This window comes from Streptomyces sp. KR80 (assembly GCF_052245555.1).
In the GTDB taxonomy this organism is placed as follows: Bacteria; Actinomycetota; Actinomycetes; order Streptomycetales; family Streptomycetaceae; genus Streptomyces.
In genome coordinates this window covers 627,623-685,293 of record NZ_JBQQCD010000001.1, presented here as the reverse complement: position 1 = coordinate 685,293, position 57,671 = coordinate 627,623, and the positions used below count along the sequence as shown (strand labels likewise).

Annotated in this window: 42 protein-coding genes, 1 tRNA gene and 1 pseudogene (2 of these 44 running past the window's edge); 16 read left to right on the top strand and 28 right to left on the bottom strand. The window is 71.2% G+C overall.

The genetic code is table 11. From position 1 onward, the window contains the following. Positions 1–128: the final stretch of a VOC family protein gene (locus ACTWQI_RS03040; RefSeq protein ID WP_443267095.1), read on the top strand. Its footprint begins 301 nt before the window's first position; only the last 128 of its 429 coding nucleotides appear in the window; its start codon lies beyond the left edge, outside the window; it ends in the stop codon at positions 126–128. 16 nt (positions 129–144) lie between these two features. On the opposite strand, the gene ACTWQI_RS03035 is transcribed toward ACTWQI_RS03040, so the two are convergent. From ACTWQI_RS03035 to ACTWQI_RS03025, 3 genes are read right to left on the bottom strand one after another with little or no spacing between them, the layout of a single operon-like run. Beyond that, positions 145–927 (bottom strand): transposase, encoded by a 783-nt coding sequence (locus ACTWQI_RS03035; RefSeq protein ID WP_443267094.1) that lies wholly within the window; start codon positions 925–927, stop codon positions 145–147. A gap of 42 nt (positions 928–969) precedes the next feature. Continuing rightward, the gene (locus ACTWQI_RS03030; RefSeq protein ID WP_443267092.1) at positions 970–1,377 is read right to left on the bottom strand and encodes a hypothetical protein; all 408 of its coding nucleotides are present in this window, start codon (positions 1,375–1,377) and stop codon (positions 970–972) included. A 22-nt stretch (positions 1,378–1,399) separates the two neighbouring features. Beyond that, positions 1,400–1,642 carry a hypothetical protein gene (locus tag ACTWQI_RS03025; protein WP_443267091.1) on the bottom strand — a complete coding sequence of 81 codons (243 nt, stop codon included), beginning with the start codon at positions 1,640–1,642 and terminating at the stop codon, positions 1,400–1,402. Between the two features lie 709 nt (positions 1,643–2,351). Between ACTWQI_RS03025 and ACTWQI_RS03020 the strand changes: the two genes are divergently transcribed. Next, positions 2,352–3,014: a hypothetical protein gene (locus tag ACTWQI_RS03020; protein WP_443267088.1), complete on the top strand. Its 663-nt coding sequence runs from the start codon at positions 2,352–2,354 to the stop codon at positions 3,012–3,014. A gap of 3 nt (positions 3,015–3,017) precedes the next feature. Here the strand turns inward: ACTWQI_RS03020 and ACTWQI_RS03015 are convergent, their stop codons facing one another. Both ACTWQI_RS03015 and ACTWQI_RS03010 read right to left on the bottom strand, forming a co-directional pair. Beyond that, entirely contained in the window at positions 3,018–3,347 is a 330-nt protein-coding gene (locus tag ACTWQI_RS03015) for a helix-turn-helix domain-containing protein (RefSeq protein ID WP_443267087.1), read from the bottom strand. A 532-nt stretch (positions 3,348–3,879) separates the two neighbouring features. Continuing rightward, positions 3,880–3,952: transfer RNA gene (locus tag ACTWQI_RS03010), tRNA-Arg, on the bottom strand. Positions 3,953–4,228: 276 nt separating this feature from the next. On the opposite strand from ACTWQI_RS03010, the gene ACTWQI_RS03005 reads away from it, so the two are divergent. Together ACTWQI_RS03005 and ACTWQI_RS03000 are read left to right on the top strand one after the other, a co-directional pair. Continuing rightward, positions 4,229–5,917, top strand: a complete 1,689-nt coding sequence (locus ACTWQI_RS03005; RefSeq protein WP_443267085.1) for a dynamin family protein — start codon at positions 4,229–4,231, stop codon at positions 5,915–5,917. Positions 5,918–6,126: 209 nt separating this feature from the next. Continuing rightward, positions 6,127–8,193, top strand: a complete 2,067-nt coding sequence (locus tag ACTWQI_RS03000; protein WP_443267188.1) for a GTPase — start codon at positions 6,127–6,129, stop codon at positions 8,191–8,193. A 127-nt stretch (positions 8,194–8,320) separates the two neighbouring features. Here ACTWQI_RS03000 and ACTWQI_RS02995 read toward each other — a convergent pair whose 3' ends face one another. Then, the gene (locus ACTWQI_RS02995; protein WP_443267082.1) at positions 8,321–8,461 is read right to left on the bottom strand and encodes a hypothetical protein; all 141 of its coding nucleotides are present in this window, start codon (positions 8,459–8,461) and stop codon (positions 8,321–8,323) included. Between the two features lie 374 nt (positions 8,462–8,835). Here ACTWQI_RS02995 and ACTWQI_RS02990 point away from each other — a divergent pair, with 374 nt between their 5' ends. The 4 genes from ACTWQI_RS02990 to ACTWQI_RS02975 all read left to right on the top strand — a co-directional run bounded on the left by ACTWQI_RS02990 (position 8,836) and on the right by ACTWQI_RS02975 (position 13,791). Beyond that, a complete protein-coding gene (locus ACTWQI_RS02990; protein ID WP_443267079.1) occupies positions 8,836–10,245 on the top strand; it encodes an LAETG motif-containing sortase-dependent surface protein in 1,410 nt (469 codons plus the stop codon). A 575-nt stretch (positions 10,246–10,820) separates the two neighbouring features. Then, entirely contained in the window at positions 10,821–12,485 is a 1,665-nt protein-coding gene (gene ettA / locus ACTWQI_RS02985; protein WP_443267078.1) for an energy-dependent translational throttle protein EttA, read from the top strand. Positions 12,486–12,490: 5 nt separating this feature from the next. After that, on the top strand, positions 12,491–13,000 hold the full coding sequence (locus ACTWQI_RS02980) for an acyl-CoA thioesterase (protein ID WP_443267076.1): 510 nt from the start codon (positions 12,491–12,493) through the stop codon (positions 12,998–13,000). Then, entirely contained in the window at positions 12,997–13,791 is a 795-nt protein-coding gene (locus tag ACTWQI_RS02975; RefSeq protein WP_443267074.1) for a hypothetical protein, read from the top strand. Before ACTWQI_RS02980 ends, ACTWQI_RS02975 begins: the two co-directional genes overlap by 4 nt. A gap of 323 nt (positions 13,792–14,114) precedes the next feature. On the opposite strand, the gene ACTWQI_RS02970 is transcribed toward ACTWQI_RS02975, so the two are convergent. The 16 genes and pseudogenes from ACTWQI_RS02970 to ACTWQI_RS02895 form a co-directional block, all read right to left on the bottom strand. Next, on the bottom strand, positions 14,115–15,506 hold the full coding sequence (locus tag ACTWQI_RS02970; protein WP_443267073.1) for a cytochrome P450 family protein: 1,392 nt from the start codon (positions 15,504–15,506) through the stop codon (positions 14,115–14,117). Between the two features lie 54 nt (positions 15,507–15,560). After that, positions 15,561–15,965, bottom strand: a complete 405-nt coding sequence (locus ACTWQI_RS02965) for a globin (protein WP_443267071.1) — start codon at positions 15,963–15,965, stop codon at positions 15,561–15,563. Positions 15,966–16,093: 128 nt separating this feature from the next. Beyond that, the gene (locus tag ACTWQI_RS02960) at positions 16,094–17,269 is read right to left on the bottom strand and encodes an FHA domain-containing protein (protein WP_443267069.1); all 1,176 of its coding nucleotides are present in this window, start codon (positions 17,267–17,269) and stop codon (positions 16,094–16,096) included. Positions 17,270–17,318: 49 nt separating this feature from the next. Further along, positions 17,319–17,951, bottom strand: a pseudogene (locus tag ACTWQI_RS02955) (hypothetical protein); the annotation flags it as partial. Between the two features lie 312 nt (positions 17,952–18,263). Next, positions 18,264–19,946: a protein phosphatase 2C domain-containing protein gene (locus ACTWQI_RS02950; protein WP_443267186.1), complete on the bottom strand. Its 1,683-nt coding sequence runs from the start codon at positions 19,944–19,946 to the stop codon at positions 18,264–18,266. Positions 19,947–19,948: 2 nt separating this feature from the next. Continuing rightward, positions 19,949–22,660 carry a tetratricopeptide repeat protein gene (locus ACTWQI_RS02945; RefSeq protein ID WP_443267068.1) on the bottom strand — a complete coding sequence of 904 codons (2,712 nt, stop codon included), beginning with the start codon at positions 22,658–22,660 and terminating at the stop codon, positions 19,949–19,951. Next, complete coding sequence (locus ACTWQI_RS02940) at positions 22,657–24,042, bottom strand: hypothetical protein (RefSeq protein ID WP_443267067.1); 1,386 nt, start codon at positions 24,040–24,042, stop codon at positions 22,657–22,659. The genes ACTWQI_RS02945 and ACTWQI_RS02940 overlap by 4 nt, the downstream gene beginning before the upstream one ends. A 111-nt stretch (positions 24,043–24,153) precedes the next feature. Beyond that, positions 24,154–25,227, bottom strand: a complete 1,074-nt coding sequence (locus ACTWQI_RS02935) for a glutamate ABC transporter substrate-binding protein (protein ID WP_443267184.1) — start codon at positions 25,225–25,227, stop codon at positions 24,154–24,156. 26 nt (positions 25,228–25,253) lie between these two features. Beyond that, positions 25,254–26,702 (bottom strand): hypothetical protein, encoded by a 1,449-nt coding sequence (locus ACTWQI_RS02930; protein WP_443267065.1) that lies wholly within the window; start codon positions 26,700–26,702, stop codon positions 25,254–25,256. Positions 26,703–26,960: 258 nt separating this feature from the next. Then, positions 26,961–27,989, bottom strand: coding sequence for an N-acetylglucosamine kinase (locus tag ACTWQI_RS02925; protein WP_443267063.1), 1,029 nt, complete (start codon positions 27,987–27,989; stop codon positions 26,961–26,963). Next, entirely contained in the window at positions 27,980–29,296 is a 1,317-nt protein-coding gene (locus ACTWQI_RS02920) for a 6-phospho-beta-glucosidase (protein WP_443267061.1), read from the bottom strand. Before ACTWQI_RS02920 ends, ACTWQI_RS02925 begins: the two co-directional genes overlap by 10 nt. Positions 29,297–29,303: 7 nt before the next feature. Beyond that, positions 29,304–30,200 carry a carbohydrate ABC transporter permease gene (locus ACTWQI_RS02915; protein ID WP_443267059.1) on the bottom strand — a complete coding sequence of 299 codons (897 nt, stop codon included), beginning with the start codon at positions 30,198–30,200 and terminating at the stop codon, positions 29,304–29,306. 5 nt (positions 30,201–30,205) lie between these two features. Next, positions 30,206–31,183, bottom strand: a complete 978-nt coding sequence (locus tag ACTWQI_RS02910) for a carbohydrate ABC transporter permease (protein WP_443267057.1) — start codon at positions 31,181–31,183, stop codon at positions 30,206–30,208. Between the two features lie 7 nt (positions 31,184–31,190). Beyond that, positions 31,191–32,522: an ABC transporter substrate-binding protein gene (locus ACTWQI_RS02905; protein ID WP_443267055.1), complete on the bottom strand. Its 1,332-nt coding sequence runs from the start codon at positions 32,520–32,522 to the stop codon at positions 31,191–31,193. Between the two features lie 88 nt (positions 32,523–32,610). Then, positions 32,611–33,834: an ROK family transcriptional regulator gene (locus tag ACTWQI_RS02900; RefSeq protein WP_443267053.1), complete on the bottom strand. Its 1,224-nt coding sequence runs from the start codon at positions 33,832–33,834 to the stop codon at positions 32,611–32,613. A 176-nt stretch (positions 33,835–34,010) separates the two neighbouring features. Further along, positions 34,011–35,084 (bottom strand): mechanosensitive ion channel family protein, encoded by a 1,074-nt coding sequence (locus ACTWQI_RS02895; RefSeq protein WP_443267051.1) that lies wholly within the window; start codon positions 35,082–35,084, stop codon positions 34,011–34,013. 230 nt (positions 35,085–35,314) lie between these two features. Between ACTWQI_RS02895 and ACTWQI_RS02890 the strand changes: the two genes are divergently transcribed. The 6 genes from ACTWQI_RS02890 (at position 35,315) to ACTWQI_RS02865 (ending at position 41,256) form a co-directional block, all read left to right on the top strand. Then, on the top strand, positions 35,315–35,851 hold the full coding sequence (locus ACTWQI_RS02890) for an HNH endonuclease (RefSeq protein ID WP_443267049.1): 537 nt from the start codon (positions 35,315–35,317) through the stop codon (positions 35,849–35,851). Between the two features lie 321 nt (positions 35,852–36,172). Then, positions 36,173–37,588: an amidase gene (locus ACTWQI_RS02885; RefSeq protein ID WP_443267047.1), complete on the top strand. Its 1,416-nt coding sequence runs from the start codon at positions 36,173–36,175 to the stop codon at positions 37,586–37,588. Between the two features lie 223 nt (positions 37,589–37,811). After that, positions 37,812–38,120, top strand: coding sequence for a hypothetical protein (locus tag ACTWQI_RS02880; RefSeq protein ID WP_443267045.1), 309 nt, complete (start codon positions 37,812–37,814; stop codon positions 38,118–38,120). After that, on the top strand, positions 38,121–40,466 hold the full coding sequence (malQ, locus tag ACTWQI_RS02875; protein WP_443267043.1) for a 4-alpha-glucanotransferase: 2,346 nt from the start codon (positions 38,121–38,123) through the stop codon (positions 40,464–40,466). A 5-nt stretch (positions 40,467–40,471) separates the two neighbouring features. After that, a complete protein-coding gene (locus ACTWQI_RS02870) occupies positions 40,472–40,708 on the top strand; it encodes a hypothetical protein (protein WP_443267183.1) in 237 nt (78 codons plus the stop codon). A gap of 218 nt (positions 40,709–40,926) precedes the next feature. Further along, on the top strand, positions 40,927–41,256 hold the full coding sequence (locus tag ACTWQI_RS02865) for a GYD domain-containing protein (RefSeq protein ID WP_443267041.1): 330 nt from the start codon (positions 40,927–40,929) through the stop codon (positions 41,254–41,256). A gap of 114 nt (positions 41,257–41,370) precedes the next feature. Here ACTWQI_RS02865 and pepN (ACTWQI_RS02860) read toward each other — a convergent pair whose 3' ends face one another. The 3 genes from pepN (ACTWQI_RS02860) to ACTWQI_RS02850 form a co-directional block, all read right to left on the bottom strand. Continuing rightward, complete coding sequence (gene pepN, locus ACTWQI_RS02860) at positions 41,371–43,974, bottom strand: aminopeptidase N (RefSeq protein ID WP_443267039.1); 2,604 nt, start codon at positions 43,972–43,974, stop codon at positions 41,371–41,373. A 150-nt stretch (positions 43,975–44,124) separates the two neighbouring features. Then, a complete protein-coding gene (locus tag ACTWQI_RS02855; RefSeq protein WP_443267037.1) occupies positions 44,125–45,153 on the bottom strand; it encodes an aspartate-semialdehyde dehydrogenase in 1,029 nt (342 codons plus the stop codon). A 402-nt stretch (positions 45,154–45,555) separates the two neighbouring features. Beyond that, complete coding sequence (locus ACTWQI_RS02850) at positions 45,556–48,861, bottom strand: S8 family serine peptidase (RefSeq protein WP_443267035.1); 3,306 nt, start codon at positions 48,859–48,861, stop codon at positions 45,556–45,558. Between the two features lie 510 nt (positions 48,862–49,371). Between ACTWQI_RS02850 and ACTWQI_RS02845 the strand changes: the two genes are divergently transcribed. Further along, entirely contained in the window at positions 49,372–51,126 is a 1,755-nt protein-coding gene (locus ACTWQI_RS02845; RefSeq protein ID WP_443267033.1) for a TIGR03767 family metallophosphoesterase, read from the top strand. Positions 51,127–51,148: 22 nt separating this feature from the next. On the opposite strand, the gene ACTWQI_RS02840 is transcribed toward ACTWQI_RS02845, so the two are convergent. The 3 genes from ACTWQI_RS02840 to pepN (ACTWQI_RS02830) form a co-directional block, all read right to left on the bottom strand. Beyond that, positions 51,149–53,248 carry a M14 family zinc carboxypeptidase gene (locus ACTWQI_RS02840; RefSeq protein WP_443267031.1) on the bottom strand — a complete coding sequence of 700 codons (2,100 nt, stop codon included), beginning with the start codon at positions 53,246–53,248 and terminating at the stop codon, positions 51,149–51,151. Positions 53,249–53,415: 167 nt separating this feature from the next. Continuing rightward, on the bottom strand, positions 53,416–54,435 hold the full coding sequence (locus ACTWQI_RS02835; RefSeq protein ID WP_443267029.1) for a hypothetical protein: 1,020 nt from the start codon (positions 54,433–54,435) through the stop codon (positions 53,416–53,418). Positions 54,436–54,736: 301 nt separating this feature from the next. Next, on the bottom strand, positions 54,737–57,415 hold the full coding sequence (gene pepN / locus ACTWQI_RS02830; protein ID WP_443267027.1) for an aminopeptidase N: 2,679 nt from the start codon (positions 57,413–57,415) through the stop codon (positions 54,737–54,739). A gap of 166 nt (positions 57,416–57,581) precedes the next feature. Here pepN (ACTWQI_RS02830) and ACTWQI_RS02825 point away from each other — a divergent pair, with 166 nt between their 5' ends. Beyond that, positions 57,582–57,671 carry the 5' portion of a mycothiol-dependent nitroreductase Rv2466c family protein gene (locus ACTWQI_RS02825; RefSeq protein ID WP_443267025.1) on the top strand. The gene runs 573 nt beyond the window's last position, so the window shows 90 of its 663 coding nt (coding positions 1–90); it begins with the start codon at positions 57,582–57,584; the stop codon falls past the right edge of the window.

Genomic DNA, 57,671 nt, shown 5'->3' with positions numbered 1-57,671 from the left:
CCGTACTTGAGGCCGAATGCGCACGACTGGTCCCGCTCGGCGCAGTACACGTGCGAACGCTGTATGACGGCAATGATTCGTGCATCCCGATGCTGGACATCGAGGGCAACGAGTTCTGTATCGACTGAGCGTATGGGGTGGGAGTCATCCCGTGAGGGCGAGGTTGTGCAGCCGGGCGATGCCGAGCATGGCGGTGTGAACGCCGTCGCCTTTCAGGCGGCAGTCGCGAAGGATCTTCCAGGACTTCATCCGCGTGAAGACGTGCTCGACGCGGGGCCGGACCTTGCGGTGGGCGGTGTTGTGCTCCTCCTTCCAAGCTGGCAGTTTGGTCTGGCCGCGTTCACGGCGGTGCGGGTTGAGCAGGCCGGTACCCCGGTAGCTGCCGTCCGCAATGACCGTGGCCCGACCGACGGCGGCCTTCGCACCGGAAAGTTCCCAAGCCTTGCAATCATTGCGGTTGCCTGTGACCGGCCGGCCGGCCGGCCGGCCGACGGCGACGACGAGTCGGGTGTCGGCGTCGATGACGACCTGGTGGTTGGTCGAGTACCGGTAGTTCTTCGACTGCTCGGCAACCGTATGATCCCGCGTGGGGACCAAGGTGCCATCGACGATCAGCACGGCGTCCTTACGGAACCGCTGACGGGGCTGAAGCGCGAGCGACGGTCCGAGGTGGCCGATGATGCGGTTAGCGGCCGACTTCGACACCCTGAACAGCGGGGCGAGCTGCCGCAGCGTCAAGTTCGTACGCCAGTAGGCCGCTACCAGCAAGATCCGGTCCTCCAAGGTCAGGCTCCACGGTCGGCCCTTGGGTACTGGGCTCGTACCTTCGCTCCGTATCGCAGTGACCAGCTTGCCGAACTGCCGGGGGCTCAGCCCGGTGAATGGGGTTATCCAGGATGGCTGCGACGCCATGATCAGACCAGGCACGGCAAGATCATGCCACCAAGATCAGCCGTTACGGGACAACCCTTAGACGGGAACGAGCGTCGGCATCTGGGCCAGTTTTTGCTCCGCCACAGCCAGCGCGTCCGACGACTTCGCGGGCCGCAGTCCCCACTCCGCGCTCCACCAACCGTTCCCGACGGCGTTCAACACACCTTGGACCGGCCAGTCAAGCCGGTAACAGAGGTCGGCAGGGTTGCCGTCACGCCAGTTGGGCCAGGGCTGCTCCCAGGTAGCTCCTTCCTCAGGCGGCGAGGCCACCGGTAGGCCGGCAGCCAGGAAGGCACGGTGATCCATGGTGAACTCAAAGCCGTAGGTGGCCTCGATGCGGCTGAACTCGGCGTCACTCAGGCCCGGCTCTATCTCGCAGCAGTCAAACTCCGCGAGACGACGGGCCGCTTCGGCTCCCAACGGGAACCCGTCACTGTCGATCACCCGGGTACCGTACACACCCTCCTCACGCGTCAGCCCATAACAGGTTGAGCAGGGTGTTCGGGCTCACCGGGCAGCACAGCATCCGGGCTAGGCGGGTGCCGGTCCGGCCAGCGAGCACCCGGCCGTTCGCCTCCAGCGTCGACTGCTGCAGGACACTGCGGCGTCCGTAGCGGAAGGTGAGCCCGCTGACCTGCTCGACGAAGGTCCGGCGGCCGCACAGCGGCATGTCGCACGGGAAGCGACGGACCGCCAGCCGTATCGTCACGGGCCGGCCTCCCACCGCCTGGTCTGCTATTCGCCGCTCGCACCGGTCGTGCACCCGGAGACCGTGCCACAGTCAGGACAGGCAGCGGAGTCGCCGCGGACATGGGCCGCGATCTCCTCCCCCGTCCCCACTTCGACGACATCCTCAATGACGACGCCGAACAGTCGCGGGAAGAGCTTGATGAGTACCCGATCACACCGCACGCCTGGTCAAAGATCGGGTTGACGCTCAGTCACGCCTCCCCGAAATGTGGATCAGAGCCATCTCAACTGGCCGCCGACAACCCCCATCAGCGCCGAGGAAGTGAGCACCAGGCAACGGCCTTCGTGAGGCACGAGCACAGGCACTGACAACAGCGTGCTGGATCAGTGAGACAGATTCTCCGAAGCACCGATTCCGCTCAGCATGCCGGTGAGATCATCTCTCGGTAATCACGGCGGCTCTCTGCGTAGAGGTCGTCGTGTGACTGCACGTTGCACCGCGAGAGGGCTCACCCTTCCGCGGTCTCGTGGATGGTTCTCGTCGCTGTTCCATGATCGGTAGGGCCTGTATGAGCTGGTGTGAGTCACCGACATTCTTGAACTGGGTCTTACCCGCCCTGCTGAGCTCATCAGTGGCCTGGGTCTGCCTGGTGCGGCGGTACCACGGGAAGGGCCGCCTCCTGGGCACTCACCGGTCCACGTGGCACTCCGTAGCCATGCTGGGAGCCATGGCAGGGGTCGCCCTTGTCCTGCTCATCCTGCTGCCGGTGCTGGGCAAGGTGCCGCCCATCGCTGTCGGGGTGGCCACGGGAACAGGGGTGATCGGCCGCGGGCGCGTCCAAGCGGATACGACCAAGCCGTTCGTCGCCGTCCTCACCCTCGGGACGGCACATCTCCTCGAGCGGCTTGAGGAGTGCATGGCGACCGACTGCGCTGACTGGGCCGACTCGGTGATGACCGGCTTCAAAGACATCAGCCAGATGCAGATCTTCGCCTACTCGGTGATGGTCCATACCCTTGCCCGCCAGTCCAACAAGAGCAGGCGGAAGGCGGTGGACGCATGCTACGAGGAGGCGGACACGGCCTTCACGCGTGCCATCACCACAGAGTCACAGATCGGGGAGGCATGCCGCGTCCCGGCTTCCGACGCCCTTCCCGAACCGCGACGACCTCGTACGGTCGCTGAGGACGTGGAGAGTCGCAGAGCTTGGGGAGAAGCCGAATTCAGTTGCAAGCTTCTGCTCCAGCAGGCCTATCTGTACGGTCGGCGCTCGGATGACCGCGCCCTGCTGACCCTGCGGGACGAAGTGCTGGCGTCCGTAAGCCATCAGTCAGCGCCGTTGCCCACTCAGTCACGCCGGGTCAAGCGGACCCGAGGGCACCGACGCTAGACGTCATAACGGTGAGGTGACCTCGTCGGCGAGGTGTGACGAGGCGCCGCTGCCGACCTGGCAGCCGGTCGGCGGCTGCGGGAGGTCGAAGAACCGGATCTCGACACATGCGTCCAGCGCTGCCGCAACGCTCGCTAAGGAACGCACCGTGAGGTTCGCGTCGCCGGACATCATTTGACTGACCCTCCCTGGGCTGACCCCCATGAGCTTCGCCAACTCAGAGCGGGACAGGCCTCTTGCCGCCAGTAGGCCAGCCAGCGACGTTGCTGCTTGCCGCGCCAGGCGGCTGGCAGGTAACTCGGCACTGTCCTCGCCACGTGTCAGGAATGGCATGGCTCAACCCCCAGATCATCTTGGGCAACACGCCCTGCAGACAGCATGCCACCTTTAGCTCAAACTAAAAGTGCAAATGACTGCAGTGACAGCAACTTGACGTACCATCAGCCAACTGCGGCCAGCCCTGAGCAGCGGGAAGGCCCGACCAACCGGGCCAGGGACGATGGAAGGATTCACCCCGACGGCGGTGGCCTGGGGTGGGCGGGGGCGGCGAGCGGTTCCAGCCGGAGGGGAGGGCTCCCGGGGCAGGTCTCTCGAGCAATGTGTCGAGGGTGCGGACCGGAGGACGCCTTGTCCAGACCACTTCGTAGAGGGTGGCGGGCGTGCTAACTGGAGTTCACCCCCTATGACTCGAACCTGCGGCGGCTCCCAAAGGCGCCAGCAAGGCTGCGGCAGGGGCGTCTACCTGCGGTGATGCCCGTCAGGACATGAGCAATCTCCTGGCTCACTGCCCTTAAGCTGCGTCACAGGAATTCCATCGGTAGGGTCCATGACGGCTCTGACCTGCGGAAACGCAGCCCAGGGCTCGTGCCCCCGGCAGGACTCGAACCTGCGGCCAAGCGCTTAGAAGGCGCCTGCTCTATCCGCTGAGCTACGGGGGCCGGATGGTGGCCATGGTGGCCGGGACAAGGATAGGGCTCCGTGTGCCTCGTCCCGGTTGCTTCACCTCCGTAACACGTTGTGGAGGTTCGGTGAAGCGGTCCCGATAATCGCAGGCAGGTGCGAATTCTGCATCGGTTTTCGCGCCACTGGCGACGGGTGTTGTGCACTCGTTATGCCTGAGACCCGAGGGTCGCAGTGGCACCTCGCCGCTCCAGGCGGCACGCAGAGGGCGTCATACGCTTCAAAATAACTCCAAAATTGGGCATTCTTCGCATGTGGCGACCTTGGACGTACGGCCCCAGCTGCTCGACGCACTGTCCGCACTGCGCGACAGTGTCGCCGCCGCACGCTTTCCGCTGGCCCTTGAGGGAGCGGCCCGTGCCCGTCGCAATCGATCCGAACTGCTGGCGCAGCTCGACGACTACCTCCTCCCCCGGCTGCACGCCCCAGAAGCTCCGCTTCTCGCCGTCATCGGCGGATCCACCGGCGCCGGCAAGTCCACGCTGGTCAACTCCCTCGCGGGCCGCCAGGTCAGCGCGGCCGGAGTGCTGCGCCCCACGACCCGTACCCCCGTACTCGTCTGCCACCCCGACGATCACCACTGGTTCGCCGGGCAGCGGGTGCTGCCGCGCCTCACCCGGGTGTGGAAGCCGTACCGGGACGACCTCCGTGCGCCCGGTCACGACCTCGTGGACCTCGTGCAGGGCCCGTACGGCGACGGCTACGACGAGGAGTACGACGGGTGCGACGCCGAGACAGGCGGCGGACCGACCGGGGAGCCGCCCCCGCTGCGTATCGAGACCGCCGACACCTTCCCGCCCGGCCTCGCCCTCCTCGACGCCCCCGACATCGACTCCCTCGTCGCCCGCAACCGCGATCTCGCCGCCGAGCTGCTCTGCGCCGCAGACGTGTGGGTGCTGGTCACCACCGCGACCCGGTACGCCGATGCCGTGCCCTGGCATCTGCTGCGCGCGGCCAAGGAGTACGACGCCACCTTGGTGACCGTCCTCGACCGAGTCCCGCACCAGGTCGTCTCCGACGTCTCGCGGCAGTACGGCGCGCTGCTCGACAAGGCCGGACTGGGGGAGGTACCCCGGTTCACCATCCCAGAGCTGCCCGAGTCCGCCGCCTCGGGCAGCGGCCTGCTGCCCGCCAGCGCCGTGGCACGCTTGCGCGACTGGCTCGTCCAGCACGCCCAGGACCCGGTCGCCCGCCGTGCCGCCGCGGCCCGTACGGCGGGTGGCGTGCTCACCTCGCTGAACGCCCGGCTGCCCGCGCTGGCCGCCGACGCCGCCGCCCAGCACGCCGCCGCTCTGCGGCTGGCGCACTGCGTGGAGGATGGGTACATCGGCGCGGTCGGGCGGGTACGGCGCGAGATCGCGGCCGGAGGGGTGCTCGCGGGCAGCGCTCTCACCCGCTGGCGCGGTTATCCCCAGGACAGCGGCGCCGGGGAGTTCCTCGACGCCCTTGCCGACAGTTTCACGGCGCTGCTGTGCTGCGCGGTCGCGGATGCCGACGAGCGCACCGAGCAGGCCTGGCGGCGCGACCGTGCGGGAGAGAGCGCGTACGAGCCGGAGAGCGCCCCTGGCGAGGGCTTCGCCGACCGTACGGGGATCGCCGTACGGCACTGGCGGCGCTGCCTGGAGGAGCTCGCCGACGAGGAAGTGCGCGGACTTGAACGCTCGACCGGCGTGGACGCCGACCGGATCGCCGTCGATCTGGCCGTGGTGCTGCTGGGGGGCGACCGTGGCCGGGTGGCGGGGGAGAGGCTCGCCGAGACGCTTGGCGCGCAGGGAGCGGTACGGCTGCGTGACCGGGGGACGGACCTGCTGACCGGATGTCTGGTCCGCGTCCTGAAAGGCGAGCGCGACCGGCGGCTGGCTCCGCTCGATGCCCTCGAAGCGACCCCGGACCAGCAGGTCTCACTGATCGCCGCGCTGTCCGTACTGAAGAAGGAGAGGTGACCGCGGTGACATCCGCCGCCACCGGCCGGCCCGGCGACCCAGGGCAGTCCCACAGCGCCGAGCAGGTCGGGGACGACGCGTGGGACGCGGACCCTGGCTGGGACACGGACCGCCGCTTGAACACACACCCCGGCTGGGATACGGACCGCGGTTGGGACACGGACCCGGGGCGGGAGAGGACAGGGCGGGAGAGGGACACAGGGCGGTGGATGGACGCCCGGTGGGAGACGGGCCGAGCCGACGTCTCCGAGGCCGCGCCCCTGGAGTACGGGGCCGCCGGGCCCATCGCAGGGCAGCAGCCGGGACATTCCGGTGGGCCGCCTCCCGTTCCCCCTTTGGTCTCGCCGGGAGCGACGGACGGTTTCGAGAGCGCCGACGGCGCCCATGCGGTGGAAGGGCGCCCGGGGGAGGCGTACGGAGACATCGGCGCGCCCGCGGGCGAACCGCTTTCGGAGGAGGACCCGGTCTGGGACGACGGCCTGATCGCGCGACGGGCGCGGGACTCCGCCGACACCGCTTTCTACCGCGCCGCCCTGCGGCCAGACGGTACGGGCCCCGGGGCGGGCGCCGCTCTGTGGGACGGCGACCGGAGCCCTGCCCCGGCCGCTCCCGAGACCATCACGGGCACGCGCGCGTACGCACGGTCGACCCGTACGGGGTTGAGCCGCTCCCTCGGGGAGCGGCTTACGGCGATGCGTGAACTCGTCGGGCTGTCCCGCACCCGGCTGGACACGGACACCCTCGCCGAGGCGACCCGGGTCCTGGAAGAGGCCACCGCCCGGCATCGGCTCTCGCTCGACCACACCGTCGTCGCCATCGCCGGAGCTTCCGGCAGCGGGAAGTCCACGCTGTTCAACGCCTTGGCCGGAGGCCCTCTCTCCGAGGCGGGCGTACGTCGGCCGACCACCTCGGCGCCTCTCGCCTGCACCTGGTCGGAGGGTGCGGACGGACTGCTCGACCGGCTGGGCATCCCGCCCCGCCTGCGCCGCCGGCCCCAGCGCTCGTACGACATCGCACTGGACGGCCTCGTCCTCATCGACCTGCCCGACCACGACTCCGCCGTCACCGGGCGCCGCGAGCAGGTGGACCGGCTGCTCGGGCTGGTCGACGCCGTGGTGTGGGTCGTCGACCCCGAGAAGTACGCGGACGCGGTGCTGCACGAACGCTATCTGCGGCCCCTCGCCGGATACTCCGAGGTCACCTTTGTGGTCCTCAACCAGATCGACCGCCTGCCCGGGGACGCCACCGACCAGGTGCTTGATCATCTGCGGCGGCTGCTGGACGAGGACGGAATCGCGCTCGGGGAGCACGGTGAGCCGGGGGCCACCGTCCTGCCCGTATCGGCTCTTACGGGTACGGGCGTCACGGAACTCCGCACCGAGCTGGGCCGTTTCATCTCCGAGGGCCGTGCCGCCGAGCGCAGGCTCGTCGCGGACGTCGACGGGGCGGCCGAGGGGCTGCGGCCGGTCTGCCTGGCCGAGGGGCGCACGGGGTTGTCCGAACAGGCCCGCGCGGACTTCGAGGACCGGCTCGCCGACGCTGTGGGTGCGGTGGCCGCCGGGGAGGCGGCGGAGCGCGAGTGGCTGCGGTACGCGGAGCGGGCTTGTGGTGCGCCCTGGGCGCAGCTGCGGCGTTGGCGCGAGGCGAGGCGTGCGCCGGAGCCCGTCCCGGAGACGCCGGGCCCCGGGCCCGACGGTCCCTTGGGCGGCATCGCGGCGGGGGACGCACCGAGCACCGCCCGCGCCATGGTGGAACAGGCCGTACGGACGCTGGGCGACGAGGCGTCGGCCGGGCTGCCGGACGCCTGGGCGCAGGCGGTGCGCGAGGCAGCGGTACGGGGCGCGGAGCGGCTGCCCGGCGTGCTGGACGAGGCGGCGGCGATCCAGGCGGCGGGGACGGCGCGGCCCGCCCGGCCCGGTTGGTGGTCGGTTGCGTCGGCCGTCCAGGGGCTGCTGTTCGTGCTCCAAGTCTTCGGCGCGATCTGGCTGGTGGGGACGGTGCTGAGCGGGCCCGACAACGACTGGCTGCCGGCCGCTCTGGTCATGGCGGTCGGCGTGGTGGGCGGACCGGTGCTCGCGTGGTTCTGCCAGTCTGCGGCGCGCGGTCCGGCGAGGCGGTACGGGCAGGAGGCGGAGTCGCGGTTGCGGGGCGCGGCGGCGTCCTGCGGACGGGCTCGCGTGCTGGAGCCGGTGGCCGCGGAGTTGCTGCGCTATCGAGAGGTACGGGACCAGTACGTGATCGCGGCGGGCGGTCCCGCACACGCCACGCTCCTGTAGGCGCTGATCCGTCAGGCTCTGGAGCGCCGGGGGGCTGCCGTCCACTCGCGCCACGTTCCTGGGGCCGGGTCATGGGGTGTGGCGGGCCAGGCCGACGGCAAACCCCCGGGAAGATTGGCGGAGTTGTTCACACCCGTGCCCCTGTCCACAGGTCCTGGCGACCACCTGCGGTGGCGTGCAGCATGGAGCCCGGGAGCAGCGAGCGGTCCTGGGCCGGCGAGTGGCCTGTGCGCAGGGTGGGGGAGGCGGTCCTGATGGGTGGGAGCACGGTGACGATGGTGGGGTACGGCCGCGTTGGTGCCGTGCGGCGGCCGCCCCACTTTGATCCGGCTGACTCGCCGCGTCTCAAACCGCCTGGGGCGTCTAGGAGTTGTGAACCGATACAGCATCAAATGGCGTGCATGGACGGCAAAATGCGGATCCTAGCGCCGAATCGGCCAGGTTTGACGTGAGGATTTGTCGATAATCCCAGGTCAGGTGGGGCCTGACGATAACGATTCCGATTCGGATCGGTTGTCGCAGGTGCTTGATGGGGGACGGGGTAGCGCTTTCTTTCTAGGATCCGGTCCTACTGACTGACGGGGGCACTTGAGTTTCACGCGAGGCGTACACCCAGGGACGCTTCGCCCGGAGGGGACATTCATGATTTCTGTACGCAGGCGCGGCTCTGCCCGCCTCGTCGCCGCAGTGCTGGCCTCCGGCCTGTTCGCGGCAGGTGCGATAGCTGCCGCCGGGCCGGCTGTCGCCGACGACACCGTCCCGAACCAGGGCGGTGCCACAGCCACGCTCGATGGCCTGAAGACCTTTCACCAGGCGGTCATCAGCCATGAGGGTGGCAAGAAGCAGAAGGTCGGCGCCGGGCTCTTCGAGATGACCGTCGACGGCGGCGGCACCCTGCAGACGTACTGCATCGACATCCACAACCCGACGCAGAAGAAGGCCAAGTACCAGGAGAAGCCCTGGAGCGAGACCTCGCTGCACAACAACGCCGATGCGGGCAAGATCCGATGGGTCCTGCAGAACTCCTACCCGCAGGTGAACAACCTCACCAAGCTCGCGGCGGCAGCCGGGTCCGGCGCACTCACCGAGAGGACCGCGGCCGCCGGCACCCAGGTCGCGATCTGGCGGTTCTCGGACCAGGCAGAGGTCGAGGCCGTCGACCCCGCGGCGGAGAAGCTCGCCGACTACCTCGAGGAGAAGGCCCAGGACCTCGCGGAGCCGAAGGCGTCGCTGACCCTCGAACCGCCCGCCGTCTCCGGGAAGTCCGGCGACCGGCTCGGCCCGGTCAAGGTCAGCACCGACGCGGCCAACGTCACGGTCACCCCCGCCCCGGTGGGCGAGGCGGCCGGAGTCAAGGTCGTCGGTAAGAACGGCAAGCCGGTCACCAGCGCCGTCAACGGCACGGAGCTGTTCTTCGACGTACCGACCGGCACTCCCGACGGCTCGACCTCGCTGACCGTGCAGGCCACCACCACCGTCCCGGTCGGCCGGGCCTTCGCCAGCGAGACCAAGAGCCAGACCCAGATCCTCGCGGGTTCCAGCGACTCCACCGTCTCGGCAACCGCCACCGCGAACTGGGCGAAGAAGGGCGCGGTCCCGGCCGTCTCCGCCGAGAAGAACTGCGCGGAGGGCGGCGTGGACATCACCGCCTCCAACATGGGCGACGAGCCGTTCACCTTCGAGCTGGGGGGCGACAAGCACACCGTCGCGGCAGGCAAGTCCGAGACCATCACGGTCCCGGTGAAGGAGGACCAGGCCTACGACTTCACGATCACCGGTCCGAACGGCTTCAAGGAGAACTTCACCGGCGTCCTCGACTGCAAGACGGCCGAGACGCCCGGTGGCAGCACCGACGAGCCCTCCCCCGAGACGACCCCGGCCACGGCGGGCGGTTCGACCGGTGGTGAAGGTGGAGGCGAGGACGACCTTGCCGAGACCGGCAGCAGCAGCGCCACCCCGGTGATCGCGGGCATCGCCATCGCGCTGGTCGCCCTCGGCGGCGGCACGGTCTTCTTCGTCCGGAAGCGGAAGACGACCACGGCGGGCGAGTAACGCTCGGGCCGCCACTGCGGTCACCTCTCGCGGCGCATCCCTCCGCACACAGTGACGAGGGCCGGACCACCTTCGGGGTCCGGCCCTCCCGCGTTCCGATCTCCGCGCCCGCCCCCTCGCCCTCGCCCGGCCTTGCTCGCGCCGTACCGCCGTCCCGCGCGCCCGCGCAGCCGCTCGGGCACCGAGCGTGGCCGCGAGCATGCCCAGCCGCCGAGCGCTGCTGGGCCAGACTTCGCACGCAAGCGCATACCCGTACGCCCCGGCTGCGGCCCTTCCGCCGGCCCTCGGCCTGGCGGCCGGGCCCCGCATGAGCCTCCAGAGTCGTGCGCATGACGAGGCGCTTCGGCGGCTGCGGGGCGGTCAGACAGGGAGTCCCGCGTACCCCGGGGCCGTCTCTGAGCCGTGCGAGGGTGGACGAGGGTGACGAACGATGACAGGTGACAACGGGACCGGTCCGGGCCGACAGCAGGTCAGGGCCTCATGATTGGCCCGTGAGGTACTCGTTTTCTTCGTGAGGTGGACGTCAGGCAAGATGGGGTGTATCTGCCCACTCATCGATTGCCGGACGGTTTCTCTTGGCTGAGTTCATCTACACCATGCGCAAGGCGCGCAAAGCGCACGGCGACAAGGTGATCCTCGACGACGTCACACTGAGCTTCCTGCCCGGGGCGAAGATCGGTGTCGTCGGACCGAACGGCGCCGGAAAGTCCACCGTCCTGAAGATCATGGCGGGGATCGAGCAGCCGTCGAACGGCGACGCCGTCCTCACGCCGGGTTACAGCGTCGGCATTCTGCTCCAGGAGCCGCCGCTCAACGAGTCCAAGACCGTGCTGGAGAACGTCCAGGAAGGTGTCGCCGACACCATCGCGAAGGTCAAGCGGTTCAACGAGATCGCCGAGCAGATGGCGACCGACTACTCCGACGCACTGCTCGAGGAGATGGGCAAGCTGCAGGAGGACCTGGATCACGCGAACGCCTGGGACCTCGACACCCAGCTCGAACAGGCCATGGACGCCCTCGGCTGCCCGCCGAGCGACTGGCCCGTCACCAACCTCTCCGGTGGTGAGCGCCGCCGCGTCGCGCTCTGCAGGTTGCTCCTCGAGGCCCCCGACCTGCTGCTGCTCGACGAGCCCACGAACCACCTGGACGCCGAGTCCGTCCAGTGGCTGGAGCAGCACCTCGCGAAGTACTCCGGCACCGTCGTCGCCGTCACCCACGACCGCTACTTCCTCGACAACGTCGCCGAGTGGATTCTCGAGCTGGACCGCGGTCGCGCCCACCCGTACGAGGGCAACTACTCCACGTACCTGGACAAGAAAGCCTCCCGCCTCAAGGTCGAGGGCCAGAAGGACGCCAAGCGCGCCAAGCGCCTGAAGGAAGAGCTGGAGTGGGTCCGCTCCAACGCCAAGGGCCGTCAGGCCAAGTCCAAGGCGCGTCTGACCCGCTACGAGGAGATGGCTGCCGAGGCGGAGAAGACCCGGAAGCTGGACTTCGAGGAGATCCAGATCCCGCCGGGCCCGCGCCTGGGCAACGTCGTGGTCGAGGTGGAGAACCTCTCCAAGGCCTTCGGGGAGAAGGTCCTCATCGACGATCTGTCGTTCACCCTGCCGCGCAATGGCATCGTCGGGGTGATCGGGCCGAACGGCGCCGGCAAGACCACCCTGTTCAAGATGATCCAGGGCCTGGAGCAGCCGGACGGCGGCAAGATCAAGGTCGGTGAGACCGTCAAGATCGCCTACGTCGACCAGGCCCGCGCCAACATCGATCCGAAGAAGACGCTGTGGGCCGTCGTCTCCGACGAGCTGGACTACATCAACGTCGGCCAGGTCGAGATGCCCTCGCGGGCGTACGTGTCCGCGTTCGGCTTCAAGGGCCCGGACCAGCAGAAGCCGGCCGGAGTCCTCTCCGGCGGTGAGCGCAACCGCCTCAACCTCGCGCTGACCCTCAAGCAGGGCGGCAACCTGCTGCTCCTCGACGAGCCGACCAACGACCTCGACGTTGAGACCCTGTCCTCGCTGGAGAACGCGCTGCTGGAGTTCCCCGGCTGCGCCGTGGTCGTCTCCCACGACCGCTGGTTCCTCGACCGCGTCGCCACCCACATCCTCGCCTACGAGGGCGACTCCAAGTGGTTCTGGTTCGAGGGCAACTTCGAGTCGTACGAGAAGAACAAGATCGAGCGGCTCGGCCCGGACGCGGCCCGTCCGCACCGCGCCACGTACAAGAAGCTGACCCGGGGCTGAGGCGCGTGCGGCACATCTACTCCTGCCCGCTGCGCTGGTCGGACATGGACGCGTTCGGCCACGTGAACAACGTGGTCTTCCTCCGCTATCTGGAGGAGGCGCGCATCGACTTCATGTTCCGGTTGCGCTCGGGGCTTGGGGTCTCCCCAGCGGAGCGAGGGAAAGGCAGCACGTCCTTCACGGGCGGGTCCGTGGTCGCCCGCCACGAGATCGACTACCTACGCCCGCTGGTCCACCGGCACGCGCCGGTCACCGTCGAGACCTGGGTGACGAAGATCGGCGCGGCCTCGCTCACGCTCGCGTACGAGGTCAAGGACGAGGAGCAGGTCTACGTCCGCGCCACGACGATCGTCGTGCCGTACAACCTGGCGGAAGGCCGTCCGCGGCGCATCACCGGCGAGGAGCGGGGCTTCCTCGAGCGGTACTTCGACGACGGCGCGGTGGGCGGCGGGGCGGATGGCGTTCCCGACGAGGACGCTCCCGGCGAGCGCGCGGAGGAGGCCGTCGCCGTATGACGGCGCTGTGCTTCGCCGATGCCGGGGAGGCGGCGGACGTCGCCGCCTTCCTGGCCCGGCTGCTCCACTACGACCGCCGCTCCGCCGTGCGGCTGCAGGACGGCGGCCGGGTTCTCGCGGTGTTCGGCCGCCCGGCGTCGTTCGAGGTGCTGGCCATCCGTACGGCCCGGCTCGCCACGGTGGTTGCTCCGCGCGGGCAGGAGGGTTCGGTGGGGCTGGATGTCACGGTCTCGGCCGGACAGCTCGCCGACGCGATCGACGCGGCGCGGACCACGGCCGAGGGGCCGGAGGCCCCGGCCGTGACCGTCACCCTCCCGGAGCCGGTGACCGGCCCTCCCTGGGCAGGGGTCCTTCCGCCGCGCCGCGGCTGGGAGCGCGTCGAAGGGCTGCCGTCGACGGCGGACGTACGAGGTGCGGTGGGCGCTGCCGTGGCCGAGTTCCGTCTCCGGACCGAGGCCCTTCCGGAGCAGCGCCGCACACGCGCCGAACTGGACCGGATCGGTCGCGAGATCTGGTCCCGCACGCTGGGCGACACCGAACTTCCGCTGCGCGCGGTCCATGCGGCGCAGTCGCTGGGCTTTCTGCGCCCGCTGCCCGCCGGGGCGGCAGCCGCCCGTACCGCGGCCGCGCCGGGCCCGCGCGGCAACGGCTCGGTGACGGCGCTCGCGTCGCCCCCGCCGGAACCGCTCGCGCTCCTCGCCGTCGGCCGCTGGCTGCGCCTGCGCACTCCGTACGGCTCCATCGCCGTGCGCCGTGCGGGACAGCAGGGTCTGACCGTCACACCTGCGTGAGCTCGGCCCCTTCCGCCGGCATCCGGCAGGCCCCGCACGGTTGTTGAACCCCCACTGCCCACGCACCCGGGGCCTCAAGCGGCCCCGGGTCCTGGTCGTCATTGGCGACTGGGCGCCGGTCGCCGAGTCGTCGCCGATCGGCGCGCTGGGATGGGCGACCGTGCCGCTTCTACGGACGCCTGATCGTGATCATGGACCTGCGACGTCGTAGGGTCCGACCGCGGTGGTCGGACGTACCGGTCGGACGCCTCGCGGCCTGCGCGCTGGGTCCGGTACGGCTCCACCGGCGTTCCGCGCGGCGAGAGTCAGTCCGGCAGGGGGCGTCATCCCTGCCCGGGTGACTCCGTCACCCGGATCGGTAGGCGCCGGGGGCCGCGGACCAACAGGCCGGGACGGTAGGGGAGTTCCTCCGGGCGCGCCGCCAGCCGGAGGCCGGGGAGGGCGGCGAACAGCATCGGCAGGGCGATCTCGGCCTCCAGGCGCGCCAGCCGGGAGCCCACGCAGAAGTGCGGGCCGTGGCCGAAGGCGACATGGGCCGCGGCCCGCCGGTGCGAGGGTGAGGCCGCCCGGTCGCCGGGCCCCTCGGGGGCGTAGCGGCCCGGCCGGAAGGCGTCCGGCTCGGCGAAGTGGCACGGGTCGCGATTGGCCGCGGCGAGCACCGCGAGGACCGACGCACCCGCCGGTACGACCGTGCCCGCGCCCAGGTCCACATCCTCCGTCGTACGCCGCCAGGTCGTGCCTTCCAGCGGGCTCGCATGCCGCAGTGCCTCCTCCACCACCGCCGGCCAGCGGGAAGGGTCCCGCTCCGCCGCGGCCAGCTCCTCCGGGTGGGTGAGCAACAGCAGCACTGCCGAGGCCAGCAGGTTCATCGTCGTCTCGTAGCCCGCGAAGAGCAGCAGGAAGGCCATGGCGAGCAACTCGCCGTCGTCCAGGCCGCCTTCGGTCGCGTCGTGCACGAGTGCGCTGAAGAGGTCCTCGCCGGGCGCCCGCCGCTTGTCGGCGATCAGGGCGGTGAAGTAGCCGTACAGCCGCGTCCAGGCCTCGTCGACCTCGCCCTCTTCCAGCGCGTCGGCCGGGGAACCGACCCGGTACGTCCACTCCCGCAGATCGCCGCGGTCCGACTCCGGCACCCCCAGAACCTCACCGATGACCAGCACCGGCAGCGGGAACGCGAAGGCGTCGACCAGATCCGCCGAGCCGTCCCGCTCCAGCCGCGCCGCCAGGTCCTGTACGAGTCCGGCCGTCAGCTTCTCGATCCGCGGCCGGAGCGCATCGACCCGGCGCGGGGTGAAGGCGGCGGCGGTCAGCCGGCGCAGCCGGGTGTGGTCGGGGGCGTCGGAGTTGAGCATGTGGCGGGCGAGGCAGGCCCTGGCGCGCTGCGCAGGGGAGTCGGCCTTGGGGCGGCCCGCGCTCTGCGGCGGCACGTTCGAGAAGCGCGGGTCGGAGAGCACCGCGCGCGTTTGCGCATAGCCGGTGACCAGCCAGGCGTGCGTACCGTTGGCCAGCTCGACGCGGGTCGCGGGTCCCTCGGAGCGCAGCGCGGCGTAGTGCGGATACGGGTCGCGGGCGAAGGCCTCATCCGCCGGGTCGAGGACCGGGTCGAGGACCGGCCTGTCGAGAGCCGGTGGGCTGAGGACCGCCGGATCGAGGGCCGCCGGGCCGAGGTGGGACGCCCGGTCGGGAGCCGCGGAATCGGGAGCTGCTGGGTCGTGCACGCGCCCATCCTGACAGCAGGCGGGACAGCGCCCGCCGGGTGGGGGCCCCGCCCGTCACTCCGCCGTATTGATCATGGAAGCGGCGGCGTAGGTGAGGTAGTCCCAGAGCTGCTTCTCGAGCTCCGGTTGCAGGTCGAGCTCGTCCACCGCTGCCCGCATGTGGCGCAGCCACGCGTCGTGGGCCGCCCGGTTCACCGGGAACGGCGCGTGCCGCATCCGCAGCCGCGGGTGCCCGCGGTTGTCGCTGTAGGTACGCGGCCCGCCCCAGTACTGGATGAGGAAGAGCGTCAGCCGCTCCTCGGCCGGTCCGAGATCCTCCTCCGGGTACATCGGCCGCAGCAGCGGGTCCTCCGCAACCCCTTGGTAGAAGCGGTGCACCAGCTTGCGGAAGGTCGGCTCCCCGCCGATCAGCTCGTAGAAGGTCTGCTCCTGCAGCGTGCCCCGTGGAATCTCAGTCACGTCCCCCATGGTCTCAGACGCACCGGCCGAGTCCCTCAGCTACCGCTGGAAGCGCCCCGGGGGCGTAGGACCCGCCCCGGCTGCCCGGCGACGATGCGGGTCCGCCCGGCTCTCGGCCGGACAGGGGCTTAGCCCCGCCGGACGGTGATCGTGGTCCAGGCGCCGACGTGGACGCGGTCACCGTCCTGCAGCGGGATCGGAACGAACGGCTGGATCGGGTCCTCGCCTCCGTTGATCGTCGTGCCGTTGGTGGAGTTCTGGTCGACCACGCACCAGATGCCGTCGGGCTGCTGGACGAGCATCGCGTGCTGGTGGGAAACCCCTGGGTCCTCCGGCGGGCGGGAAAGGTCGATGTCCGGGGACTCACCGGTGCTGTTGCGCCGGCGTCCGATGGTCACCTGGCCACCGGTGAGCGGGTGCTGCTGCTCCGGGGAGTACGCCGGGAGGTTCAGGCCCGCGGCCTCCGGTCCGCTGCGGCCCATCATCGCCTGGAAGTACGTACGGTCCGGGGCGACGACCGCGACCCACCCCGCCGGGGTCTGAGCGTGCTGCTGCGGCGGTGGTTGCTGGTGCTGCTGGCTTTGGGGCTGATGAGGCACATGGGGTGCTTGAGCCTGGTGCTTGTGCTGGTGCTGGTGCTGGTGCTGGTGCTGCTGTGCCGGTGGCGCCACGTTCCAGTCGTCCTGACCTCCTCCGAAGGAGGGGGCGGGAGGGGACTGCGGAAATCCCTGAGGCGGAATCCCCTGGGGAGGCTGGTGCGCAGGACCGGGCTGCTGCGGAGCGAGTGGCTCCGCCGGGCGGTTCATCTGGGACGGGCGCGAGCCCTGGTAGTCGTACCCCTGAGGGGGCTGCGGAGCCTGCGGGGATTGCTGCTGCGGCTGCGGTGGCTGCTGCGACTGCTGGAAGCCGGGCGGCAACGGGACACCCGACGATGGCGGGGAGGCTTGGGCGTGTGGTGGGACCGAGGTCGGGGAGTGCATCAGGAAGTTGTACCGGCACTGCTCGCAGAACGGCGCCTGGGCCTCGCGCGGCGTACGGCACTGCGGGCACAGCTCCGCCTGGGCGCTGGCGTTCGGATCGTAGAGGCCGGGAGGGCCAGGGAGCCCTCCGTGGCCGGGCGGCTGGTTGGGGCCCGGGTACCCGTAGCCTCCGGGCGCCTGGGCCGGGGCCCCCGGTCCACCCGGAAACGGGGGCGGCGGTGGCGGGGGCGGAACGGCACCGGCAGAGGCTCCGGCTATCGGGTGTCCACAGACCTCGCACCAGTCAGCCGAACCCGACTGGTGTCCGTTCGGGCAGGTCGGCATGTCGTCCTTCCCCCTCTCGCCGCGGCCTCTCCGGACCGTCGTTCGTTGCTCAGCGACGACGTGTCGATTGCTTCGTGACGCGAACCGTCTTGGTCGAGCGCGTTTCGAGAGTCATCTCGTCGGCATCCGCGACCTTAGCCTTCAGTCGCACAGTACCCGTCGCCGTGTTAACCACGTCCACCACCTTCGCAAGCAGTTTCGCAGTTTCCTCGTTACCCGAGCAGCTCGCCAACTGCACGGCCCGGCCCAGTTTCGCGGTGGCAACATCCCGGTCGCCCGACTTACGGGCATCCAGCCCTTGTTGGATGACCTGGGCGAGTTCGGCCTGGCCGGTGTAGTGCGCGACCTGGGGGTTGATCGAGGTGGCGGCGGCCAAGTCGTCGGTCCACACCGCCCGAACCAGGCCCTGCGACAGTGCCTCGGGAGCATCGCCCTCCGGCGTCGGAGTGATCAGCGAAACCCGCGCGGCGAGCATCTCGTCGCCCACGTCCGCAGCCGGCACCCGTACGCGTATGTGGTAGTCGCGCGACTCGACGCCCCACGAGCCGGTGGGATAGTCCCCGGTGCGCGGTCCCGCCTCGGAGCGCCGGCCGGTCAGATCCTCGATGGTCGGCCCCACCTGCGTCACGAGGACCGGCGTCGCTCCCACAGGGGTCCAGATCCGCAGCGAGAGGTCCGCGACCAGGACGGCGGTGGCGGTGACCGTGACGATGGCGTTCACTTCGCGGCCGCCCTCGGGGAGGTGCTCGTTCTGGTACACCTCGACGGAGAACCGGGGCACCTGCGGCTTGGAGAAGGTGGCCATCTGATCCGCTCCTTGACGTTCCGTGAGCTGAGGGGAGGGCAAAAGGGGCGGGCGGGTATCCGGGCGCTGCTCCCCCCGTACGTGATCGTGGCGTCCTCGTGCCGATGCCGGGTCCCCCTATGACGGCAAGGGCCGCCAGGCGCATGGCGATGGGCGGTTGCCGACCGGGTTGACCTGTTCTTCGGCGTCTCAGGCCGATCCTGCCCCGGGAGCGGCTGCGGAGAACGGCACGACCGCCACTGTTACGTTGTCGTGGCCACCGCCGTCGAGCGCATAACCCACCAGGGACTGTGCGCCGTGCATCGGCCGGCAGCGGGCGTCGCCCGGCACGGCCCCGGCCATCTCCTCGGCGGCCTCGGCGTAGTTCCACAGGCCGTCCGTGCAGACCACGACGACCCCGGGCCGGTCGGGTTCGAAGGACCCGGTGTGCGGCTCGATGTCGTAGGCATCCGCGCCGAGCCAGCCGGTGATGGCGTGCGCTCGTTCGTCGGCGTACGCCTCTTCCTCCGACATCAGGCCCGCGGCCACCATCTGGGCAGCCCACGAGTCGTCCTCCGTCAGCCGCGCGGCCGGCGCCGTACGGTCGTCCGGCACCCAGTACGCGCGGCTGTCCCCGATCCAGCCGACCGTGAGGATGCCCGCGGCCACGACCGCGGCCACGATGGTGCAGGCGGGGGCGTTCTGGTGGTGAGGCTGCGGGTCCTGCTCCGGTGCCCGGTCGCCGGAGTCCGCGAGGGAATCGACGGCCTGAGCGGCGGCGAGGATCGCGTCGTGCATGGCCTGCCGGGGAGTGACGCCCTGGGCCAGGGCGGTCAGGAGCGAGGCGTTCGCGGCCGTCGAGGCCGCCTCGGAGGCCTCGTCGGGCCGGGTCGCCGAGGACACTCCGTCGCAGACGATGGCGACGACGGCCGGAGAGCCGTCCGGCAGGGACGTGGTGGACACGGCGAAGGCGTCCTCGTTGCGGTGATGCCGCAGACCGCGGTCGGTGACCGCCGCGACGCCGTCGAGCTGCAGCTCGATGTGATCCCGCTGGCGGGGCTGGGCGTGGCCGCAGTTCTGGCAGTAGCCGTCGGAGTCGATCAGCCCGGTGCGGCAGGCGACGCAACGGGCGCGGGCGCGGGAGTCCGCCGAACCGCCCGGGGTGTCGGTGACGGTCGGGCCGGCGGGGGCCGCCGGTGCCGCGGCCTGCGCGCCGTACGCCATGGCCCGGCGCGGGTCGGCGGGCGCCTGAGCGGCGACCGCCTCCGGTGCGGCTCCGCTCGCCTCCCACGCGGTGGCGGCCAGGGGTTGGTCGTCGCTCTCGGCGAACTCGCGCCCGGCCGTGGAGGCGGAGGCCGCGGCTGCGCCTTCTCCTGTGGCATGCGCCCCGGGAGAAGCCGGAGCGGAGTCATCCGCGTCGTGGGTCGCCAAGTCGTCGGGGCGGTGCGCTTCCTGGGCGGCCGCGTGGTGATCCGACGCGGGCGCCGGCCACTGCGGAGCGTACGGCTCCGACGGTACGGGCGAGCCGTCCGCGCCTTGCGCGGCGGACGCAGCGACCACGGGCGGGGGAGGCACGGGGCCCGCCATGGGCGACGTGGGCGCGGGGGTGTCCGGAAGGGTGGGGGTGTGCGATGCGCAGGCGCGGTCGGGCGGAACCATCGACTCGGACAGGCCTGTTATGGGCGGCTGTTGGGGCATCGGAGGGACGGCGGCTGCGGCACCCCCGGATTCATCCGGCAGACGGGTGCCGGGCAGTGGAGGCGGCACGGCGGCCGCGACCGACAGGGCGGCCCCGCACGCGCCGCAGAAGTTGTCGCCCGGCTCCAGCGGTTCTTTGCAGCTCGGGCAGGTGGACAGCTGTGGCGACTGCGGGACCTGCGGCATCTGCGACATACTCACACCCACGTCCTGGGGCGGAAGCGGTTGGCCCGCTCCACCAGTTCGATCCTCTCCTCGCCGCGCTGTGCCAGCCGTGCGAGAACGCGGTACGAGCGTTCCAGGCCGAAGCGCAGCCCCCGCTCGTCCAGGCTGCTGCCCAGCAGCGCGTGCTGGTCCGACCGGCCGTCGGTCTCGGGAGGGGCGCCGTGCCTCCCCGAGATCACCCAGTCCAGGGCACAGCCCAGCACCTCCGTGGACAACTGCTCGTGGCGCACCGGGTCCAGCCCGAAGTCCGCGAGCCGCTCCACCTCCCGGGCCGCGGCGCCGAGGTCGTCGAGCAGCGAGTCCCGGGGTGAGCGCTGCCGCAGCCGGGCGCGTACGGCCGCGACCCGGGCCGCCGTGTAGTGGATCGACGCCTCCGGCACGGACTCCAACGCCCGCACCGCGCCCGTACGGTCACCCGCGGCCAGTCGCACCCGCGCCAGCCCGAAGGCGGCGCTGACATAGCCGGGGTCGGTGGTCCAGACGAGCCGGTAGTACTCCGCGGCGTTGTCGAGTTGGCCCAGCACCTCGGCGCAGAACGCCAGGGCGAGCTTCGGGGCGGGCTCGCCGGGGAAGGCGTCGTAGACCGCGTCGAACGACAGCGCCGCGGTCTCGCGATCGCCCGCCACGAGCGAGGCGACTCCGCGGGTCCAGATCACCCGCCAGTCGTCGGGGTGCCCTGCTTCCAGATCCACCAACGCCTCGGCCGCAGGCCCGAGTTCGCCGAGCTCCAGGCGGGACCGGACCTCGCGCAGCCGCAGTTCCACGGAGTCGGCGGGTGCATGGCCGAGCGCGGCGATCAGCTCCGTGGGCCCGGAGGCCAGCAGCCCCGCGAGGAACCCGGCGTTCGGGTCACCGGGATCGACCCGCGGTACGGGCAGCGCGAGTGCGGTCGCCCGACTGTCGAGCGGGGCGAGACGGAGGGGGGTCCCGCCACTGCCGTCCGTGCCGCCACCGGTGTCCGTGCCGCCACCGCCGTCCGTGGCGCCCGGCTCGGGATCGTCACCTTCGGTGGCCACCGCGGCCGCGGCCCCGTGCGGTCCGTTCTCGTCGGGCCCGGCAGGGTCCGCGGGCAGCCGCTCGGGGGCTGCTGCAACGCCGGAGCGGCCCGAGGCAGCGTCGGCCGATACGGCCTCCCGGCGGCTGAGCCGGCCGCGGGGCGCGGCCGGCCGCAGGCCGAGCGCCGAGACCGCCCCCGAGGCGTCGGCGAACAACTGGGTGTCCCTGACGCGGAGTTCGGGGCCGAAGAGGGTGGACAGCGCGGGCCGCGGGCGGCCGGTCCGGAGGGCCACGACCTCCCGCAGCACGCCCATCAGCTGCTCCGCCATCTCCTCCGCCGACGCGAACCGCCGCGCCGGATCGGGGTCCGTGGCCCGGACCAGGAGGCGATAGAAGGACTCGTAGCGGCGGAAGACGTCGATGCTGTCGGGGTCGGGCAGGCTGTCCGCGAAGACGTTCGTGTAGCCGTGGAAGTCGAAGGTCAGCACGGCGAGCGTGCGGGCCACCGTGTAGAGGTCCGAGGCGACCGATGGGCCGAGCTCGGCGATCTCCGGTGCCTGATAGCCGACGGTGCCGTAGATCGCGCTCTCGTCGTCGTCCATCCTGCGGACGGCGCCCAGGTCGATGAGCTTGAGCCGGTCCTGCTGCTGGATGGCGTTGTCGACCTTGAAGTCGCAGTACAGCAGGTTCCGGCTGTGGAGGTGGCCGAGCGCCTCCAGCGACTCAAGCCCGTACGCGCACGCCTGTTCCACCGGCAGCGGGTCGCGCCGTCCGGCTGTGTCCCGCCGCTCGTTGGCGATGTCCTTGAGGGATTTCCCGCCGACGTACTCCATCACGATGTAGCCGTCGAGGCTGCCCGTGCGCCGGTCGAGGTGTTCCACGAAGTTGTAGATCCGGACGATGTTGGAGTGCTCGATCTCGGCGAGGAAGCGCCGCTCGGAGACCGCGGCGGCGAGCGCATCCTCGTCGCCCGTGTCCAGCAGGCCCTTGAGCACGACCCAGCGGTCGGACACCGCCCGGTCCACGGCGAGATAGATCCAGCCGAGGCCGCCGTGCGCGAGACAGCCCGCCACCTCGTACTGCCCGTGGACGATGTCACCGGGCCGCAGTTTGGGCACGAAGGAGTACGGGTGTCCGCACTTGGTGCAGAAGCCCTCGGTGCGGCCGGGTCGGTCACCGCGCGCCCGGCCCACCGGAGCCCCGCAGTCGCCCCGGCTGCAGAATCGCTTCCGCTCGAGCACTTCGGGGTTCGGCAGGACCGCCGTCCGCGGATCCGGGCGGGGCACCTCCGGTACGGTCACCAGCCCCGCGCCCAGTCGGTTGCGACCCGAACCGCCCGTGGCGGAACCGGAGCTGCGCACCGACACCGACCGCACGGACGCCCGGCCCCGGCGTGACAGCGACCGCGACAGCCGCCCCGACACCGAACGGCGGGACGGGAAGGACCGCGAGGAGCCGGCGGACCCGGCAGACGAGGACCCCGACACCGACCTCGTGCTGAGCTGCGACGAGAAGCCCAGGGAGCCGGCCCGGCGCCGGCTGTCGGTCACACCGGTCGACAACGAGCCCACCAGTCCGTCCGGCGACACCGCGGGCGCCATCCCACAGGTGTCGCAGTACAACTCGCCGCCACCGACGTCCTCGTACGACCCGGGACAGCCGCGCCGATGGCAGGTGCTCGCGCTCATCCGTCCCCCTCACGCGCGCGGCCCTCGGCCTCGTGCCTCCCCGACGGCCGCGGTGTCAGTGCCTCCGCGGCCGCCTGCTGGTAGCGCAGCACCGCCTGCTCGGCCGCGCGCAGATCGCACGGCGCACTCCACAGCATCCGGCGGGCCGCGTCGTAGCGCTCGATCAGCAGCGGGTCCTCGGCCAACCCGTACCGGGCCACCTTCGCCCGGTACGCGTCGAGTCGGCCGCGCAGTTCGGCCCGTACGGCCAGCGGCGCGGTCACCGCGGTCAGCGACTCCCGGGCCCGGATCAGCTCCTCCTCGGCCCGCTCCTCCAGGCGGTCCAGCAGTGGGGACAGCCGGTGCCACTGGGCGCGCCTGCGGTAGTCGGCCGCCGCTGCCAGCTGTTCGTGCAGGGCCGTCGGCGGGCCGCTGACCGCGGGCACCTCGGAGGCGGCGATCTTCGCGAGGACTTCGCCGCGCGCCTCGCGGGCCTCGGTCAGGGTGCGGTCCGCCCGGGACAGCACGTCCCGCAGATGCACCAGCCGCCGCTCGGCGTCCTGCCGTACGGTGAGCACCGCCTCGATCTCGCGGCGCACGTCCTCCAGAGCGCGGGCCGCACGGTCGTAGCGCGAGGTGTCCGGCCGGCCGCCGCCGGGGGCCGAACTCCCCGACGCCGCCGGACGCCAGAAGCCCAGCGGGTCGGAGACCACCTCGCTGCGCAGCGCCCGCAGTTCGGCGGTGATCCGCTCCAGGTCGTCGCCCGCGGGGTGCTCGCCCGGCCGTACCCCGACGGAGTGGGCGAGGGAGCGGGTGCGCTGCAGCTCTTCGGAGAGCAGGTCGATGCGGGCGGGCAGGGCGGACCATACGGCGTCGGCCGCGACGACCACGTCAAGGGCCTGTGCGTACCACCGGTTCATCCGCTCGACCAGCTGCTCCATGCTCACCTGCTCACTGACCCGGGCCGGTCCGCCGGGCGTGGCGGAGGGCTCGGAGCCGGTGGGGTCGTACGAGTCGGTCGACGCGGCGGCCGTGCCGCCGGGGAGGGTGATGCCGGAGCCGCGCAGCATGTCGGTCAGCTCGACGAGCTCGTCACGGGTCGGCCAGCGGCGTTGCGCGCGGAGCGCGCGGGCGTCCTGGAGAGCGGCGCTGTACGCGTCGAAGTGCCCCCACAGGACGGTGATGAGCTCCTCGGTCGCGGCCCAGCGCGCCTTGGTCGTGCCGGTGAGCTCCGCGCCCTCGAGGAGTCGGCGGCCCGCGTGGTCCTGGAGCGCCAGCAGCGAGGTCTCGATCGCCTCGTGTTCGGCGCCGAGTCTGGCCAGCGCGCGGTCCACCTCCTCCCGGTCCATGACCGGACCGTGGGGTCTCCCCGCGGAACTGGGGAAGGGTGCCGGGCCCCCCATCGATCACCTCTCCTGTGCTCGTGCTGTTCGTGCTGCTCGGCCTGTTGTCGTCCTGCTCCCGCTGGTCCCATCGTTCGTGCCGCCCCAACTATCCCTGGGGGTGCCCCCAGGTCAGTCGCTGGTGTACTTCGGCTCGGGCGGACCGCTGATGCCTTTCAGGTCGGCTGCGAGCCACTTCTCGTACGCCTGCGTCCAAAGGCTGTCGTCCCCGCCCCTGCGGTAGTCCTCCAGAACTCGGTTCACCCGGCGTACCAGGTCCTCGTCCGCACGGTGCATCGCCACGCCGTACGGCTCCCGGGTGAACGGCTCGCCGACCAGGCGCACCGACGGGTCCTGCGCCGCCTGCCCGGCCGCCAGCGCGTTGTCCGTGACCACCGCGTCGACCTCGCCCAGCTGCAGTCTTACCAGGCAGTCGAGTTGGTTCGGCACGGTCGTCACCCGCGCGCCGTGCGACGCCTGCCGCAGTTCAGCCTCCCCCGTCGAACCATCCGCCGTGCAGACCCGCTTCCCGTGCAGTGTGCTGTTGTACCCGGTGACGGACGACCCCTGCGGGACCAGGACCTGCTGACCGGCCTGGAAGTAGGCCGTGGAGAAGGCGACGCGCTTGATGCGGTCGCAGTTGACGGTCATGGTGCGCACGACGATGTCGACCTTGCGCTGTTGCAGGGCCGGGATCCGCTGGTTGGTCGGGATGGTCCGGAACACCACCTTGCCGCCGGGGCCCAGGATGTCCTGCGCGATGGCCCGCACCAGATCGATGTCGAAGCCGGCGAGGTCACCGGTCGCCGGGTTCCGGTAGCCCCAGCGGAAGCTGTTCTGGTCGACGCCGGCGATCAGGTACGCGCGGTCCTTGATGCGCCGGACGGCAGGACCGGAGACGTCGGAGGGCCGCAGGCTCGCCTCCGGATCCTCGCACTCAGCGGTGGCGCCCCCCGGCTGCCCGGGTACGGTCACCGGCCGTCGGGACTCGCCCTGGGGCTGCTCAGGCACCCGGCCGGCGTCCGGGGCGGCGGACGGGCCCGGGCCGCCGCCGGCCGTGCTCGCCCCGGACTGCGCCGGGGGCAGCAGGACGACCGTGAGCGCGCAGACCACGCCCGCCACCGCGACGCGGCCTGCTCGCCGCCCTTCGGGGAGGCGAGGGTGCCCACCGCGGCCCCGCGGCCTTGCCCCCGCCCTCACCCGCATGCGCAGCACTGCGCCTCCGCCTCCCCTCACCGATACTCCGACAGCCTGCGGCCCACCCCGAGCAGGGCGCCCGTCGCGCCCAGCAGGGCCAGTGCGGCGGCGCCCGCCGGCAGTCCGCCGAACGCGCTCCGCCCGTCGTCCGCCGCCCGCCTGAACTCCCGCTGCTCGTGCGCCAGGGCCTTCGCCAGGCTCGCGTCCACCGTGTCGAAGGATTCGCCCGTCGTGTTCTTGTCTCCCGGACTCCGTCCGGACGGGGATTGGCCCATCGCCATGCGGGACCCCAGCTCCCCGATCACCTTGCTCAGCGCGCCCTCGTAGTCGCCGCTCTGGTCGGTGGTCCGGGCGTCGTCGTGGCGGCTGCGCCACTCGAGCACCGCCGCCACGGCCTTACGGACCGGCTCGCGTCCCTCGGCGTCGTCGGCCAGATCCGCCGCGGTCCGCAATGGGGAGCCCGCTTCGGCGGTGCCCGAGTCGTCCGTGCCTGAGGTGTCGCCGACGAGTCGCGCCATCCGCCGGCGATAGCCCTCCTCGTAGAAGTCCTCACCCTCGTCGGTGAGCACCGCGCCGCGCGCCACGAGCGTCAGGCTCTCGTCCGCACGGGCCTGCAGCGAGCCGATCCGCGCCTCGTTGAGGACGTTCAGCGACACCGCCCCGTGCTCGTACGACGTCTCCAGGCCCGATCGCGCCACGACATGGGCCGCCACCAGCCACAGCAGGAGGACCGTCGACGCCGCGGTCGCCGCGAGCAGGCCGCGGTTGAACACCCGGTTCGTGTGGCGATAGCTGCGGCGCTGGGCCCACACGAGGGCGCCCAGGGTGACGACACCCGTGCCGAGGGCGAGCCAGGGCCGGGACTCGGCGTTGTGGTAGTCCGACGTCAGCCGGGCGGTCTCCGCCTCGTACAGCGCGCCGGCCGCGGGCAGCAGCTCGCCGCGCATCCGGTCGTTGGCGTACCGCAGATACGCGCCGCCGAGCGGCAGGCCCTGGCGGTTGTTGGCCCGCGCCTGCTCGATCAGGCCGGTGTAGACCGGAAGTTGCTCATTGAGCCGCGCGATCTGCGGGCGGGCGGACGGCGAGCCCTCGCTGCTTCGCGCCGCCTTCACCAGCAGTGCGGACGCGGTGGCGATGTCCCGCTCGTACCGCTCCCGGACCGTGCGCGGCCACTGGCCGCCCGCCAGGAAACCCGCGGCGGCGCTGGTGTCGGCGTCGGCCAGCGAACGGTAGACGCTGGCGGCGTCGGCGCTGAGTGGTTGGCTCCGGTCCGCCACCGCGTCGGCTGCGGCCGCCCGGTCCGCCATCTGCCATGCCGTCACCGCACCGAACGCGAGGACCAGCGCTGCCAGTACGGCTCCGATGATCCGCAGCCTGCCGGGCTCCGTCGTCGCGCTCGCCCGCAGCCGGTCTACCCCTTCGGCCCAGGCAGTGCGTCGCTCCGGGGCCGCCGAGGGAGCCCCGCCGGGCAGCGTGTGCGTCACGGGACCTCCCCCCTCGGTCGCTCACAGTGGCCTGTCGCCCGGTGCGGCGGAGGACAGGTACACCGCCAGAAGTATGGCCACGGTGACCGGAGTCCACACCGGATTGACTGGATCTTGTGCTGATCGCGATCGAACGCCCTGGTCATCGCCCGCGGTGCCGGCCGCTCGTCCCGGAGCCCCGGGCTGCTCGCCCGGCCAGGACCCCGACGAGGAGGACGCGTACCGTATCCGTTCGGTTCCGTATCGTCGCCGGGGGGGCTAGTCCGGCGGGCCCTGGAACTCCGGCTGCGCGTAGTGGGCGCGAAGCCGCCGGGCGGCGCGGGGTGGGGCGCCCGTGTGGTCCAGCCCGAGGAGCGCTGCGCCGAGCACGGGCCGGGCGGTGACCACGCGCGGATCGGCCTTCGGGGCGCGCTCCGCCAGCAGTTCGGTGATCCGGTCGTGCAGCAGCGGGTGGCGTGCGGCGAGGACGCTGCCCCCGAGCAGAACCGGAGTCTCCTCGTCGAGCAGGTCGAGGTGGGTCAGTGCGACGGTCGCCATGGCGACCACCTCCTCCGCCTGCCGGTGCACGATCGCCCGGGCGACCGCGTCGCCCGACGACGCCGTCGCGAAGAGCACCGGCGTGAGTTCGTGCTTGCGCGCCCCCGGTACGCGCCTTCGGTGCAGCGCTTCGATCAGCGCGTACATGGTGGGCAGGCCGAAGTGGGCGGGCAGGGTCCGGGCGAGAGCCGTCGGCTCGCCACGGCCGTCCTCCGCGCGGGCGGCGAACCACAGCGCCTCCTCGGCGAGTGCGCCGCCGCCGCCCCAGTCGCCGGAGATCCGCCCGATGGCGGGGAAGCGCGCGGTACGGCCATCGGGCAGCATGCCGACGCAGTTGATGCCCGCTCCGCAGACCACGGCGACGCCGCGCGGCTCGTCCACGCCGGCTCGGAGGATGGCGAAGGTGTCGTTGGCGACGTGCGTCGTACGGCCCCACCCGCGCGCGTGCACGGCCTCCCGCAACTCCCGCTCCTCGACCGGAAGATCGGCGTTGGCCAGACAGGCCGACACGTCCTCGGCGTACGGCAGTGACGCGTCATGGTCGAGTCCGGCAGCCGTGACGGCCACTGCGACGGCCTCCGCGAGGGTGTCCACCGCGGCATCGACCCCCACCGCGGGCGGATTGAACCCCCCGCCGCGGGCGGTGCCGAGGACTCTCCCGTCGGGGCCGATCAGTGCCACGTCGGTCTTGCTGTTGCCCGCGTCGATGGCGAGGACGCCGTGGGACACGAGGGGGTTGGTCAGGCCCACGCGAGGTGCTCCCGGTTGTGCGTGATCAGCAGGTCGGTCAGGGTGTCCGCGTCCGCGTACTGGCCGATGAGGGGATGGGCGAGCAGGGTGCGGAAGACCCGCTCGCGGCCCCCGCGCAGGGCCGCTTCGAGGGCCAGGTCCTCGTAGGCGGCGACATGCGAGATGAGCCCGGCGTAGAGCGGGTCGAGCTCCGCGACCGGCAAGGGCTCCGCCCCGGCCGCGGTGATCCGGGCCGGAACCTCGATCACCGCGTCGTCCGGGAGGAACGGCAACGTTCCCTGGTTGAAGGTGTTCACCACGTGGATGTTGAGGCCGTCGCCGGGGCCACCGCCGAGGAGGGAGGCGGCGAGGGCGACCGCGGCCTCGGAGTAGAACGCGCCGCCGCGCCGGGCGAGCAGGGCAGGCTTCTCGTCGAGCGCCGGGTCGCCGTACATCGCCAGCAGCTGCTTCTCCATCTCCGCGACCTCGGCGGCACGGGACGGCTTGGTCCGCTGCTCCGCCACGACTTCGTCGTGCGCGTAGAAGTAGCGCAGGTAGTACGAGGGCACGACACCCAGCCGGTCGAGGACGGAACGCGGCAGCTGCAGGTCGTCGGCGATGGCGTCGCCGTGCTCGGCGAGGAGCCCCGGCAGCAGGTCCTCGCCCTCGGGGCCGCCGAGGCGCACCCCGCGCTCCCAGGTGAGGTGGTTCAGTCCGACGTGGTCGAGGTGCACGGCCTCGGGAGACACGTCCAGCAGCTTCGCGAACCTCCGCTGGAAGCCGATCGCGACATTGCACAGTCCGACGGCCCTGTGGCCGGCCTGGAGCAGGGCCCGGGTGACGATCCCCACGGGATTGGTGAAGTCGATGATCCAGGCGTCCGGGTTGCTACGGCGTACCCGTTCGGCGATGTCGAGGACGACAGGGACCGTGCGCAGCGCCTTGGCGAGACCGCCCGCGCCGGTCGTCTCCTGCCCGACGCAGCCGCACTGCAGCGGCCAGGTCTCGTCCTGGTCGCGGGCCGCCTGCCCGCCGACGCGCAGCTGCAGGAGCACGGCATCGGCACCGGCGACGCCCGCGTCCAGGTCGGGGGTGGTGACGATCCGGCCGCTGTGGCCCTGCTTGGCGAAGATGCGCCGGGCGAGGCCGCCGACCAGCTCCAGCCGGTCCTCGGCCGGGTCGACGAGGACCAGTTCGGCGATCGGGAGCGTCTCGCGGAGCCGCGCGAATCCGTCGATCAGCTCCGGTGTATAGGTCGAACCGCCACCCACGACCGCGATCTTTTGCGGCCGGGGATTCGGGGGCCCGCCCCCGATGGACTGCAGCATGAGGTGACTAGCCCTTCACTCCGGTGAGCGTGACGCCCTCGACGAATGCCTTCTGGGCGAAGAAGAAGACGACGATGACGGGTGCCAGGACCAGAACGGTCGCGGCCATCGTCAGATTCCAGTCGGTGTGATGCGCCCCCTTGAAGGACTCCAGGCCGTAACTGAGTGTCCAGGCGGCCTTGTTCTCGGATGCGTAGATCTGCGGGCCGAAGTAGTCGTTCCAGGCGTAGAAGAACTGGAACAGCGCCACGGCCGCGATACCCGGCTTGGCCATCGGCAGCACGACCCTGACCAGCGTGCGGAATTCCCCGCAGCCGTCGACCCTCGCCGAGTCCAGGTATTCGTTCGGAATGGTCAGCAGAAACTGCCGCAGCAGGAAGATGGAGAACGCGTCGCCGAACGCCATGGGAATGATCAGCGGCCACAGTGTCCCGGCGAGTCCGAGCTCCTTCGCCCAGAACAGGTACATCGGGATGATGACGACCTGCGGCGGCAGCATCATCATCGAGATGACCAGCATCAGGGACAGATTGCGGCCCCGGAAGCGGAACTTGGCGAGCGCGTAGGCGACGGGGATCGACGAGAGCACCGTCAAGGCGGTGCCCAGGCCCGCGTACAGCAGGGTGTTGCGCCACCAGGTGAGGAAGCCCGGCGTGTGCCACACCTGGGCGTAGTTGTCCCATTCCCAGGTGTGCGGCCACAGGTCGCGGGTCAGTGCCTGCTGGTCGCTCATCACCGAGGTCAGGAAGACGAAGACGAACGGCAGCACGAAGAACAGCGCGGCGGCGACCCCGAGCGAGTGCACCGCTATCCAGTGGAGCAGGGCGGTGCGCCGGGCGGTGCGCGCGGCCGGTACGGCCGAGGGGGCGGCCGGTGTCGTGGGCGGGGTCAGAACTTGGGTCATGACGGTCAGTCACCTGCCTGGACGAGTCCGCCGCGGCGGCGCATCAGCAGCGCGGTGAAGGCCATGGCGAGAGCGAACAGCACGAGCGCGATCACACAGGCCGAGCCGTAGTCGAAGCGCTGGAAGCCGAGGTTGTAGACGAGCTGGGGGAGGGTCAGCGTGGACTTGTCGGGGTAGCCGGGCTCGAACTGCTGGCCAGAGCCGCCGATGATGCCCGAGGCGACCTTTCCCGCCACCAACGGCTGCGTGTAGTACTGCATCGTCTGGATCACGCCCGTGACCACGGCGAACATCACGATGGGGGAGATGTTCGGCAGCGTCACGTACCGGAACCGCTGCCAGGCGGACGCCCCGTCCAGCTCGGCGGCCTCGTACTGCTCCTTCGGCACGTCGAGCAGCGAGGCCATGAAGATCACCATCAGGTCGCCGACGCCCCACAGCGCCAGCGCGGTGAGCGCGGGCTTGGACCAGGCGGCGTCGGTGAACCAGCCTGGGGTCGGCAGGCCGACCTCCCCGAGGATCGAGTTGACCGGTCCGGTGCCGGGGTTGAGGAGGAAGACGAAGGCCAGCGTCGCGGCCACCGGCGGGGCCAGATAGGGCAGGTAGAACAGGGTCCGGAAGACCCCTGCGGCTGTCTTGATCTTGGTGATCAGCAGCCCGACGCCGAGTCCGAAGACGACCCGGCAGGTGACCATGACGAGGACCAGCCACAGGGTGTTCTGCAGGGCGGGCCAGAACAGCCGGTAGTCGCCGAAGACGTATCCCCAGTTGTCCAGGCCGTTGAAGGCCGGCGGCCGGAAGCCGTCGTACCGCATGAACGAGAAATAGACGGTGGAGATCAGCGGGTAGGCGAAGAAAACGCTGAAGCCGATCAGCCAGGGCGACATGAAGGCCGCGGTGGTCAGCGCTGCTTTTCTGCGTTTCCTGCGCTGCGCGGCCCGGGCACGCGTGGTGCCCTGGGCCTGCAGGGTGTGCGTGGTCATCGGCGGTCTACTTCGCCTTCGCGATGTCCGTGTCGATCTGCCCCGCCGTCGTCTCCAGACCGGCCTTCAGATCCTTCTGCTTGCCGCTCTCGTAGGCGTAGCCGAAGTCCTGCAGCGTGACCTGGTAGGCACCGCCGTCGGCCTGCGCGGGGCTGGTGTTCGACTTCGGGTGCTGGGCGATCTCGATGAAGGTCTTGAACTCCGGCTCGATCTCCAGCTTCGGGGACTTCAGCGCCTCGAGCGTGGACGGCACGTTGTGGATGGAGTTGGAGAACGCCACGACCGCGGCGGTGTCCGTGGTCATGTACTTCACCAGCTCCCACGCGGCGTTCTGCTTCCGGCTGGTGGAGGCGATGCCCATGATCGTGCCGGACAGGTAGCCCTTGCCGTAGTCGGCCGCCTGGTCGTCCGGGACGGGCAGCGGAGCGGTGCCGATGTCGAACTTCGCGCCCGCGTCCTTGGCCATGCCCAGCCGCCACTCGCCGTCGAGCTGCATGGCGACCTGTCCGGTGTGGAACGGGTGCTTGGCGCCCCATTCGTCACCGAAGGTGTTGCGGTATTTCTCCAGCTTCGTGAAGCCGCCCAGCTTGTCGATCAGACCCTTCTGGAAGGTGAACATCTTCGCGAAGGCGGGGTCCTTGGCGATGTTGGACTTGCCGTTCTTGTCGAAGTACTCCGGGCTCCACTGGGCGACGTAGTGGCCGGGGGTGGTCTCGTAGCCGTGGAAGGTCGGCATGAAGCCGAGTTGCTCGTACGAGTCCCCCTTGGTCTTCGTCAGCTTGACCGCGACCTGCTCGAACTCGCTCCAGGTCTTCGGCGGGCTCTTGATGCCGGCCTTCTGATACGCGTCCTTGTTGTAGTAGAGGCCGTAGGCGTCGTTGAGCAGCGGCAGCGTGCACTGATTGCCCTCGAACTGCGTGTACTCCTGCAGCGCCTCCGGGAACACCTTCGCCGGGTCGATCTTCGACTTCGCCAGGAAGGGCTTGAGGTCGACGAGGGCGCCGGACGTGCAGAACTTGCCGACGCTGTCGGTGGTGAAGGAGGAGATGGCGTCGGGGGCGTTGTCGCCGCCGGCCCGCAGCGCCTGGTTGATCTTGTCGTCCGTGACGTTCGAGGTGACCTTCACCTTGATGTTCGGGTGGGCCTTCTCGAAGCGCGCGACGTTCTCCTCGATCGCCTTGACCTCGCTGGGAGCGCTCCAGCCGTGCCAGAAGTTGATCGTGGTCTCGGCGTTGGGATCGTCGGTCGCGCCGGTCCCGGACGAGCCCGTACAGGCGGTGACGAGGGACAGGGCGGCGGTCGCGGCGAGGGCCGCGGCGGTGGTACGTCGTCCGGACATGACGGTGTCTCCCGGTGCAGGGTCGTGGGACGGAAGGCGTGGAACAGAGGGCGTGGAACAGCAGGCAGGTGCGGGGGTGCCGGCGGCGTCAGCGCGAGGTGTCGAACACCTCGTCGCGTGTGGTGGCCAGAGCGCTCTGCAAAGCGCCGCAGAGCACGGGGTGTTCGGTCACGGCGCCGAGCAGGAGCCGCGGGCGGGGTGCGGCCAGTTCGGCCAGTTCGGCCTGGACCAGCTCGCGCAGGGTCTCCCCGCCGGCGGCGATCACTCCGCCGGAGAGGACGATGAGTTCGGGGTCGAGCACCGCGACCATCGAGGCGAGCCCGGTGGCCAGCCCGGTCGCGAAGCGCCGCAGCAACTCCCGCAGGCGCTCGTCGTCCGGGCTCTCCACCGCTCGTGCGAGGATCGCCGCGGCGACCTCCGAGTGCGGCCCGCTCGGCACGTCGAGGCCGAGCTCACGGGCCATCGCGCCGACGGCCTGTGCCCCCGCGAGCTCCTGGAAGCCGCCGCTGTTCGCCTTGGCGACCTGCCGTACGAGCGGGGTGCCGGGCACGGGCATGAAGCCGACTTCGCCGGCCCCGCCGGTCCGCCCTCGGTGGAGCCGCCCGCCGATGACGATCGCGGCGCCGACGCCCTCCTCGTTCCAGAGCAGCACGAAGTCGTCATGGTCGCGGGCCGCACCGAGCCGCTGCTCCGCCACGGCGGCGAGGTTCACGTCGTTGTCGTACTCCAGCGGCATGGGCAGCGCCGCGGCGAGTTCGTCGAGCAGGGTGGGGGAGTGCCAGCCCGGCAGGTGGCTGGCGTAGCGGAGCCGGCCGGTGCTCGGGTCGAAGGCTCCGGGGGTTCCGATGACGACCCGGTGCAGGTCCGGGGCTCCGCCCGCCGCGGGCAGCGGGAGCGTCAGCCCGGCCGCCTTGACCGCGCCCTCCAGAGCGTCGACCACCTGGCGCACGGCGCCCGTGGCTTGGCGCCCCGGGGTGCGCAGATCGTACGAACCGACGGTCCGGCCGGTGATGTCGGCGACGGCCGCGAGGATGCGCTGGGGGGTGACGTCGAGCCCGGCGACGTACGCGGCGGCCGGGTTCACGGCGTACAGCTGGGCACTGGGCCCCGGCCGTCCCTCGCTGGTCCCGGTGACGATCACCAGGCCGGCCGATTCGAGCCGGGCCAGCAGCTGCGAGGCGGTCGGCTTGGACAGGCCGGTGAGGTTGCCGATCCGGGTCCGGGAGAGTGGGCCGTGCTCGAGCAGTAGATCGAGGGCGGTGCGGTCGTTCATCGCCCGCAGCACCCGAGGGGTTCCCGGAGTCCCGGCCATGCGCCCCGCCTCTCACTGTTAGGAAAGTTTCCTATTGGCGAGTGTCAAGGTAAGACGGGCGCCGGAGCAGCGTCAATGCCTTGGAGGCAGGCGGCAACAAAAGCGTTACCCAGGAAAATGCCGGGCGGCACCCTCCGGTTCGCGAAGGGAGCCACCGGGCACGCCGAAGAAGGCGCTTACTTCGAGAGGTTCGTGCCGCCGGACTGCTGGGGCGGGGGGATCGGCGAGGCGTTCTGCGCCTGCGGCGAGGTGTCCCTCGCCAGCGCCGAGGGGGCGGCCACACCCGCCGTGGGGTCGGGCACAGCCTCGACGGCGGGCTCCAGCGGCAGTCCGCCCACGATCCGGATGCCCGCGGCGTCGAAGGCCTGCTTGATCCGCCAGCGCAGCTCGCGCTCCACACCCAGCGCCTTCCCCGGCATGGTCTTGGCCTGTGTGCGGATCACCATCGTGTCGAGTGTCACCGAGTCCAGGCCCGGCACCTCGACCGGGCCCCAGAGCCGCTCGTTCCACGGCTCCTCCTTGGCCATCCGCTCGCCGGCCTCCCGGATGGTCGCGCGGGCCTTGTCCAGGTCCTCGTCGTAGCGGATCTGCACGTCGACGGCGGCGGTCGCCCAGCCCTGGCTCTTGTTGCCGATCCGCTTCACCTCGCCGTTGCGGACGTACCAGACCTCGCCCTCGTCGCCGCGCAGCTTGGTCACCCGCAGCCCGACCTCGATCACCTCGCCCGAGGCGACCCCCGCGTCGATCGTGTCGCCGACCCCGTACTGGTCCTCGAGGATCATGAAGACGCCGGACAGGAAGTCGGTCACCAGGTTGCGCGCGCCGAAGCCGAGGGCTACGCCCGCGACCCCCGCGCTGGCGAGCAGCGGCGCCAGATTGATGTTCAGGACCGACAGCACGGTCAGGGCCGCTGTGCCGAGGATCACAAAGGACGTGACGCTGCGGAGCACGGACCCGATCGCCTCTGAGCGCTGGCGGCGGCGCTCGACGTTCACCAGCAGCCCGCCCAGGGCGGTGCCGTCAACGGCCTGGGCGGTGCGGTTCATTCGCGTTATCAACTTGGTGATCGCCCGGCGGACGACCGATCGCAGCACCAGCGCGATCACCAGGATCAGCAGGATGCGCAGGCCTGCGCTGAGCCAGATGGACCAGTTCTGCTCCACCCAGCCGGCGGCCTGGGACGCATCCTCCTGAGCCGTTTCGAGCGCGGGCGCGCCGTGGTACGTGCCGCCCGTGAGGGACCAGGACACAGCGAGAACCTCCGTGTGTGACGACCACCCACACTAACCGGGCACATCGGGTGGTCCGGCGTCCCCGATCGAGGGAGAGCCCGGTCGGAAGAGGGGAGAAAACAGGGTGTGGTCGAAAACACTCCTGATGCGTTACCCGGACGTGGTGGCGCCACGACCAGGCATGAGGAGAGACTGAGACCGATCGTCCCGGCGCAAGCCACGCGCCGCCGGCGTACAAGGAGGCATCCGTGCCGCATGTCCTGGTCCTCAACGCGTCGTACGAGCCGCTCGGCGTCGTACCGCTCCGCCGTGCGCTCATCCTCGTGCTCAACGACAAGGCGATCAGCCTCGAGGATTCCGGCGCCCTCATGCACAGCGCGACCCGCGTCATCCCCGCACCCAGCGTCGTCCGGCTCAAGCGCTTCGTGCGGGTCCCCTTTCGGGGCCCTGTTCCGCTCACCCGCCGTGCCCTGTTCGCCCGAGACGGCGGCCGGTGCGCGTACTGCGGTGGCGTCGCAACCAGCGTCGATCACGTCATTCCGCGCAGCCGCGGCGGCAAGCATGCCTGGGAAAACGTGGTCGCCGCCTGCCGCCGCTGCAACCACGCCAAGGCCGACCGGCACGTCGCCGAGCTGGGCTGGCGGCTGCGGCACCAACCCGCTCCGCCGTCGGGGCTGGCGTGGCGGATCATCGGCACGGGCCATAGGGATCCGCGCTGGCTGCCATACCTGCAGCCGTACGGCGCGGACGACGCGATGGCCCGGATCGACGGCATATCTGCCTGAGACCGGGCCTTCGTCGTACCTGTCGCCCAGCGGCTCGCGCCGCTGGGCGTTGTGCCGTGCGGCGGGTGCCGTGCCCAGCGTGGGTCCCCACGGTTCGCGCACGCTTCCCCTCCCAGAGGGTTGTGGCCGCGGCGGCCGTCCGCCGGGCGATACCGGCCGGGGCGTTGGGCGCCCTAGGCGTCGCAGGGCAGGTGGGAGCGGCAGCGGGCGGAGAGTGCGAAGGCATCCGGTGACGCGGGCACTTGGCGGGGCGAGCAGTTCGCCGGGGGCCGTCCGTCCGGCTGCCGCCGTAGGCGGCCTGACGGACCGTACAGTGGGGGCGTGGCCGAGGCGCATGAGTTGACCATGCTCGAGCAGGTCGCCGCGATGCGCGGCGGAGAGCTCTCCCCCGTCGAGCTCACCGAGCACTATCTGCGGCGGATCGAGCGGCTCGACGGCGCCGTCGGCGCGTATCTCACCGTGACCGCCGACCGCGCTCTCGACGACGCCCGCAAGGCCGAGCGGCGACTCGCGGCGGGCGGGACGGTGCCCCCGCTGCTCGGAGTGCCGCTGCCGGTCAAGGACCTCGACCCCGTGCCGGGCGTCCGGTACACCTCCGGATCGGCCGTCCACGCCGACCTCGTCGCCCCGCCCGAGTCCGCCACCGGCCTCGTCGGCCGGCTGGAGCGCGTCGGCACCGTACTGCTCGGGAAGACCAACACCCCCGAATTCGGGCTGCCCGCCTATACGGAGAGCCGGGTCGGTCCGCCCGCCCGCACCCCGTACGCCCCCGGGCTCGGCGCCGGCGGATCCAGTGGCGGGGCGGCCGCCGCCGTGGCCGCCGGGCTCGCGTCCGCCGCCCAGGGCAGCGACGGGGGTGGATCCATCCGGATCCCCGCCAGCTGTTGCGGGATCGTCGGCCTCAAGCCCAGCCGGGGCAGGATCAGCCCCGCCCCGCAGGGCGACGTCAGCGGGCTCGCCACCGCCGGGCCCCTGGCCCGTACGGTCCGGGACGCGGCCGCGCTGCTCGATGTGATGGCCGGCCCGGAGCCCGGAGACCCGATCCCCATGGTCCCGACCGCCACGCCCTTCCTCCAGTGGTGCGAGCGCGCCCCCGGCCGGCTGCGCATCGCCCGCTGGTCCCGGCCGGACCCTCCGGGCGTCACCGTGGAACCGGAGGTGCTCGCGGTCTACGAGAAGACGGCGGCGCTGCTCGCCGAACTCGGGCACGACGTCGTCGAGGTCGCTCAGCCGCTGCGGCCCGGCGAGCGCGATGCGTTCACGCCCGTATGGTCGGTGCTCGCCGCGCTTGCGCCCGTACCGGCGGAGCAGGAGGCCGAACTGATGCCGTTCACCCGCTGGCTGCGTGAGCAGGGGAGGGCCGTGAGCGGTCTGGAGTTCACCCAGGCGCTGTCCGCCATGCAGGCCGTGGGCCGTCGCTTCGCGGCAGCCGTGGCCGGGTACGACGCCGTGCTCACGCCCACCCTCGCGCAGCTGCCGCAGCCGGTCGGAGCGCTCCGCGACGACGCCGATCCGGCCGCGGACTTCGCCGCCCAGATCGCCTTCACGCCCTTCACGGCACCGTGGAACATCGCCGGACTCCCCGCGATATCCCTCCCGGTCGGCTGGACCGACGCGGGCCTGCCCGTCGGTGTGATGCTGGGGGCCCCGCACGGTGCGGAGGGCCCGCTGCTGGCGCTCGCCGCGCAGCTGGAGGCGGCGGCCCCGTGGCGTGACCGGTGCCCCCCGATCTGGTGAGCGCCCGGCGCATATGATGGCTCGCGATCCATCGACCCGGAAAAACCACCGCTGATTCCCCCGGTTCCGCCGCAATCCCTACGCCCGCCGCCGTGCTCGACCGTGAATTCGATTCCGATGATCGAGTGTGACGTGAGCCACGTTCCTGCCATGTTTACGTCTGCGGCTGCGCGCGCTGGGTAGAGCTGCCGTGACCTACGCTGTCGACTTACGGAGGCCTTTCGTGGCCGCGTCCGCCCGCCTGCTGCTCGTTGATGATTCCGCCCTGTCCAAACCCACGGGGTCCGTGGACCCCCTCACCCCCGATGCCGAGCCCGCCAACCCGCTCGATCTGGACGGCCTGTCCGACCCCGACTCGGGTCTGGAGGGCGCCAGCTCCAGCGAGTGGGCCGAACCGCCCCTCACCAGCGAGCCGCCGCTCGCCGACACCGCACCGCTGACGAGCGAGCCGCCGCTCGCCGCGGAGTTGCCGCTCACCAGCGAGCCGACCGCGACCGTCACCGGCGCCGGCACGGAGCCGACGGAGGTCTAGATGGGCCGAGCGCGGCTCGCCGCACTGCACGGCGTCGCCACCGCGTACGAGCCCGCTCCGGGCCGTACCGTCGACGTCCCCGAGGACACCGTGGTCGCCGTGCTCGCCGCGCTGGGCGTCGACGCGTCCACGCCGCGCGCCGTGCGAGCGGCCCTCGACGAGCACGCCCACGGGGAAGCGAACCGGCTGCTGCCCGACACCGTGGTTCTGCACCTGGCGACCGCGCCCGACACGGCGCCCGCGCCGCCCACGCACGCCGCTGCCGCGCCCCTGCCCCCCGCCCTTCGCCGTACGCCGCTTCCGGCCCTTCCCGCCCTACCCGAGGGCACCGTGCTGCACGTCGAGACCGAGAGTGGTGACACGCTCCCCTGGGACGGTACGGCGTTCTTCCCGGGGAAGGTCCCGACGCCGCCGGCCTCCCCCAGCCGGGGGTGCCCCCAGCCCGGTTCCGCTGCGGCGGGCCGGCTCCCGCTCGGCTCCCACACCCTGCGCGCCCACGCCCCCGACGGGCGCTCGGCGCGCGCCGCCCTGATCGTCGCTCCCGAGCGCATGCCCGCACTCCCGGGCCGCTCCTTCGGCTTCCTGGTGCAGCTCTACTCCCTGCTCTCCACCCGTTCCTGGGGCATGGGCGACCTCGGTGACCTGGCCGATCTCGCCGCCTGGTCGGGCCGGTCGCTCGGCGCCGGGTTCGTCCAGCTCAATCCGCTGCACGCAGCCGTTCCCGGTCACGGCACATATCCGACGGATCCGTCGCCGTACCGCCCCTCGTCCCGCCGCTTCCCCGATCCCGTTCACCTGCGGGTCGAGGACGTGCCGGAGTACGCCCACCTCCGCGGCCCGGCCCGGGAGCGCTCCGCCGAACTCCTGGGGCAGGCCGCCGCGTTGCGCGACTCCGTGCTGCACGGCGGTGCCCTGATCGACCGGGATGCGGTGTGGCGGCTCAAGCGGGAGGCTCTGGAGCTGGTGCGCGGCGTCCCGCTCAGCCCCGGCCGCCGCGCCGCGTACTGCGACTTCCTCGCCGAGCAGGGGCAGGCCCTCGACGACCACGCCACCTGGTGCGCCCTGGCCGAGGTCCACGGCCCCGACTGGCACGCCTGGCCGGGCGGCCTGCGCGACCCACGCTCGGCCCGGACGGAACGGGCTCGCGGTGAGCTGCTGGACCGCGTCGACTTCCATTGCTGGCTCGTCTGGCTCACCGACACCCAGCTCGCCGCCGCTCAGCGCGCCGCGCGCGACGCGGGGATGAGCGTCGGCCTCGTCCACGACCTGGCGGTCGGGGTGCACCCCGGCGGCGCGGACGCCTGGGCGCAGCAGGAGGCCTTCGCCGCGGGCATGTCGGTGGGCGCGCCCCCGGACGCCTTCAACTCCCGTGGCCAGGACTGGGGTCTGCCGCCCTGGCGGCCGGACGCCCTCGCCGCCTCGGGCCACGCCCCGTACCGCGACGTGCTGCGGGGACTGCTGCGGCACGCTGGCGCCCTGCGCATCGACCATGTGATGGGCCTGTTCCGGCTGTGGTGGGTGCCGGAGGGCCGGGAACCGACGCAGGGCACGTACGTCAGGTACGACGCGGAGGCCATGCTCGGCGTCCTGGCTCTGGAGGCGCACCGCGCGGGCGCGGTCGTCATAGGGGAGGACCTCGGCACGGTCGAGCCCGGCGTACGAGAAGCGCTCGCCGGGCGTGGGGTCCTGGGCACATCGGTGCTGTGGTTCGAGCGCGACTACGCGCGCACGGGCGCGGACGGCGGGGGTGCGGCCCCACCCCTGGCGCCCGAGGACTGGCGGGCCGACTGTCTGGCCACCGCCACCACACACGACCTGCCCAGCACCGCCGCGCGGTTCAGTGGTGAGCACATCGAGCTGCGGCACGGGCTCGGGCTGCTCACCCGGCCGCTCGCGCAGGAGCAGGCCGAGGACGCGGTGGAGGTCGCCGAGTGGCTGGGGCTGCTCAGCAGGCTGGACCTGCTGCCGGAAGGGGCGGAGGACGAGGAGGGCGCGATCAAGGCGGTCTACCGCTTCCTCACCCGCACTCCGGCCGCGATGGTCGGCGTCTGGCTGCCGGACGGGATCGGCGACCGGCGCCCGCAGAACCTTCCCGGCACCTGGGACCAGTATCCGAACTGGCGGCTGCCCATCGCCGATCCGGGCGGCCGTCCGGTCACGCTGGAGCAGCTCGCGGCCTCGCCCCGACTGCGCTCCCTGGTGACCGAGCTCGCACAGCGGCTCGACGGCGGCTGCCGGACGGAGGAGGGCCCTGCGGCGGCGTACCCCGGGACGGGCGGCCCCGGGGTACGCCGCTCGGAGGAGACACCCCGGGCGCGCGGGGCAGGAGGGCGACCGCTACGGTGACCTACGTGGACAAGAAGAACGCCCTGCGCGCCGGAGCCGTCGCCGCCGGTTCGACGCTGATGATGCTGCTGATGTCGTCCCCCGCGCTCGCGCTCACCCGCGACGACGGCGACGACCCGGGTCCCGGCCTGAGCGTCGTCGAGACGCTGGGCCTGTACGTCGCGCTGCCGATCGTCCTCTTCCTGGTCATCGCCGCACTGGTGGTGGTGGGCGAGAAGTCGTCGCACAAGCAGCGGGGCTGACGCCACCGGCGGACGCCTGCCGAACTCCGCAAGGGCGCCCCGGCCGTACGAGGCCGTGGGCGCCCTTGACTGCGCCGCCGTCTCGACGGCTGACCCGACGGGCGTAAGCCGTGTGGCGGCCGTCCCGGCGCGGCGCGACCGTGGAGGGGACCGGACCATTCAGCCAGAACGGCCTTTCCCGGTACGGAATGGCTCGCGCGGAAGGCGGAGGACCCCCCATGGCGAAGTACCTCTTCAGGGCCAAGTTGACCGTGGACGGCCTGAACGGGCTGCTGAAGGAAGGCGGCACTGCTCGCCGTGAGGTCGTCGAGCGCTTGGTCCAGAGCCTGGGCGGCAGGCTCGAGTCGATCCACTGGGCGTTCGGTGACGAGGACGTCTACGTGGTGGCGGACCTGCCGGACAATCCCTCCGCCGCGGCCATGGGCATGGTCGTCTCGGCCGCCGGTGGCGTCCGCACCAGCACGGTCGTGCTGCTGACGGCGGAGGAGATGGACGAGGCGGTCCAGCAGCGGGCGAAGCGGGTCGAATACCGCAAACCTGGTGGCTGAGCACGCGGCGTGGCGTCCGGCCGCGGCCGGGCCCCTCCGTCCGCCCGGAACGGGGGCCCGGCCGTGCAGCGACCGACTGCCGGTCGGTTCGGACGGGCGCGGAGCGCCCACCTGTCACGGCTGGTCGGCCGCCGCCGCGTCCGCCGCCTGAGCCGTGAGCGCGCGCTCGATGCCCGCGCGGGACTCCGTCACCAGGCGCCGCAGCGCCGCGTTCGGCTCCGCGGACGCCAGCCAGGCGTCCGTCGCGTCCAGCGTCTCCTGAGTGACCTGGACCTTCGGGTAGAGGCCGACCGCGATCTGCTGCGCCATTTCGTAGCTGCGTGACGCCCAGACGTCCTTCACCGCCTCGAAGTACTTCGCGGTGTACGGAGCCAGCAGCTCGCGCTGGTCGGACTGGACGAAGCCGTTGATGACCGCCTCCTGCACCGCGTTCGGCAGTTTGTCGGACTCCACCACCGACGCCCACGCGTCGGCCTTCGCCTCCGGAGTCGGCCTGGCCGCCCGCGCGGTCACCGCATGCCGCTCACCCGCGGAGGTCCTGTCCCGCTCCAGCTCCGCCGCGATGTCCGGCTCCTCCGCCCGGCCCGTTGCGGCGAGCCGCTGCAGCAGCGCCCACCGCAGCTCGGTGTCGACGGCCAGCCCCTCGATCGTCTCGGACCCGTCCAGCAGCCCGGACAGCAAGTCGAGCTGCTCGTCCGTACGGGCGGTCCCCGCGAACGTCCGCGCCCACGCCAGCTGGTGGTCGCTGCCCGGCGCCGCCGCACGCAGCTGCTCCAGCGCGGCCTCGGTCCATTTCGCCAGTCCGGTCTCGCGCCAGGCCGGGTCGGCGTAGAGGTCCAGGGCCAGCTTCACCTGGCGGTGCAGCGACTGGACGACGCCGATGTCCGACTCCTTCGCCACACCGGAGAGGACGAGGTCGAGATAGTCGCGCGTCGCCAGCTCGCCGTCGCGAGTCATGTCCCAGGCCGAGGCCCAGCACAGGGCGCGCGGCAGCGACGCGTCGAAGTCGCCCAGGTGCTGGGTGACGGTCGCCAGCGATTCGGCGTCGAGCCGGACCTTGGCGTACGACAAGTCGTCGTCGTTGAGCAGGAAGACCGCCGGGCGCGCCGTGCCCACCAGTTCCGGCACCTCGGTCAGCTCACCGTCGACATCCAGCTCCACCCGGCCCGTACGGACGAGCTTGCCGCCCTCGAGCGCATACGAGCCGATCGCGATCCGGTGCGGCCGCAGCACCGACTCGCCTTTCGCACCCGCCGGCAGCGCGGGCGCCTCCTGTCGTACGGCGAAGGAGGTGACGACACCCGAGGCGTCCACCGTCACCTCCGGCCGCAGGACGTTGATCCCCGCCGTCTCCAGCCACGTCTTCGACCAGGTCTTCAGGTCCCGGCCGCTGGTCTCCTCCAGCGCGCCGAGCAGGTCCGTCAGCCGGGTGTTCCCGTAGGCGTGCCGCCTGAAGTACGTCTGCACGCCGCGGAAGAACTCGTCCATCCCGACGTAGGCGACCAGCTGCTTGAGCACCGAGGCGCCCTTGGCGTACGTGATCCCGTCGAAGTTGACCAGGACGTCGTCGAGGTCGCGGATCTCGGCCATGATCGGGTGCGTGGACGGCAGCTGGTCCTGCCGGTACGCCCAGGTCTTCATGGAGTTGGCGAACGTGGTCCAGGCATGGGGCCACTTGCTGCCGGGTGCGTGTGCCTGGCAGGCGATGGAGGTGTAGGTGGCGAACGACTCGTTCAGCCACAGGTCGTTCCACCACTCCATGGTCACCAGGTCGCCGAACCACATGTGGGCCAGCTCGTGGAGGATGGTCTCGGCCCGGGTCTCGTACGCCGCGTCCGTCACCTTCGAGCGGAAGACGTACTGGTCGCGGATGGTCACCGCGCCCGCGTTCTCCATTGCGCCGGCGTTGAACTCCGGCACGAACAGCTGGTCGTACTTCGCGAACGGGTAGGCGTAGTCGAACTTCTCCTCGAACCAGTCGAAGCCCTGGCGGGTCACCTCGAAGATCGCGTCCGAGTCGAGGTGCTCGGCGAGCGAGGGCCGGCAGTAGATCCCCAGCGGGACGGACCGGCCCTTCCCTTCCCAACTGCTGTGCACGCTGTCGTACGGCCCGGCGATCAGCGCGGTGATGTAGCTGGAGATCCGGGGGGTCGGCTCGAAGCGCCAGACGTGATCCTTCGGCTCCGGTGCGGGGGAGTTGGAGACGACCGTCCAGCCCTCGGGGGCCTTCACGGTGAACTGGAAGGTCGCCTTCAGGTCCGGCTGCTCGAAACAGGCGAACACCCGGCGGGCGTCCGGGACCTCGAACTGGGTGTAGAGATAGGCCTGCTGATCGACCGGGTCGACGAAGCGGTGCAGCCCCTCACCGGTGTTGGTGTAGGCGCAGTCCGCGACGACCACCAGGTCGTTGGGGCCCGCCTCGAGCGACCGGAGCGCGATCCGGCTGTCCTTGAAGACCTCGTCGGGGTCGAGTGCGGTGCCGTTGAGCACCACCTTGTGCACGGTCGGTGCGACCAGGTCGATGAAGGTCTCCGCGCCGGTTTCCGCGCAGTCGAACCGGACCGTGGTCACCGAGCGGAAGGTGCCTCCTCCCCCGGACTCCGCGGGGGCGCCCCCCGCCTGGGCGCTGGAGAGGTCGAGCTCGATCTCGTAGGACTCGACGGCGAGCAGGCGCGCCCGCCGCTGCGCCTCGTCTCGGGTGAGATTCGTGCCTGGCACGCGGTCATCTCCTCAGTATCAAGATTGGCGGCGTCGGGGTACCCCCGTGCGTTGCGCCCATCCTTCCACGTCGTGGGGCCGGAGGACGGGCTGCGAGGCCCGACGGCGGGGGCTTCGGTGGCGCCCGCCGCTCATTGCGCGGAACGGGCGTCAGCCGCCCAGCTCCTCCGCCACCAGCTCCGCGATCTGTACGGCGTTGAGCGCCGCGCCCTTCCGGAGGTTGTCGCTCGAGACGAAGAGCGCGAGGCCGTTCTGCACGGTCTCGTCGACTCGGATGCGGCCCACGTGGCTCGGGTCCTGCCCGGCGGCCTCCAGCGGCGTCGGGATCTCGGAGAGGGTGACCCCCGGGGCCTCGGCCAGCAGCTCGTAGGCGCGCTCGACGCCGATCGGACGGTCGAAGCGGGCGTTGAGCTGCAGCGAGTGGCCGGTGAAGACCGGGACGCGGACGCACGTACCGGAGACCTTGAGGCCGGGGATGTCGAGGATCTTGCGGCTCTCGTTGCGGAGCTTGTGCTCCTCGTCGGTCTCGAAGCGGCCGTCGTCGACGATCGAGCCGGCCAGCGGCAGCACGTTGAAGGCGATCGGGCGCCGGTAGACGGCGGGCTCGGGGAAGTCGACGGCGGAGCCGTCGTGGGTGAGCTCGGTGGCGCGGTCGGCGACCTTGCGAATCTGGCCGTCGAGCTCGGAGACACCGGCGAGACCCGAGCCGGAGACGGCCTGGTAGGTGGTGGCCACCAGGGCGGCGAGACCGGCCTCCTGGTGCAGCGGGCGGAGCACCGGCATGGCGGCCATGGTGGTGCAGTTGGGGTTGGCGATGATGCCCTTCGGGCGGCGGGCGACCGTGTGCGGGTTGACTTCGGACACCACGAGGGGAACGTCCGGGTCCATCCGCCAGGCGGAGGAGTTGTCGATCACGACGGGCCCCTGGGAGGCGATCTTCTCGGCGAGCGCCCGCGACGTGGCGCCGCCCGCGGAGAAGAGCACGATGTCCAGACCGGAGAAGTCGGCGGTGGCCGCGTCCTCGACGGTGATCTCGGTCCCCGACCACGGGAGGGTCCGTCCGGCGGAGCGGGCCGAGGAGAACAGACGCAGCTCCGTCACCGGGAAGCCGCGCTCGGCGAGCACCTTGCGCATCACGCCGCCGACCTGGCCGGTGGCTCCGACGATTCCGATCCTCATGGGGCTCCTTCTTGCGATCCGACCTGGGAGTGCGCTCCCATCATGCGGGGGGCCCCGGCCGTGCTGTCCAATCGATTGTCCATGGTCCGCGGACCTAGGCCCTGTCCGGCCGGTCATGCCGGGCTCGCGTGCCCTGGCACCGCACCTCGCTGCGTTGTCGTCGGTCGCCGATGGCCCCCAGCTACCGCTGGGAGGTGCCCCCACCGCATGGACTCCCTCCTCCGCCTTGCGATGCTCCCCCAGCTATCGCTCGGAGGTGCCCCCTGCACCAGACCCCGCTCACTGATCCGGCCTGACCGACCGGACAGGACCTAGGCGGACAGCAGCGGCGGGGCGGGGCGCCCGTAGACGCACCCGCCCCGCCGTCGTCCTCGCGTCAGGTCACCGGCTGTGGGCGACGGATCACGGAAGGACCTTCTCGATGCGGACGCCGCCGCTGCCGGTGATGGTGCCGGCCGCGTTGAGCAGGCTGACCGTGCCGGTGAACTCGCGGCCCTCCGGCGCCTCACCGGCCACCACGACCTGGGCCTTGACCTGGGTGGACGCCCCGTTGGCGAGCTTCACGGGCTGCGCTTCGTCGACCTTCACCTCCCCGAGCGACGGTGAGAAGTAGATGTCCGCGTAGTCGTACTCGGTGGTTCCGGCGGGCACGGCGTAGCCGTCCACGGTGATGGTGTACGTCCCGGCCTTGGGCTTGAGCAGCGTCACCGCCTCCTCCGAGTCGCCGTCCGCCGACGATCCGACGACCTGACCGTCGAGGGAGACGCTCAGATCCAGGTCGGCTTTGGCGTCGGAGGGCGAGCCGATGACGACGTCGAGCCGTGAGACACCCTCGCCGATCGTCACCGTGGTGTTCTGCTGCTCCCCGTCCTTGATCGACGGGCGGGCCTTCTTCGCGGAGCCCAGCTCGCCGCCCTTCAGCTTGCCGTCGACCGCCGCGAAGCCGTTGGTGACCTTCCACTCCACCGGCGCCGGGGTGCCGACCTTGGCCTCCTTCACGGTCTGGACCTCGGGCTCGAAGGCCGTGCCGAGCGCGGTCGCAGTGATCGCGAACGGGTTGTCCAGCAGCGGCGAGGTGCGCCGCGACTCGACCTCGAGCTCCCAGACGCCGGGCAGCGGGTTCGCGTACGACCGCAGGTCCGGACGGCAGGTGTTCGCCGGGTTCGGGTAGTTGGGGTAGCAGTTCGGCGTCGAGGTCGGATCGGCCGGCACGCCGTAGGGGTTGATCGCGATCCAGCGGGTCTGGCTGCCGCTGTCCAGGCCGCTCATCGCGACCTCCAGCGTCTTGGCGCCCTTGGGCACCGTCACGAAGTACGACTTGGTGCTGTTCCGCTGCACGGAGCCGGACGCCTTCACCGCGTACGACGGCTTGGCCTGGGGTGCCGCGACGACGACGCTGCTGAGGATCTGCTTGTCGATGCCCTCGGTGTCGTCGTCGTCGAGGGTCAGGACCGCGCTGTGGAAGCCCGCGGTGCGCGGATTGGCGGCGACCCGCACGGTGACCGGCTTGTTCCGCGGCAGGCTGATCTCGTCGTAGCTCGCCAGCCGGAAGGTGCCGTCGTTGTTCCGCAGGCCCACCTCATGGCGGACCGGGCGGTCCGGGCCGGTGGTCCGGGTGACCGTGACGTCGTACGTCCGGGACTGGCCGACCTTGAGGCCGCCCTCACGGTCGTAGACTCCGGTGCCGAAGCCCGGGGTCTTGAGCTTGTCGGACAGCGCGGTCTTCACCGGCGCCTTGACCGTGTACTCATGTGCGGTCGCGCCGTCGCGGATGGCGTCCCAGGCGTCCACGATGTCCATCAGACCCGAGCCCTGCTCGTACGCCTGGAAGCCGCGGATGCGGTGCGCGGTGCTGGTGAGCGCGGTGCGCAGGGTCGCCGGGCTGAGGTCGATCTTCTTCTGCTTGGCGGCCGAGAGCAGCAGCGCGGAGGCGCCGGCGGCCTGCGGGGAGGACATCGAGGTGCCCTGGAACATGCCGTAGCCGGGCGGGAGCTGGTAGCCGGCCTCGGCGACCGGCTGGCCGGGCTGCCAGGTCGGCACGGTGTTCACGGACGCGCCGGGGGCGGAGATCGTCGGGGTGAAGCCGCCGTCCTCACGCGGACCGCGCGAGGAGAAGGGGAACATGGCGTACTTCTTCTCCACGATCGAGCCGTAGTTGGCGGCCCAGGTCTCCTTGCTGACCGCGGCGCCCACGCTCAACACCTTGTCGGCGAGCGAGGGGTCGCCGATGGTGTTGGCGCCGGGGCCGCTGTTGCCCGCGGAGATGACGAGCTGGACGCCGTAGGTGTCGATGAGCCGGGTGTAGAGCTCGGCGCGGGCGTTGTTGCCGTCGTTGAGCGCGGGTAGACCGCCGATCGACATGTTGACGATGTCGACGCCGCGGTTGACGACGAGGTCGATCATGCCCTCGGTCAGCGCGACGTTGGTGCAGCCGCCGGTCCAGGTGCAGGCGCGCGAGGAGACCACGTTCGCGCCGGGTGCGGCGCCGTTCATCTTCCCGCCGAACAGGCCGTTGGCCGCGGTGATGCCGGCCACGTGGGTGCCGTGCGAGCCCTCGATGACGCCGATGTTGACGAAATCGGCCTTCTTGCCGACCCAGTCGCCCCCGAAGGGGTCCATGGGCACGTCCTTGCGGATCTCGACCACGAAGGGGATCCGCTCGGCGATGGCCGTGTCCGGCTTGTCCGTGCCGAAGTAGCCGATCTGGAAACCGTCCTTGTACGGCTTCATGGCCGCTTCGTCGCCGAAGTCGGCGTCATCGTCGAGGTCGACGCGCACGGTCTTGGCGGCCGGGTCGTACAGCACGCCCCAGCGGTCGGTGGTGTCGCCGTCGCGGTTGAGGTCACCGGCCATGTCGCCGCCGGTGGTCGCGGACTCCGAGAACCGGTTGATCTGGTACGAGCCGGCGGGCGCGGTCCAGGTGCGACCGCCGAAGGTGAAGGTCGGTCCGGTGACCGGGTTGACCATCGGACGCCAGGTGGCGTCCGCGTCCACGATCGGATCGGTGGCGGTCACCGAGTCGACGATCTTGCGCTTGCCGGTGGTGGTCTTCTGCAGCGCCGGGTGCGCGAGGTCGACGCCGGAGTCCAGCACGCCGATGGTGATCCCGCGGCCGTCGGCCTTCGGATGGTCCTGCACGAAGTCGACGGCGCCCGTCTCGAAGGCGGGCTGGTACGGGTTCTTTGCGGGGGTGTCCTTGCCCGGAGCGGGATACGAGCCCTGCTGCCCGGTCTCGGCGCCCTTGGCCCGGTCGGCCTTCGGCCTCGGGTCCGGCAGGGCTATCTCCTGGCGCAGATCGATGCCGTGGACCGACGAGAGCTGCTGGGCCTTCTCGATGGCCGCGTCGGCGCGGCCGGTCGGCACGGTGGCGCGGACGTAGCCGAGCTTGTCGTACGTACGGCCCACGGAAGCGCCCTTGACCGCGTCCAGCTGGTCGGCGACCTGCTCGGTCGCACCGGGCGCGGTGGCGATCATCATGGTGACGAACCGGTCACCCTCGGCCTTGGCCTCGGCGAGGAGTTCGGCGTCGGCCGCCCCCAGCTTCTGGTCGGCCGACTTGACCGGGGCCGGGGCGGGGTCGCCCTCGTTGGCGAGGGCGGGGGCGGGGCCGGACGCGGCGAGCGCGGCCACCAGGCCCGCGGCCAGTGCGATCCGTACCGTGCGTCTCACGCCGGGTACGGCGGACTCGGGTATCGAAGATGAAGGCATGGTCATCCCTGGTCTGAAAGAAAAGGGTCCGGATTCCGGAGCCGGATGACCGAACTTTTCTGTAAGGGACGGGTGTTTGGGGAGGGTTACCTGAGACGTATCGCGGCCGTGGCACATTTCCGCCAACCGCCAGTACGCCCAAACCGCCCGTAACGGGGCCAAGTCGGCGCGGATACGTCACCCCGGGCGCGCTGCTGGGGGAGGATGCCGTGGCCCGGCAGAGACCCAGGCTGGGGGCACCCCAGAGGTAGTCCCCCTGGGCCTAACGGCCCGGGAGGTACCCCCAGGGGGAGGCGGACGACGGCCGTGCTACCCCCGCACATGAACGCGCGGTGAGCGGAATCCCTCCTGGTCACGAGGAGTTGATGACCGCCGCGGGCACGCGAGATCCATGTGCGGTGATCGGTGCCGGTCGTTTCGGCGGCGTTCAAACACAGGCCATTCCCGCTGCCAACGATCCCGAGTGAGCGGGCGACCGCCCGCGACCAAGCACTCGGGGAGAGATCGCGCATGTCCCGGACCAGGTCCGCCGTCTCCGCCATCGACCGCCGTTCCGTCCTCGCCGCCGCGGGCGTCGTCGGCGTCTCCGCCGGGCTCGGGATGGCCTTCGGCCCCGGCGGCGGATCGGCCGACGCGACACCGCCGGCGACCGGTCGCCCCGCAGCGCGGCGTGCCGTCCGGGCCGAACCGGGGGCGCCGGCCGGAACAGGCGCCGCCGCAGCCCCGTCGAAGACCGGCACCACGCTCCGTACGGTCGCCGCCCCGCGTGGTTCCAGCGGCTTCCGCCGGCTCGGCGACGGGCCCGGCTGGCCCCGGGTCGTCCGAGCGGAACTGGCCGCCGCGCGGCCGGGCCGCGCCGACCGGCGCACCACGCTCGCCTCCTTCGTCCAGCTCACCGACCTGCACATCGTCGATGTCCAGCACCCGCTGCGCAGCGAGTTCCTGCGCGCCGACCTGATGAGTTCCTTCCGTCCCCAGGAGGCGCTGTCCGTGCCCGGCGCGGTCTCGCTCATCGAACGGGTCAACGCGCTGCGCGGCGGCCCCGCCACCGGGTCGCCCCTCTCCTTCGTCATGACCACCGGAGACAACACCGACAACAACGCGAAGTCGGAGCTGGACTGGTTCCTCACGGTGATGAGCGGCGGCCGGATCATCCCCAACACCGGCGACCTACGCCACTACGAGGGAGTCCAGAACAGCGGTCTGAAGCTGTACTGGCAGCCGGACCACTCGGTGCGCGACCGCGACAAGCAACTGGGCTTCCCGCACCTCGACGGCTTCCTCGACGCCGCCATAGCGCCGGTCAACAGCCCCGGCCTGCGCATGCCCTGGTACTCCACCGTCGGCAACCACGACGGTCTGCCCGGCGGCTGTTACGCACCCGGCCAGTCCTTCTTCGCCGACTTCGCCGTCGGGGGCCGCAAGCTGGAGGAGATTCCCGCCGCCGAGGCGACCGCGCTGTGGGACGACGTGAAGAAGGGCCGGGATCCGTACGGCAAGCGCTACGCAGAACTGCTGCGCACCCGCACCCGGTCGATGCGCAGCGTGACCCCCGACCTGAACCGCGCGCCCTTCACACCACGCGAGTACCTCGAGGCCCACCTCGACCCCCGGTACAAGGGTGCGGGCCCCATCGGCCACGGCTACACCTCGGCCGACCTCGCCGAGAGCCGCCTGCACTACTCCTTCCGGATCTCCGACGACGTCCTCGGGATCAGCCTCGACACCACCAACTCCGGCGGCCACTACGAGGGTTCCCTGGGAGCCGCCCAGCTCCGCTGGCTGAAGCGCACCCTGGCCGCCCACCACGACGACCACGTCCTGGTCTTCAGCCACCACACCAGCAAGTCGATGCGCAACCTCCGCCCCGATCCGGCCCGCCCGCACGAGCAGCGGCACGGGGGCGAGGAGCTGCTGGCCGTCCTCAAGCGGCATCGCAACGTCGTGGCGTGGATCAACGGCCACAGCCACAAGAACAGGATCACTCCGCACGGCAGTTTCTGGGAGATCACCACCGCCTCGCACGTCGACTTCCCGCAACTCGCCCGGGTGATCGAGCTCGTGGACAACCGGGACGGCACCCTGTCCCTGTTCACCACGCTCATCGAGTCGGCCGCCCCGTACCGCACGGACTTCGCCGACCTGTCCCAGACCGGTCTTGCGGCTCTCTACCGCGAGATCGCCTTCAACGCACCGGGCGCACGCACCACCCTGGCCGGAGATCCGGACGACCGGAACACGGAGCTGCTGCTCAAGCGGCCCTGAGCCGGAGCGGCGGGCCCCGGCCTCAGTGGTCCGCCCACTTCTGGGCGCAGGTGCGGAGGTCGGCCTTGACCTGCTGGCCCCGGTCCACCACGACCGGCACCTGCTGGAGGACCTTGCCGTCCTTCTCGCAGGACAGCGTCCAGTTCTCGATCAGGCCGGGCACCGACTCCTCGGTCGCGTCGAACAGCGATGCCGTCAGCGTCCATGAGGGAGTGACCGAGGCGAAGTTCTGCACCCGCAGCACATACGTCCCCTGCTCCGGGTCGTCCAGGAGCACCCGCTCCTTCTCCCCGACGAAGCCCGCGGATCTGCCGACTTCGGTCAGGCTGCCGTCGGCGTTCTTGCGGAGTACGTACAGATCGAGGTCGTCGGGCGTCGGCCAGTCCAGTTTCACCTCGAGGACGTCGGCCGCCCGGTCGACGACGAACTCCTGGTCCGTCGTCCCGTTCGGCGGCGTCGTCCCGGTGAACGTCTTCCGCTCCAGCGGCTCGGAGGAGATCACCTTGATCTGCTTGGCCTTGACGGCCGGGCGGGTCGAGGGGTTCACGTGCCAGGTGAACTTCCCGCTCCGGCCGACCACCATCGTGGTGTCGAGCGTGTCCTTGATCGCACCTGACCAGGTCGGGGTCGCGAAGGTCTTCTTCAGCCGCAGCGTCGCGTCGGCCGGGGCCGCGCCGGCGATCACCGAGTGTGCTTTCACGTCGACCGCGCTCTCCAGCGCGATGAGGAACGCCTCCCGGTTGCCCTTTCCGGCGAACTCACCGGCTCCGACGTACTCGTCGATCACCTTGGGGAACGGCGGGTGGAACTCGTCGGGACCAATCTCGAAGGTGTAGCCGAAGCCGCCGGTCGCGTTGTAGGACCAGTCCTCCGTGGTGCCGGTGGTGTCGTACAACTGCCAGCCGTGCTGGCTGGTGTAGCCGTTCTGGGCGGCCATGCGGTCGCCGAGATCCTTCAGCGCCGCCTCGTCCGGCGGATCGCCCACCGGCGTCCCGTCGGGGCCGGGGGTGTCGGGCGCGACTCCGTTCGGGCGCAGGACCAGGTTGGAGAAGGTGTGGTTGGTGATCAGGTTGGTCACCTGCCGACTGGACACCAGCCTGCGTATGTTCTCCGTCTCCGGCTCGGAGAACGGCCCTGCTCCGCGGTACGTGGGGTCGACCGGCTCGGCGGCCGCGCCCGGACCGCCCCAGAAGCCGCCGTAGTTGCGGTTGGGGTCGACTCCGGCTCCGAAGCCGCCCGGGCTCGATGCCAGCGCGCACTCGCCCGCCAGCGGCTCCTGGCCGTCGACGATCCGGCAGTTCTTGCGCTTGTAGGCGTTGCCGGGGGTGGCGAAGATCGAGCCCGTGCCGCCGTCGTCGACCGGGCGCAGGTCGATCAAGTGCCCGTCGTTGACGGACTTTTCGAACCCGTCGACGTTGACCACGGGAACGACCAGGACGCGGGCCTTCTTCAGAAGGTCGGTGATCCGCTCGTCGGCTCCGTAGTTCTTCACCAGGTCGAAGGCGAACTCGATCGCGTGCTCACCGGACGGCCACTCCCGGGCGTGGTGCACACCCATCATGAGGAAGACCGGCCGGCCGTCCTCCGCGGCCCGCACATCACGTCCGATCTCCACCCCGTAAATCGTCTTGCCCTCGAGGCTCTTGAGGGGAAGGGCGAACTTCTTGACGATGTCGGGCCGGATCGCAGCCAGCCGGGCGAGGTCGTCGTTGTAGTCGTCGAGCTTCCGGTAGGTGTCACGGCCGGACGGCAGCGGCGACTGGGGGGTCGTGGCGGCGTACGCGCGGTTCGCCGCGTTGATCTCGGACTCCCGCTCGACCAGATCCGGGATGCGCACGTTCCAGGTGAGGCCCGCGGACCGGAGCGCCTCGGCGTCCGCGGCCCGGTGCAACACCACCTCGACGTAGTCGTGGCCCGCGTGTTCGGTCATGTCGAGACCGAGTCCGGCCAGCCGTGCCTTGGCGGCGCGGTCCGGGGTCTGCACGGTCACCAGCTGCACCGGGAAGATCTCGACGGCCCCGGCCGGGGCGGTGATGGCGGGAATCAGTCCGAGAGCGACGGCGGTGACGGTCGCGGCAGCGATCTTCCCCTGCCGGTGAGCGGGGCGGAACCTTGCGATCACGGTGAACTCCTGTCGGAGGAAGCTCAGCCCGGGGAGGGGCCTGTCTTGTGGACGGCGAGCCCCGGGCGCTGCCCGGTTCGAACAAGCAACCGGAACGTAGCCTTCAGGCAGCCGTCGCACAAGAGATTGATCGGAAGCCCCTGTTCCGCGGCGGCCCGGGTCACCCCTCACCGCGGGAGCACGACCACATAGGTGGCCGGTTCCCGGTCCCCCGCGGCCATCAGTGCCGTACGGACCACGGTCGCCTGCTGCTCCATCGCCTCGCGGAGCTTCTTCGGCGTGGTGTGCACGACGATGATGCCGAGGCGCTCGAGATGGTCGCGCCTGCGTGCGCTCTCCGCCCAGACGGTGTCCTCGTCCTGCTGCGGCGTGCGGGCGTCGATCTCCAGGGCGACGAAGTGATCCGGCCAGTACGCGTCGACCCGGCCGAGATGCGGGCCGCCGGGCAGCCGCAGATCGACGTTCCACAGCGGTTCCGGGAGGTCGTGGCGGCGCACCAGCTCGTAGAGGCGGCCTTCCGCGAGCGCCCGGCCCTCCGCGAGGAGGGTGTCCACGGCGTCGACGACATGCGGCCGGGACAGCAGCCGGGCGCGGCTCAGCTCTCGTACGACGGCGGCCGGTTCGCAGTGCCCGCCGCGTACCGCCTCGGCGAGCAGCCGGCGTACGGCGGAGGCGTCGGACATCTGCCCGACGGCGTCCGCGAGGGCGCGCGGTACGGGGGCCACCGGCACGCCGGTGATCTCCAGCGGTTCGGGCAGCTCGGTGGTGCGGACGATGCGGACCGGGCCGGCGGACCGGACCCGCCGGGTCCGCGGCACGAGTACGGAGATGCGCTCGAGAGCGCGCAGCGGGGGAGCGGAGGAGAACCGGTGCAAGGCGAGCGCCGCGAGCCCGGTGATCATCGCTTGGGCGCTCCACTCCTCGGCGAGTCCCGGCCTGAGGTTGCCGGAAGGGCGGTCGGCGTACAGCAGCGCGGCGTGCAACCGCTCCTCGCTGGTGGGTGGTCCGGGGTGGAGCAGATAGACGCCGGGGAGCAGCCGTTGCCAGCATCCGCCGGGACGGGTGCGCTCGGCCACATCGGCCGCGGTGATGCCGTGCTCCCGGAGCTGACGGAGCGTCAAGAGCTGGCGCTGGGCGTCGAAGAGGTGGCGCAGGGGGCGCGGGGAGAGCGGGGTGTTGTGATTCATGACCCGCCGATTCCCGGCTCGGCAGGGCGGCCAACGCGTGTTACACGCTCGTCGACGAATCAGGACAACTCCGTCCTAAAGTACGCACGTTCGAGAGCCGATCACCAGGCTCCGCCGATCGGGGGACCTGCAGTTCCGCGGGCGGTCCTCGCCCGTGCGCGGCTGAAGGTCGCAGGGCACGAGCGTGAACTCCCTTGTCGCGAGCACGAAGTTGGAGATGGTGCCCGGGCCAGCATGACCGTGCGGACGGACCGAACTGCGGGCCCGTCACAACCGGGCCCGGTCATGGACGGGTTGGCCCTCAGAGCCGGGCGGCCGCCGCCACGTCGCACTCCTGGGCCCGCAGCGCCCGCTCGAGGTCATCGGTCGCCTCCAGTACCAGGCGGCGCAGTGCGGGCGGCGCTTCCGCGTGGTCCTTCAGCCACGTCTGGGCCCGCTCCAGCGTCCGGAGGTCGTCCTGGAGAATCGGATAGAGACCGCGGACGATCGCCATGGCGATCTCGATGGACCGCTCCCGCCACACCCGCTCGATCGCGGCGAAGTACTGCGGTGCGTACGCCGCGAGCAGCCCCCGCTGCCCCGGCTGGTCGAAGCCCGCGATGGTCGCCTCCACCAGCGCGTTCGACAGCTTGTCGGACTCCACGACATCGGCCCACGCCTGGGCCTTCACCTCGGCGGAGGGCCGCGCCGCCAGGCAGCGCACCTGGTGGCGCTTGCCCGACGCCGTGTCGTCACGGGCCAGTTCGGCGCCGATGACCGAGGCGTCGGCCACACCGTGCGAGGCGAGCGGCTCCAGGAAGGCCCAGCGCAGCTCCTGGTCCACATCCAGACCCTCGATCTTCGCGGTGCCCGCCAACAGCCCTTCCAGCAGCTGGAAGTCGGCCGGACGGGTGGAGACCTGGGCGAAGAAGCGGGCCCACGCGAGCTGGTGGCCGCTGCCCGGTTCGGCGAGGCGCAGCTCGCGCAGCGCGCCGTCCGCGAGCATCCGGCCGCCGTCCTCCCGCCACTCCGGCACCGCGTAGTGCACCAGCGCGGACCTGGCCCAGGCGTGCACCATCTGCAGCACGCCGATGTCGCTCTCCTGGCCGGCGAACCGCTGCACCAGGTCGAGGAAGTCGCGCGTGGGCATCAGCGCGTCCCGGGTCAGGTTCCACAGCGCCGACCAGCACAGGGCGCGGGCCAGCGGGTCGGTCAGGTCGCCCAGGTGCTGCCGCAGCGTGGCGAGCGAGACCTCGTCGAAGCGGATCTTGCAGTACGTGAGGTCCTCGTCGTTGACCAGGATGAGATCCGGCCGTTCGGTCCCGGTCAGTTCGGTCACGACCGTACGGGGACCCGCGACGTCGACCTCGGCGCGGGCGTACCGCACGAGCGGACCCGTACCCGTGCCGAGGGCCGCGGCCTCCCGCCGGTAGAGCCCCACCGCCACCCGGTGCGGCCGCAGCGTCCCTTCCTGTGGGCCGTCCGCCGCCCTTGCGTGGGGCCGGGTCGCCTCCTGGAGGATCGCCAGCTCGGTAATCCGGTCGTTCGCCCCGTATGTCGCCTGCGGCGTCAGCGCGTTGACGCCCGCGGTCTGCAGCCAGGCCCGCGACCAGGTGGTCATGTCACGCCCCGAAGTCTCCTCCAGGACTTCCAGGAGGTGCTCCAGCCGGGTGTTCCCGTAGGCGTGCCGCTGGAAGTAGCGCCGTGCGCCCTCCAGGAAGGCCTCCCGGCCGACGTACGCGACGAGTTGCTTGAGCACCGAGGCGCCCTTGGCGTACGTGATGCCGTCGAAGTTCAGCTTGGCGTCCTCCAGGTCCCGGATGTCGGCCGTCACCGGGTGGGTGGAGGGCAGCTGGTCGGCGCGGTACGCCCAGGCCTTGCGGCGGTTGGCGAAGGTGATCCAGCCGTCCCGGAAGCGGGTCGACTCCACAAGCGAGAAGGTCCCCATGAAGTCGGCGAAGGACTCCTTGAGCCACAGGTCGTCCCACCACTCCATGGTGACGAGGTCGCCGAACCACATGTGCGCCATCTCGTGCAGGATGACGTTCGCCCGGTTCTCGTACGAGGCCCGGGTGACCTTGCCGCGGAAGACGAACTCCTCGCGGAAGGTGACACAGCCCGGATTCTCCATCGCCCCGATGTTGTACTCCGGTACGAACGCCTGGTCGTACTTCCCGAACGGGTACGGATAGTCGAAGTGGTCGTGGAAGAAGTCCAGGCCCTGCTTGGTGATGGTGAAGATGTCGTCCGCGTCGAAGTGCTTGGCCAGCGAACGGCGGCACAGCGCGCCCAGCGGAATGTCCAGCACGCTCCCGTCGGCCAGCGTGCGGCGGTAGTGGTCCCGCACGTAGTGGTACGGGCCGGCCACGACCGCCGTGATGTACGTCGAGATCGGCCGGGTCGGTACGAACCGCCAGGTCGCCGCCCCCGTACCGGCCGGAGCGGGCGCCCCTTCGGCGGCGCTGTTGCTGAGCACCGTCCAGTCGGCGGGCGCAGTCACCGAGAAGGTGAAGGAGGCTTTGAGGTCCGGCTGTTCGAAGCCGGCGAAGACCCGGCGGGCGTCGGCCGGCTCGTACTGCGTGTAGAGGTAGACCTCCCCGTCCTCGGGGTCGGCGAAGCGGTGCAGACCCTCGCCGGTACGGCTGTAGGCACACCGCGCGTCGACCGTCAGGACGTTCTCCGCCGCGAGGCCGTCGAGCACGATGCGCGAGCCGGGGTGGCCGTTCTTCGCGTCGTAGACGGCCGCCGGGTCGAGCTCCCGCCCGTTGAGCACCACCGAGGTCACCGAGGGCGCGACGATGTCGGCGAAGGTGCCGGCACCCGGCTGGGAGCAGCGGAACCGGATGGTGGTCGTCGAGCGGAAGGTACGGGGCTCCTCGCCTCCCGCCTCGGCACCGGATCCGACCGCCGAGCGCAGGTCCAGCTCCACCTCGTACCCGTCCACGGACAGCAGCCGGGCCCGCTCACGGGCCTCGTCACGGGTCAGGTTCTCACCGGGCACGACGGCTCCTTTGCCTCGTCTGGTCTCTCGCGGTCAACTCTGCTGTATCGAGGGTGTGCCCATGGTGTCACGCTGCGCTGCCGCCTGAGCACTCGGGAATGGGCGCGGAGTCTCCTGGCGTTGTGCCAAGGGCACCATGTCGCCATTCCCTTGTGAGGAGCCCTCTGTGACCGCATCCGAGAAGGCCCGTTCCGCGCCCGAGGCGGAGGCGACCCCGGTCGACTTCTGGTTCGACCCGGTGTGCCCGTGGGCCTGG

What these genes read in the sequence shown, in the direction of transcription:
- ACTWQI_RS03020 (WP_443267088.1), top strand. Translation starts at nt 2,352, where the DNA reads ATGGCAGGGGTCGCCCTTGTCCTGCTCATCCTGCTGCCGGTGCTGGGC.
- ACTWQI_RS03015 (WP_443267087.1), bottom strand. Translation starts at nt 3,347, where the DNA reads ATGCCATTCCTGACACGTGGCGAGGACAGTGCCGAGTTACCTGCCAGC.
- ACTWQI_RS03000 (WP_443267188.1), top strand. Translation starts at nt 6,127, where the DNA reads ATGGACGCCCGGTGGGAGACGGGCCGAGCCGACGTCTCCGAGGCCGCG.
- ACTWQI_RS02990 (WP_443267079.1), top strand. Translation starts at nt 8,836, where the DNA reads ATGATTTCTGTACGCAGGCGCGGCTCTGCCCGCCTCGTCGCCGCAGTG.
- ACTWQI_RS02975 (WP_443267074.1), top strand. Translation starts at nt 12,997, where the DNA reads ATGACGGCGCTGTGCTTCGCCGATGCCGGGGAGGCGGCGGACGTCGCC.
- ACTWQI_RS02960 (WP_443267069.1), bottom strand. Translation starts at nt 17,269, where the DNA reads ATGCCGACCTGCCCGAACGGACACCAGTCGGGTTCGGCTGACTGGTGC.
- ACTWQI_RS02950 (WP_443267186.1), bottom strand. Translation starts at nt 19,946, where the DNA reads ATGTCGCAGATGCCGCAGGTCCCGCAGTCGCCACAGCTGTCCACCTGC.
- ACTWQI_RS02945 (WP_443267068.1), bottom strand. Translation starts at nt 22,660, where the DNA reads ATGAGCGCGAGCACCTGCCATCGGCGCGGCTGTCCCGGGTCGTACGAG.
- ACTWQI_RS02940 (WP_443267067.1), bottom strand. Translation starts at nt 24,042, where the DNA reads ATGGGGGGCCCGGCACCCTTCCCCAGTTCCGCGGGGAGACCCCACGGT.
- ACTWQI_RS02935 (WP_443267184.1), bottom strand. Translation starts at nt 25,227, where the DNA reads ATGCGGGTGAGGGCGGGGGCAAGGCCGCGGGGCCGCGGTGGGCACCCT.
- ACTWQI_RS02920 (WP_443267061.1), bottom strand. Translation starts at nt 29,296, where the DNA reads ATGCTGCAGTCCATCGGGGGCGGGCCCCCGAATCCCCGGCCGCAAAAG.
- ACTWQI_RS02915 (WP_443267059.1), bottom strand. Translation starts at nt 30,200, where the DNA reads ATGACCCAAGTTCTGACCCCGCCCACGACACCGGCCGCCCCCTCGGCC.
- ACTWQI_RS02910 (WP_443267057.1), bottom strand. Translation starts at nt 31,183, where the DNA reads ATGACCACGCACACCCTGCAGGCCCAGGGCACCACGCGTGCCCGGGCC.
- ACTWQI_RS02905 (WP_443267055.1), bottom strand. Translation starts at nt 32,522, where the DNA reads ATGTCCGGACGACGTACCACCGCCGCGGCCCTCGCCGCGACCGCCGCC.
- ACTWQI_RS02900 (WP_443267053.1), bottom strand. Translation starts at nt 33,834, where the DNA reads ATGGCCGGGACTCCGGGAACCCCTCGGGTGCTGCGGGCGATGAACGAC.
- malQ (WP_443267043.1), top strand. Translation starts at nt 38,121, where the DNA reads ATGGGCCGAGCGCGGCTCGCCGCACTGCACGGCGTCGCCACCGCGTAC.
- ACTWQI_RS02865 (WP_443267041.1), top strand. Translation starts at nt 40,927, where the DNA reads ATGGCGAAGTACCTCTTCAGGGCCAAGTTGACCGTGGACGGCCTGAAC.
- ACTWQI_RS02855 (WP_443267037.1), bottom strand. Translation starts at nt 45,153, where the DNA reads ATGAGGATCGGAATCGTCGGAGCCACCGGCCAGGTCGGCGGCGTGATG.
- ACTWQI_RS02850 (WP_443267035.1), bottom strand. Translation starts at nt 48,861, where the DNA reads ATGCCTTCATCTTCGATACCCGAGTCCGCCGTACCCGGCGTGAGACGC.
- ACTWQI_RS02845 (WP_443267033.1), top strand. Translation starts at nt 49,372, where the DNA reads ATGTCCCGGACCAGGTCCGCCGTCTCCGCCATCGACCGCCGTTCCGTC.
- ACTWQI_RS02835 (WP_443267029.1), bottom strand. Translation starts at nt 54,435, where the DNA reads ATGAATCACAACACCCCGCTCTCCCCGCGCCCCCTGCGCCACCTCTTC.